Origin of the sequence: Hymenobacter canadensis (assembly GCF_027359925.1) — a bacterium.
GTDB lineage: Bacteria > Bacteroidota > Bacteroidia > Cytophagales > Hymenobacteraceae > Hymenobacter > Hymenobacter canadensis.
The window spans coordinates 1,262,508-1,319,794 of sequence record NZ_CP114767.1 but is presented as its reverse complement, the minus strand read 5'-3'; the positions used below and the strand labels follow the sequence as shown (position 1 = coordinate 1,319,794).

Here is a 57,287-nt window from a genome sequence, read left to right as displayed (position 1 = left end):
CGATGGCGGCCAGCCGGGCTTTGGCGGCTGCGTACTGCATCTGAATCTTGGTGATGTCGGCGTAGAGGCCTTCCCGCTCGCCGGCAATGTATTTGGTCTGCTCGTAGTAGTTGATGATGTTGTTGTCGCGGTTGAAGGCCAGAAACTTGTCCTCGGCCGTGTTGAGCAGCACCAGCGCCCGGGCCGTTTCTACCTCGTAGTACTTGATGACGGTGGCCGTCTGGTCCATGCGCAGGCCGCGGTACTTCTCGCTGAACACCTGGGTGGTGAGCTCCAGTGTGTGGCGGCAGATGGCCGGGTCCTCGGCTTCGTAGTCCAGCTTCACCAGGTCGCTGGACTGAATGCGGGAGGCATTCACGTGGCCCAGCGCGTCCACCGAGTAGGTAGGGTCGAAGGAGTTGAGCAGGAGGTACAGCTCGTTGGTGTCGTTGGCGCCGGCGTAGGCGCGCACCCGCGCCAGGGTTTCGGCCTGGGTGGGGCCGGTGAGCTGCTGGCGCAGTGCGGCGGGCAGCAGCGCGTGCAGCCGCATGAGCGAGTTCCAGTTGAGCCGGGCCGGGTCGAGGTGGTCTTTCATCTGCAGGTGATGGGTGAGCAGCTGGTAGGCTACTTCTTCCTTGGTTTCGCGCGACTTGATGAGGTTGAGCAGGTTATCGAAGGCGTTGTTGGTGGAGAAGAAGTCGGTTTCGGCGTTGCCCTTGAGCGTGTAGCCCGAGGCAATGCCGGTGTAGAGGGTGGTTTCGGAGGTATAGGTTTTCTTCTCGTGGCGCGTGAGCAGGAAGGCCGTGGTGCCCAGCACCAGCGGCACGGCCAGCAGCAGCTTCCAGTGGCGCAGCAGCAGGCGCAGTACTTCGGCCAGGCTCATGGCTGGCGCAGCAGGTCGGCCACCTTTTCGCCAATCAACTCCTCCAGCTGCAGCAGCCCCGTGGCCAGGCGGCTGTCGGCGGTTTCGTAGTCCACCAGCGCCGCCGCGTGCCGGTCGGTCAGCTGCGACATATCCACCAGCGCCAGCTCGCCGCTGCGGAACTGCTTTTCGCCCATCTGGTAGTTGAGCTGGGCCGAGAGCAGCGCCTGCTGCCGCAGCGTCACCACCTTGTGGGCCAGCCGCACCTCCTGGTACTGGTCAATCACGCGCTGGCGTATACTGGTCTGGCGGGCGCGGCTTAGGTGCTCCAGTTGCTGGAGCTGGAGCTGCTGGCGCTGCACCAGCTGGCGGCGGTTCACCAGCTTGTCCAGCGGCAGGTTCAGGTTCAGGGAGGTGGTGTAGCGGCTAGAGGCCGTAGTAGAGTAGGATCGGGGCAGCGTCGGGTCGGCCATCGTCAGGTTGGCCACGTTGCCGTAGCCGTAGCCGCCGGCGAGCTGAACGCCGCTCAGCAGCACCCGGCGCGCCAGCAGCAGGTCGGTCTGGGCCATGGCTTTCTCCGTCTGCATGGCTTCCAGCTCGGGCGAGTGGCGCAGGGCCGCCGCCAGCAGCACGGGCAGCACCTGCTCCGGGGCATCGAAGAGCACCGTCGTCCAGGCGGCGGCCGGGGTGGCCGTCGGCTGGGCGCGGGCGCCGCTGCCGCAAAGCAGCAGCGCCAACAGCAACAGTACTGGTACACGCATAGTCAGGCAGGTAAGGAGGCAAGGGAGGAGCCGGGCGGGCTCACACGTTTTCTTTCTGAAACAGGGCCGGAATGGTGCGCAGAATGATGCGCATATCTTCCCAGAGCGAATAGCGGCGGGCGTATTCCACGTCGAGGGCAATGCGCTCCTGCTCCGACATATCCCCGCCCTTGCCGCGCTTGCTCACCTGCCACAGGCCCGTGAGGCCGGCCGGGGCAATGAAGCGGGCTGCCGAGTGGTCGGTCATCATCTTCTCGGCCTCGTAGAGCGGCAGCGGGCGGTTGCCCACGATGCTCATGTCGCCGCAGAGCACGTTCCAGAGCTGGGGCAGCTCGTCGATGCTGGTGTTGCGGATGAAGTGCCCGATGCGGGTGATGCGCGGGTCGTTGGCAATCTTGACGAAAGCCGCCCCGTCCTCCGCCTTTTTCCGGTCGCGGTAGAGCTTCTCGCAGATCAGCTCGCCCTGCCCGTCAATCAGCAGCTGCTGGCACTGCGAGCCGCTGGCGGCGCAGCTTTCGCACAGCCCCAGCTGCACCACGGTGGCCGCCGTGAGCACCGCGCCGTCACCCGGTTCGGGGGCTTTGGCCGCGTACTGGTTCAGGTTTTTCATGGAGGCCAGCAGCTTGTCGGCATCCGGGCGCATGGAGCGGAACTTCCAGAACCTGAATACCTTGTAGCCGGTGCCCACGCGGTGGGAGTAGTACAGCACCGGCCCGCGCGACTCCAGCTTGATCAGGCCCGCCACCAGCAGCAGCAGTGGCGAGAGGCACAGCAGGGCCGCGCCGGCCAGTACCACATCCAGCAGCCGCTTGGTCGGCGACATCCGGAACGCAAACGGGGTGGCCACTACCTCGCCCGCAGGACGGGCCAGCAGGTACAGGTGGGTCAGCAGCTCGGTGCGGGGCAGGCGCAGCGGCAGAATATCGGCCACGCCGGCCTCCAGCAGCAGGCTCCGGGCCTGCGTGCTCACGGGCTGGTCGGCCAGCACAAAGACGGGGCACTGGAGCTGCCGGTCTTTTTTCAGGGTCCGGATCAGGCCCAGGCCGAGGGGCGAGTTGAGGGGTGCCGCGTTAAGAATGGCCTCGAAGGAGCCCAGGCGCTGCTCGCACAACTCCAGCAGCTCGGTGGCGTTGCCTATCGGCAGCACGGCCAGATCGTCGGCGAACTGCTGCTGGAAACGGGCCGCCTCGCGCGGGTCCGCCGAGACGTAAACGACGGTTTTGCGAACTTGCATCGGCATCAGATCAGTACTTTGCGCAGCATAATCTGCAGCCGCAACTCCAGCTCTTCAGGGTTGAAGGGCTTCACCATGTAGTCGTCGGCGCCCTGGCGCAGGCACTGGATTTTGTTGCTGGTTTCTTCCTTGCCCGAGAGCATGATGAGCGGCACCTGCTGGTGCAGCAGGCTGCTGCGTAGCTGCCGGATGAAGGTGAGGCCGTCCATCACGGGCATGTTGTAGTCGGCCACAATGGCGTCCACGAAGTTGCCGGCCTGCAGCCAGCGCATGGCTTCCAGCCCATTGGACTGGGTAATGACCGTGTAGTGGGGGGCGAAGTAGCGCCGGAGGATAAGCTGAATGACTTGCTCATCATCTACTACGAGAAGCGTTTTTTTCATACGAACTGCACAATGGCCGCAAGGCCGGAAAAGGGTAAAATCAGTAGGGTAGGGCCAGGGTGGCGGCAGGTACGGCCAGATGCTGGTAGAGGGCTTCCACCTGCCGCACCATGGCTTCGGCCCCAAATTCGGCCTGCACCGTGCGCCGGGCCTGCCGGCCCATCTCGGCCCGGAGCGGCGCGTTGGTGAGCAGCAGCAGCAGCGCATCGGCCAGGGCCTGCGGCTGCCGGGGCGGCACCAGCAGCCCGTCGTGGCCGGGCGTAATCACCTCGCAGGTGCCGTCGATGGCAGTGGCCACCACGGGTTTGCCCATGGCCATGGCTTCGAGCACGCCCAGCGGCAGGCCTTCCCAGAGCGAGGGCAGGCAGTACACATCCAGGGCCTGCAGCACGTCGGGCACGTCGGAGCGGAAGTTTTCCAGCACCACGCGGTCCTGCAGGCCCAGCCGCTGCACTTCCGCGCGCACGGCCGGCTGCAGGTCGCCGCTGCCCACCAGCAGGAATTTCACCGGCAGCTCGCGGGGCAGCAGGGCGGCGGCGCGCAGCAGCGTCAGCGGGTCTTTCTGGGCCGTCATGCGGGCCAGAAAGCCCACCAGCAGGGTGTCTTCGCTGATGCCCAGCGCCGCCCGGATGTGGCGCGGCGGCTGCTCGCGCGGGCTGAACCGGCTCAGGTTGATGCCGTTGCGGATAACCTGGGCGCGGTCCATGCTACAGAAGGTGCGCCCGTCCTGGTAGTTGCTTTCCGATACGCACACCGTCACATCGGCCTGGCTGATGAGCAGCCGCTCGGTCAGCTGCCGGTACCGGCGCACCAGCGCGGGCTGGTCCGGGTGAAACGACCAGCCGTGCACGGTATACATAGTGGGCAGGCGCAGCCGGCGGGCGGCCCAGCAGGTATTGCTGAAGGCGCGCGTGCCGTGGGCGTGCACCAGATCAATGCGTTCCTGGCGCAGCAGCTGCTCCACGCGGCCCCAGTTGGGTGCGTCAAACGGCCGCTCGGTGTGAATGACGTGGGTGGTTATGCCCCGGGCGCGCAGTTGCTCCACCATGGGGCCGGGCGTGAAGGAAAGCACCACGGGCTCGAACCGCCGCGTATCGAGGTGGGCCACCAGGTCCAGCACGTGGGTTTCGCCGCCGCCAATCTGGCCCTGGCGGATGGTTTGCAGAATTCGGGTTTTAGCAGCCATATGGGTCAGGCGAGGCGGGCGGGAGTGAGGGCGAAGGCGGTAGCCGGGGCCAGCTCCGGCGCTGGCTCCGGCAGGGCGGCCAGGGCGGCGTACAGGCGGCCGGCGCTGGCCGCCCAGGTGTGGCTGCGGGCAAAGGCAATACCCGCGGCGGCCCGCTGTGGCACCTCGCCAGCCAGGGCGGCTTCCAGCAGCGCCGGCCACTGGTCGGCGTGGTCGGCCAGCAGAACGTGGTCGGCAAACAGGTCCATGGTGCGGGTGTGGGTGGCTACCACGGGCTTGCCCATGGCCAGGTACTCGTCGATTTTGAGCGGGTAATTCCCGGCCGTGGTGGCGTTGTTGAGCTGCGGGTTGATGCAGGCATCCAGGTGCTGCACGTAGGCCGGCAGCTGGCCGGGCTGCTTGTTGCCCAGAAAGTGCACGTTGGGCAGCTGGTGCAGCGGGCTGCGCCGGAAGTCGTCGTCCTCGGGACCCACCAGCACCAGCTGCCAGTCGGGGCGTTGGCGGGCCAGCTGCTCCAGCAAAGGCAGGTCTAGGCGCACGGTGGTCAGGAAGCCGGTGTAGCCGATGCGCGGGTGCAGAATGGGGGCCAGGTCGGCGGGCTCGGGGTGGTCGGCATCGGCTTGGTACAGGTCCAGCACGCAGCCCTGCCCGATGTCGCAGCTGTTCGGGTTCTGGCGGCGGGCGTAGTCGGCCAGATAGCCGGAGTTGGCCGCCACCAGGTCGGCTTCGCGCAGCAGCCGTTGCTCCACGGCCGGCCCGTGCCGCCGGAAATAGGGCACGTCCAGCATGTAGTCGCGCAGGTAGTACACAAAGTGGCGGGGGCGCAGCAGGCGTTTGAGCTCCGTGCCCTGAAAGATGATGCCATCCTGCAGCAGCACGGGCTGCGTGAAGCCCAGCCGCCGCGCCGCCCGCCCGATGCTGCGGGCCAGCCACCAGGCATTGAGCTGGTTGGCCCACCCGAACACGCGCCCAACCGGCAGCCGGTTCACCGACAGCGCCAGGCAGTCGGGGGTGAGCACCCACACGTTGGGCTCCGCCTCCGTCAGTCCCTCGGCCTGGCCGCGCAGCACGCGCAGGTGCTGCTGCACCTCGGGCCGGTGGCGGCCCGTGAGCAGGGCGTGCAGGTCCAGGGGCATCTGCACGTACAGCACCCGGTTGGCCCGGGCAAACTCCCGGGCCAGACTGCGGGCATTGGTGCCCAGCGGCAGCGCCCAGCTTTGCTGGCAGAGCATAATAACGTCCTGGTGCTGCATACCTCAGGTCGGTTGCTGCAGATCCTGGGTAAACAGCTGCGCTACCACCGTCGCGGTGGTTTCCACGGCCCGCACAATAAGCTGCTGCTGGCGCTGGTCGGCGGCCTGCTGGGCCAGGCTCTCCACCTGGCGCAGTTGGGAAACCGCGTCTTCCATGCCCAGGTTGCCGAACATGGCCTTCAGGTTGTGGGCCAGGTGCGCTACCTGTGGCCAGTCGGCGGCCGCAATGGCGGCGCGCAGCTCCAGCAGTTGCTCCGGCACCTGGCCCACAAACAGCTGCTTGATTTCGCGCACAAAGCCCGGGTTCTGACCCAGCCGGCCCAAGCGGTTGAAATGGTACAATGGCACTTCTGCGGCAGTCGCAGCGGGAGTGGTGGCAGGAGCAATGGATGCCATAAAACAGGGGCGTAAACCGGGTAGGGAAATAAGGGTGCTGTCCGGAGGCTACCCAGGTCCAGAGAATTCTCTCACCCGCTTGGTAGATCCGACACTCCCGGAGTGCCAGAGTTATGCCATGTTGTTTTTGTGAGGTAAGTAATTGACTATCAGTATTTATTAAACGGTTGTGCGGCCTCGCTATCGTCTATTTTCCGGACACTCGTCCAGGTGGTGGAGGCGGCCGGCTACACCGGGGCCGGCGGGGTGGGGCGCAGCGCCTGCAGCTTGCGGCAAAGCTCGGTTTCGTCGAAGGGCTTGGCCAGGCAGTCGTTCATGCCGGCGGCCAGGTATTGTTGCATATCCGAGACGTAGGCATTGGCCGTGAGGGCCAGGATGGGGGTGCGGGCCCGCCGCGCATCGAGGTATTGGCGAAACCGCGCCGTCACTTCCAGCCCACTCATGCCCGGCAGCTGAATATCCATCAGCACCACGTCGTACTCGTGCTGCTCAAACAGGGCCACGGCCGCCGGTCCGTCGGGGTCTTCATCTACCACGCCGCCCCAGCTCACCACCATCTCGCGGGCCACCAGGCGGTTGATGGTATTATCTTCCACCAGCAGCACGCGCAGGCCCAGCAGGGGCTCCTCGTCCAGGTACAGGTCGGCGGCGTGGGCGGGAGCGGCGGCCACCGGCAGCGAGATTTGGAAAGCAAAGGTGCTGCCCTGGCCCGGCAGCGAGTCCACGGTCAGCTGGCCCCCAAACTCGCGCACTAGGGCCTGGCTGATGCTCAGGCCCAGGCCCGTGCCCCCAAACTGCCGGGTGGTGTCGGCGTTGGCCTGCGTGAAGCTGTCGAAGATGTGCGCCAGCTTATCGGGCGGAATGCCGATGCCCGTGTCGCAGACGCTGAAGGCCAGCGTCAGGCTCTGCGGGGTGTGGGCCAGCAGCTGGCAGGCGACGCGCACGCTGCCGGCGGGCGTGAATTTGAGGGCATTGCCGGCCAGATTCAGCAGAATCTGGTTCAGGCGGAACGGGTCGCCGAGCACCCAGGGGCTGGCCGTGGGCAGGTCCAGGCTGAAAGCCAGGCCCTTGTCGGCCGCCTGCCGGGCCAGGGGCTCCAGCGTCTGCTGCACCGACTCGCTCAGGTTGAAGGGCGTGAATTCCAGCTCCAGCTTGCCGGCCGTAATCTTGGCCACGTCCAGCACGTCGTTGATGACGCCCAGCAGGTGCTGGCCCGAAGCCTGAATGACGGCCAGCTGCTCGCGCTGCTCTCCCGAGAGGCCCGTGCGGGCCAGCAGCGCGGCCATGCCCAGCACCCCGTTCAGGGGCGTGCGGATTTCGTGGCTCATGTTGGCCAGGAACGTGGTGCGGGCCTGGGCGGCGGTTTCGGCCGCGTTTTTGGCCCGCCGCATCTCCTGCTCGGCCAGTATCAGGTCGGTGATGTCCTGGCCGTAGCCGATGACGTACGGGGCCTCGTCGGGGGCGTGCACTACGTGGCTGTGGCAGAGTACAAACCGCCGCCGGCCCGGCCCGGCATTCACCTGCAGCACGCCCCGGAATTCTCCTTCCCGGGCCAGCTCTCCTAGGTAGTGAGGCACTTCCCGCGCGAGCCGAAGCGGCAGCACCTGCGTGAGCGGCGCGGCCGTCAACTCGGCCACCGTGCAGCCCATCAGGCGGGCGCAGGCCGGGTTGGCCGTGAGCAGACACCCGTCGAGGTTGTGGGTGTAGATGAGGGCCTGGGCATAGTACTGCAAGTCGCGGTAGCGCTTCTCGCTGCGCTCCAGTTGCAGGCGGGCCCGCTTGCTGGCCGTCACGTCGGTGCTGGCTCCGAGTACCAGCACTTGGCCATCCGGCCGGGGAAACGGGTATTTCACGGTCTGGAACCAGCGCACCTCGCCGGTATCCAGGGTCAGGGAATCCTCCGCCTGCACCTCCCGGCCAGTTGCCAGCACTTCGGCGTCGCTGCGGCTGTACTCCGCCACGGCCCGGGCTTCGGGGCCATCGGGGTGCTGGCGCACCAGTTCCGCCAGGCCGTGGGTCTGGGCTATTAGCTCCTGCATGGCCCGGTTGGCAAAGGTGGTCTGGCCCTGCTCCCGAACGTACACGGCGGTCGGTATCACGTCGAGGACCAGCTGCTGAAAAGCCTGTTGTTCGCGCAGCAGCTGGTCGCTTTCGCGGAGCTTCTCCTGGGCCAGCCGCCGGTCCGTGATGTTCATGCCGTAGCCGATGATAAAGTCCAGCGCGCCATCGGGGCGGAATACGGGCTGCAAGCGCCGCAGGAAGTAGGAGGTGCCCCCAGCGTGCGGAATAGCCTCTTCAAATTCCACGGCCGTGCGCGTGGCCAGCGCCTGGTCGAACAGGCTGCGCCGGAACTCTGCCCGTTCCATGGGTGCGTTGCGGTAAACGCAATATTCGGCGTCCGTTTTGCCCACAATCCAGGCCCTGATTGCCGGGTCGCGGATGGCGGCCGGGTTGGCGTATTGGTAGCGGCGGTCGGGCCCGATAACGGCAATGTCGCCGGGTAGCTCGTTGAGAATGGAGTTGTAAAAGGCCTGTTGCTGCGTCAGGTATCGTTCGGCTTGGTGCTGTTCGGTGATGTCGTTGAGGTAAAGCGTGGTGTAGCCCAACGCGGGCCGGGGCCGGGCCACCAGCCGGAAGTGCCGCCCGCCGCCGCTTAGCCCGGCTTCGCATGGGCCGGCCGGCCGCAGGCTGGCGGTGGCCAGTTGCCGGAGCTGGTCCTGCAGCGCGTGCCATTCGGCCGGCTCCAGGCCGTGGCGAAATTGCCGGGCTATTTCGTTGGCATACGTCAGGTGGCCCTGCGAGCTGAAGCGCAGCACCAGGTTAGGCGACTGTTCCGCAATGCTGGCCAGGTCTTGCAATGGTGCCTGAAGTTGGCACTCAGCGGTTACCTCCCGGGCCCGTACCAGCCAGCCGGCCGCCGGTTCCGGCAGCCTGGCTGAGCTCAGCTCCAGCACGCGGCCACTCTGCAGCGGCAGCTGCCAGGGTGCAGCGGCCGGGGCGGTCAGGTTTCCCCACCCGCCAGCTGGGTTGGCCAGCAGCGTCCCTGTGGCCGCCACCAACTCGGCTATGGGCCGCCCGTGCCAGGCCATCGGGTCGTGGGGTACCGGCCACAAGGCACTATACGCCGCGTTGATAATCCGGATGGTGCCATCGGGGGCCAGTAGCAGCAGGCCATCGGGTAGCAAAGCGGCGAACTGGTGTAGGTTCGGTAAGTCGAAAGCAAGCATGGGTATAAAGCAAGGGGCCATCACCGCCAGCATACTGCCTTACCATCGGGGGGGCTCATATGGCGGCCCAGGTATCCCGCACATGGGGGCGGCACTGCTGAGTTGCTCCTGGCAGCATACCGTCGCCGGCCTGCCAGCCTTATGCCAAAGTTGATTTTGTTCCTTAAACTTCCTGTGAGTGCCGGATGCGTGGCTCAGGGTAGCTTTTTCCGTCCATGTTTCGGAAAGACCGTCCGGAATATGGAGCGTGTATGCGGCACGCGCCCAAGCCCAAATCCCGGTAGGCCAAGAGGGGGCAGGCCGCCGCGCACCGTGAGTGGTTAGCTGCCTCCGTTACACGGGGTTATTGTAGTTGCACCGGATACAAGAGACGGAAGTACCAATTCCCCCAGACGCAAAAAACCCGGAAACCAGCTTTCGCAGCGCGAGGAGCAAGTTTCCGGGCATTCCGGTAGTGAATAGAAGAGCCTCCTGTCGGGATCGAACCAACGACCTACTGATTACAAGTCAGTTGCTCTACCAGCTGAGCTAAGGAGGCGAATTGTGGTGCAAAACTAGAGGCTAAAATTAGATTTTCAAGTCGGAACCGAAAAAAGAATTGCATTTTTATAGAACCCGCACAGAATCAGGGGAGTGCTAAAACGGTTGCCAGGTCTTCATCGAGGCAGTAGATATCGGGGTGGAACAGGAGCCGGTTATTACGGGCCTCACAAGTGGTATACCGCACATAGATGGGCAGGCCCTGAGCGAGGTCATAGCGGCAGGTGGTGTGGGTGGCGATGTTGCGCCGGATATCCGGGAGGGCGGCTTGCTGGTTTTCACGCCGGAGCAGATAGGTAGCCAGTTCCAAGGGTTTTTCCACCCGTATGCATCCGTGGCTGCGCGCACGTTTCGGCTCCCGGAACAGTGCCCGGGCCGGGGTATCGTGGAGGTAGATGGCATGCTGGTTGGCAAAGTAGAACACCAGGTTGCCAAGCGCATTGTGGCGGCCGGCTGTCTGCCGGATGGTATAGCCAAAGTTCTGCGGGGTGACGCGGCTCCAGCGGACCCGCCACGGGTTCACCGGACGGTTGCGGGGATCAAACAGCCGATAATTGTTGTCTGCCAGAAAGCCCGGGTCGTCCTGCAATTCGGGCAGAATCTCGCGCACGGCAATGCTATGCGGCACGCGCCACTCCGGAGCCGTCATAAACACCGTAATCCGGCTGCTGAGAATAGGAGTGGGGGTGTCGGGTTTTCCCACTACCACCCTGTGCGTCTGCACGAGTTGCCCCCGCTCGATAATCTGCAGGGAGTACGCCGCAATGTTTACCAGGGCATAGGCTTCCGAATCGGGCAGGGCGACGTCCCAGCGCAGCCGCTCCAGATTGAGCGCCACCCGGCGGAAATCGGAGGTGTTGCCGGTGGCCGGGCCGGGCAATCCGGCCAAAACCGAATCGGGCGGGAGCGTGCGTCGCCAGGCCTGCTGCAGGGCTCGGTAGGCGGTGCTTGCGGGCTGGCACTCCAGAAACGCTTCCTCAAACCCGGTTGCAGCCAGCGCTTGGGCGAGCCGCGTAATACTTTCCTGCGCGGGCTGGCCACTGAGGAAAGCCGGGGTGGTCGTATATGGCTGAAGCCGGCCGTAGCGTAGGTGGGCGGCGTAGCGTAGCAGCGCGTCGGTCAGGCGCAGCTCAAACCCGCTCAGGCTCCCGGCTACGCTGGAAGCGCGGTGGAGCGAGTCGGGGAGGGTCTGTAGGATCGGCCAGGCGTAGGAATCGGGATTGAGTCCGAACTCGGGGGCGCGCTTCAGCAGAGAAAGCGCCTGCCTTGCGGGGGCGTTCCAACCGGAATCTGGGCGCGTCCAGGCCGGCGCGAAGTTGCGCTGTAAATAGAAGTCCTGGACCGCCAATCCGGCTTTCAGGGCCAGTTTTTCATACGTGGCAGCGGGACCCAGCGCTACTGTATCGAGCAGCGCCCGCAGCGATACCACGGCTTCCGGGCCGGCCGGCTGTGGGTGGCCGGGTCTGGCGTGGGCGTCGGCATGTGCGGGGGGCAGCAGCAGCAGCCATACCGTCAGCAGCAGCCACCAGCCAGTCATGCGTACAACACTTCTTAACCGGTTCATCGCTGTAGGCTGTAGAGAAGCAAGCCGGACTGCCACACAGCAGACACCCGGTGCGGCAGGGTAGTTGGCGTATTCCGGTGTCAGGCCGTATTAAATCCCCGACGCCGGCACTACGCTTCCATAAGATACGGATTGTGGCCGCAGAATCCAACGCCGCGCACGGCCTGAGCGCGGGCGTAACGCCCGCTTTCCCAGTTCGTTTTGTCTCAGTTTATTGCCGATGCGGGTTGGAAGGCGGATGCGGACCGTAGTTTTGTGCGGTGGGTGTTGTTGCTTTGCAGCTTCATCATTGCCCTCAGATTTTGGAAACTGCCCTCATTAGCCGCACTGCCGACTTCGTTCGGGAAAAATTCTTACACGAAGGTTCCGGCCACGACTGGGAGCATATCCGGCGGGTGTGGCAGGTGGCCCGCGGCCTGGCGCAGGACACCCCCGAGGCCAACCTGCTGCACACCGAGCTGGGCGCCCTGCTGCACGACGTAGCCGACTGGAAGTTTCACGACGGCGACGAGGAGGCTGGCCCGCGGGCAGCCCGCGCCTGGCTGGAAAGCCAGCAGGTCGCCGAAAGCGTCATTCAGGCCGTGGAAATCATCATTCGCGAAGTAAGCTTCAAAGGCCTGGGGGTGCTCACGCCCATGAGCACGCTGGAAGGCGAGCTGGTGCAGGATGCCGACCGCCTTGACGCCATCGGGGCCATCGGGGTGGCGCGGGCCTTCGCCTACGGTGGCCACAAGGGCCGGCCCCTGCACGATCCGGCGGTGCCGCCCATAGAGCACGCCTCGTTTGCCAGCTATAAGCAGAATGTAGCGCCCACACTCAACCATTTCTACGAGAAGCTGCTACATCTGCGGGAGCGGCTGCATACGCCGGCTGCCCGGCGGGTAGCTGAGCAGCGCCACGCGTTTATGGAAGCGTTTGTGGCGCAGTTTCTGCGCGAGTGGGAAGGGCAGGATCTGGGGTAGAAGAGGGCAGGGGCTTTACTTTCTGTGTCAGCGGGATGCAGAGCCGGTTGTGGGCGACGAACTGTGTGGCCCGAATAACAGACCACGAACAACGAGAAACCCGCATCTTTGTCGTATGACATTCCGCTCGTTTTACTCCCGGCTGCTGGCGCCCGCGCTGGTGCTGCTGCTGGCCGCTTCCTGCCGCACCTGTCCCATCAATTCGTGCCACACCCGCAAGGTGCATTTTCATGATGGCGTGAAGTACCGGGGGCAGCCCCTGCTCAAGAAGCAGAACCCGGCCGTCGGCGAAAAAATCAAGACCTATACCCCCCGGTCCGGCCAGCACAAAGCCGATAAGAGCAAGACGCTGAAGTAGGCTGCAAGAGCGGCCAGCGGTTGGAAAAACGGCCTTTTTTGCCTATCTTGCAGGCTTAACGCACCCTTCATTCACAGTGCCGGCGCGGCCCCTGGGGTTGCAGCCGGCCGACTAAGTTCTCCCTATGGCGGAAGGCGAAAAAATCATTCCGATTAACATCGAAGACGAGATGCGCGGCGCCTACATCGATTACTCGATGTCGGTTATCATCTCCCGGGCGCTGCCCGACGTGCGCGACGGCCTCAAGCCCGTGCACCGGCGCGTGCTCTACGGCATGAGCGAGCTGGGTGTCTCCTATAATAAGTCCTACAAGAAATCAGCCCGTATCGTGGGCGAGGTGCTGGGTAAGTACCACCCGCACGGCGACTCCTCCGTGTACGACACCATGGTGCGGATGGCCCAGGACTGGAGCCTGCGCTACCCGCTTGTAGATGGCCAGGGTAACTTTGGCTCCGTCGATGGCGACTCGCCGGCGGCTATGCGCTACACGGAGGCTCGCCTCAAGCGCCTGGCCGACGAGCTGCTCGGCGACCTGGACAAAGACACGGTAGACTTTCAGCCCAACTTCGACGACTCGCTGGAAGAGCCGAGCGTGATGCCCGCTAAGTTCCCGAACCTGCTCGTGAACGGTACCACGGGTATTGCCGTGGGCATGGCCACCAACATGGCGCCCCACAACCTCACCGAAGTGGTGAGCGGCATCATTGCCTACCTCGATAATTCGGACATCACCATTGCCGAGCTCATGGAGCACGTGCTGGCGCCGGACTTCCCGACCGGCGGCACGATTTACGGCTTTGAAGGTGTCAAGCAGGCCTTCGAAACCGGCCGGGGCCGGGTGGTAGTACGCGCCAAGGCGCACTACGAAACCCTGCCCAGCGGCAAGGAGCAGATCATCATCACTGAGATTCCCTACATGGTGAACAAGGCGGCGATGATTGAGAAAACGGCGGCTCTGATCAACGATAAGAAGATCGAAGGCATTGCCGACCTGCGCGACGAGTCGGACCGCGACGGTATGCGCATCGTGTATGACCTGAAGCGCGACGCCATGCCCAACGTGGTGCTCAACCAGCTTTACCGCTACACGCAGCTGCAGTCGTCGTTCGGCGTCAATAACGTGTGCCTGGTGAAAGGGCGCCCGATGACGCTCAACCTGAAGGAGCTGATCCACTATTTCGTGGAGCACCGCGCCGACGTAGTGGTGCGCCGCACGCGCTACGAGCTGGCCGAAGCCCAGAAGCGCGCCCACATCCTCGAAGGTCTGCTCATTGCCCTCGACCATCTCGACGAGGTGATTGCCCTGATCCGGGGCTCGCGCGACGGCGAAGTGGCCCGCGGCCAGCTCATCGAGCGGTTCTCGCTGAGCGAGGTGCAGGCCCGCGCCATCCTCGATATGCGTCTGCAGCGCCTCACCGGTCTGGAGCGCGACAAGATTGTGCAGGAATACGACGAGCTGATGAAGCTGGTTGATTACCTCAAGTCGGTGCTGGCCTCCGAAGTGTTGCAGCGCCAGATCATCAAGGACGAGCTGCTCGATATTCGGGAGCGGTACGGCGACAAGCGTCGGACCATGATTGAATACGCCGGCGGTGACTTCTCGATGGAGGACATGATTGCCGACGAGAGCATGGTCATTACCATCTCCAACGACGGCTACATCAAGCGCACGCCGCTGGCCGAATACCGGGCCCAGGGGCGCGGCGGCGTGGGTGCCCGGGGCGCCGGCTCCAAGCAGGACGACTTTACGGAGCACTTGTTCGTGGCTACCACGCACGAGTACCTGCTGTTCTTCACGGAGCTGGGCCGGGTATTCTGGCTGAAGGTGTACGAAGTGCCGGAAGGCGGCAAGAACGCCAAAGGCCGGCCGATTCAGAACCTGATCGAAATTCCGCGCGAAGATTCGGTGCGCTCCGTGCTGAACGTGCGCGGCCTGCGTGACCCGGACTACCTGGAAAATACCTACCTGATGTTCTGCACCGAGCAGGGCACCGTGAAAAAGACTCCGCTCGAAGCGTACTCGCGCCCACGGACGGCGGGTATCAACGCCATTACCATCAACGAAGGCGACCGTCTGCTCGACGTGCGCCTGACCAACGGCAACTCCGAAATTGTGGTAGCGCTGCGTTCCGGCCGGGCCGTACGTTTTCCCGAAGGCAAAGTGCGCTCCATGGGCCGCACGGCGGCCGGGGTGCGCGGCATCACGCTGGCCTCGGACACTGACCGGGTGGTAGGCATGGTCTGCGTTTCGGACCCCACGCAGGAACTGCTGGTGGTTTCGGAAAACGGCTATGGCAAACGCTCGGAGCTGGAAGAGTACCGCATTACCAACCGTGGTGGCAAAGGGGTGCAGGCGATGAAAATCACCGATAAAACCGGGGCGTTGGTGGCCATCAAGGACGTCAACGATACCGACGACTTGATGATCATCAACAAATCGGGCCTCACCATTCGTTTGCGGGTGGCCGATCTGCGCATTATCGGGCGGGCCACGCAGGGCGTCCGGCTTCTCAAAATCAACGAAGGCGATGAAATCTCCTCGGTGGCCAAAGTTGCGGCCGACGAAGAGAAAGAAGCTGATCTAGAGGGCCTCATCGGTGAAACTGCTACGCTGGATACTGCCGTAGCAGCCCCTACGGACGAGGATCTGGCAGCAACTGACGAAGCTGATTCGGTTCCAACCGAATAGATTTGCAGAAAAGGAGGGAAGAGGCTGGTTTCGCGACCAGCCTCTTGCTTTCCCGGCTGGCCCGGCGGTCGGCTGAACTTCGGGTCCCATTTCCCCGTTTCCCCTGAAATTTCTTTCCTTTTTCCTTTTTTGACCATTCTTCAGAAAAACCTCCCTATGAAGAAGATCCTTCTGACGCTTGTCGCTGCGGCGGCACTGACTTCCGCTTCGGCTCAGACTTCGGCCGTTACCAACGCTATTCTGAACCAGCGCCAGGGCCTGCTCGACAAAGCCCGCACTGATATCGACAAAGCGGTTCTCAACGAAAAGACCTCCACCAAAGCCAAAACCTGGTATACACGGGGTGAAATCTATGAGACCATGGCCGCTAGCCCTATTTATGGCAAATCCCTGGGCGCCGGCGAAGGCACACGCGTGGCCTTCGAGTCGTACAAGAAAACCATCGAGCTGGAAGGCAAAGACGGTGAGTACGGCAAGCAGGCTACGGCCAAGCTCGACAACCTGTACGGTATGGCGCTGAATGCCGGTGTGGAAAGCTACAACGGCAAAGACTACGACGGGGCCATCAAGTCGTACCAGATGGCTCAGCAGATTCGCCCGCAGGATACCACGGCGTATCTGTACTCAGCTTATGCTGCGGAAGCCAAGAACGATTTTGCCACCGCAAAGTCTACGTATGGCCAGTTGATAGCCATGAATTACAAGTCGCCGCAGATGTACGGCCGCATGCTGCAGATTGCGCGGCAGGAAAAGAACGAAGCCGAAGCTACCAAAGTGCTGCAGCAGGCACTGCAGGCGTACCCAAACAACAAGGGGTTCATGCTGGAAGACTTGAATGCTGATCTGAGCGCTGGCCGCGGCAAGGAAGCACTGGCTAAAATCGATAAAGCCATTGCCGCTGACCCGAAGAACGCCAACCTGTACGCAGTGAAAGGCTCATTGCTCGACGGGGCTAAGCAGCCTGAAGAAGCCGTGAAGGCGTATCGCATGGCTGTGGAAGCGGAGCCAACCAACTTTGACGCCAACTTCAACCTGGGCGTGTACAACTACAACAAGGCGGCTGATTTGTATACCAAAGCCAGCAAGATGGACTTGGCTACCTACAATAAGTCAGGAAAGAAGTTTGAGGCGGATGGCAAAAAGTATTTCGCCGAGTCCTTGCCGTATTTCGAAAAAGCGTTGGCCGCCCAGCCCGATGACCGTTCTACTATTTCTTCGTTGGGCAAGGTATATACCAAGCTCGGACGCAATGCTGATGCTGAGCGAATGAACGCCAAGCTTGATGCTTTGAAGAAGTAATTCTACTGCACCTTCGGGCAGTAGGGAAGTACCCTAAAATCATCCCGGCAATGCGCCGGGATGATTTTTCAAAACTCTACTTAACATAATATAAATTATAAGACAATAAGCAGCGGCCGTTTTCGGTAGCACGTTTATGGTTACTCAACCACATCTGAGCTATTACTGAGTTTACGAAAATAGTAGATATACATTGTTGTTATACTTACGCCTGCTGATTACGGACAAGATCAAGGAGAGCGTAAAACCATATAGTATGACTGCTACTGCAGTAAACTCAGTAGCTGGAGTTACCAGTGCTTCAGCCACTGCAGCAAATGAATCCAGCGTCGATTAGGAACAAGCGAAGCAGCAGCTACGGCTGTGTCCGTAGCGGGTAATCCTGCGTTGAGTACGCTATTTGTCCGCACCGTCCTGCACGCCGGACGGTGCTGCAACTACGTAGCTGGCTGGAAATGTCGGCCCTGGCTCGGCTGTGAAAATCCGCCACGACTATGGTTGCACTGGGTGTCAGAACGCATGCGCAGATTCCGGATGGCCGGTCACGGCTGACGTGTAGGGCCCAAACCCCGGCAAAATCAAGTACCACCCAGCTTAGGCTGGATACCTGTATGGTTTCATACCAGCACTGAATTCTTATTGGTCCCAAGTTTCGGCCGAAACTAAGTAGCGTATGGGACTTCATTTTGCAGGCTTAATTTCTACTGTGTTAAGAAGGTCTCGTCGGGAAAGAAGATAGTCTTCTACCCTACCCAGGTTAAATTTCCCTGTTTCCACTCTCCTACTTAGTGCATCAGAAATGTAATGTTCGTCTCAGGCGTTTGTGCGGACATGCCTTGCTGGATCATATTGACGCTTGTAGCAGCCGCAGTTCATTACCAGCCAAAAATTGCCTGTGGTCTAGTCAATACTCTATGGACACCAAGTTAAGGCCGTTACACTACCTTATTCAGACCTCTCGCCAGGCCCTGCTCCCGCCCGACATTAGTGTGGTATATAATTTACCAGTTTTATCGAGTGATGTATAGGCAGGCGATTATTATCAAATTTATAGCATAATAAGTCAAAGGCATATAAAAGTACATAAAGTATAAAAAGGTATTACTTTTATTGACTTTTATGTACTTTTTGCTACTTGTATAATGATTATATGCTTTTATATTTACTTACTCTTTACACTTCAAGCCACCTGTTATATGCCTAAGACTATCGATTATCCTAGGACTTCCTACGCAGGAGCCTGGGAAGTAGCAGAAGTGGTTGATGACACTGGTGGAAAGTGTTCTATTGAGGCTTGTGCCCGTAAGCTGAACCGAAAAGTGAGCGGCTCCTTCAAAGCCATCCTAGGATCGGCTGTGAAATTTGGTTTGCTCACCAGCAAACGTGAGTTACTCACAACCACAAATCTGTTTCGCCGCATCAAGCATGCCTACGATAAGCAGGAGGAATTGCTGTACCACCGCGAAGCCTTCCTGCATCCGCCACTATTCTCCCAGATAAGCCGCAAATTCAGAAACAAGGAACTACCCGTGCAGATGTTTGACATCATGCTGATCCGGGAGTTTGGGGTGGAAGAGATTAATGCGCAGAATGTGGCCAAGGCATTCGTCGATGGCGCACGCATGGCAGGGATTCTGGATGAACGCAACGTAGTGGCCGACATCGACCAACTGGCCGCACAACAAGGCCCGCGGCGCGAGCTTGCCAGTGGCGAGATGCCGCTGAATCTGTTCAAGGCTTCAGATGTACCCGCCGCGTCTTCCTCCTCTCCTGCTGTAGCATATTCTGAGGACTCCCGTTTAGACCCTCCAGAGCGCTACGCCATGGATAGCACATTCCCTGAGACGGGTCTTGTACCGTCTGCGCCCCCTGAGTCGCTTACAGAGGCTGCAATGGACTCAGACCCGGTGTCGGCGCTGTTTGGGCTAAACCGGACAATTCCCAACGCAGCCACACAGTATTCCCAGGAAGCAGCCGTTGTACCTCCTGTTATACTTCAGGTTGCCGCCGCTACCCCTGAGCCTATCCCGGCGCCCCGGCCAGCCCCGCCGGCTCCTCCCCGAGTATCCGAACCACCGATGGCTCCGCCCGCTGAGGGCTACCTGATTCACATCGCCGGGCCGGGCCTGGATACCCAACTGAGCATTCAGGACGTGGACGACTTAGAGATTGTCCGGATTCTACTAGAAAAAATTAGGAAGAATTTGACTAACAGGTAGATAATGCCCTAAATCAAAGAAGCCCCTTACCAACTCGCAGTCGGTAGGGGGCTTCTTTGATTTAGGAGCGTTTAGCTAATCCCGACGCACGCCGCCGGAAATGGTGGTATGGCGCTGCTTGAGAACGGCCACCACATCTTCCAGCGAGAGACCCGAGGCCGTCAGCAGTACCAACAAATGGTAAAGCAAGTCGGCAGCTTCGCCCTTCAAGCCCTCCACATTGCCCCCCACAGCATCGATAACGGTTTCCACGGCCTCCTCTCCCACTTTCTGGGCAATTTTGGGCATACCCTTACGGAACAAGGAGACGGTGTACGACTTGGGGTCTTCGTCGGGGTGCTGGTGGCGGCGCTGCACCAGGCGCTCCAGCTCCGCGATGAAGCTCACGGCCGGCGCCGGGTAGGCCGTCTGGGCGGGCTGCTCGAAGCAGCTGGTGGTACCCCGGTGGCAGGTCGGGCCGTCGGGAATGGCGCGGATGAGCAGCGCGTCCTGGTCGCAGTCCTCGTGCTCACTCACCACGGTGAGGTAGTTTCCTGATGTTTCGCCCTTGGTCCAGAGGCGCTGCTTGGAGCGGGAAAAGAACGTCACGTGGCCCGTTTCGCGGGTCGCCAGTTGAGCTTCCTCGTTCTGGTAGCCCAGCATGAGCACCTGCCCGGTGTGGGCGTCCTGCACAATCACCGGAATCAGCCCATCGGGCATTTTGGCAAAATCCATTTGGTTTAGTTGTCAGTTAGTAGTTGTCGGTTGTCAGTACTAGTGGGCGCCGTTATCATTACTGACAACCAACAACTCTCAACTGACAACTCTTATTTACAGCCGCACGGCAATGCCGTCCTGGCGCAGGTGTTCCTTAAGCTCTCGGATGCCGATTTCGCCGAAGTGGAAGATGCTGGCGGCGAGGCCGGCGTCGGCGTGGGCCTGCTGGAACACGTTGGTGAAGTCCTGCTTGGAGCCGGCCCCGCCGCTGGCAATGACCGGGATAGTCACGGCCCGGCTCACGGCTCCGGTGATGTCCAGCGCGAAGCCGTCTTTGGTGCCGTCGTTGCTCATGGAGGTCAGCAGGATTTCGCCGGCGCCCCGCTCAGCGGCTTCCCGGCACCACTGCACGGCGTCGCGGCCGGTGTTGTGGGTGCCGGCCCGGGTGTAGATCTGCCAGCCGTCGGCGTCGTTATAGCGGGCATCGGCGGCCACCACAATGCACTGGGAGCCGAAGCGGGCAGCCAGCTCGTCGATCAGCTCGGGGCGCGCCAAAGCGGCCGAGTTGATGCTCACTTTGTCAGCTCCGTTCATGAGCAGGGCCTCCACGTCGGATACGGTGCCGATGCCGCCGCCCACGGTGAACGGAATGTCCAGCTCCCGGGCCACGTCGCGCACCAGGGCTACCAGCGTGGCGCGCTTCTGGTTGGTGGCGGTGATGTCGAGGAACACCAGCTCGTCGGCGCCCTCGCGGGCGTAGCGGGCGGCCAAAGCCACCGGGTCGCCGGCGTCGCGCAGGCCCTCAAAGCGCACCCCTTTCACGGTGCGCCCGTCCTTCACGTCGAGGCAGGGTATGATTCGTTTGGTAAGCATCTAGGTAGGTTTTCAAAGTTTATAGAACGTCATTCCGAGCGAAGGCGGAGCCGGAGTCGAGGAATCTCGCGTGCTGACGTTGTTGAAAAAAGAACGTTATGCTGAGCTCGTCGAAGCACCTTTAAGGTTCCGTTAGGTTACTTTAGCAACGTCAGCACGCGAGATTCCTCGACTCCGGCTCCGCCTTCGCTCGGAATGACGTTCTGTATTACATCTTACAGCCAGGGCTGCAGCTGCTCCAGCGTGATGGTGCCTTCGTAGATGGCTTTGCCGATGATGGCCCCGTGCATGCCCACAGCGGCCAGGGCCTCCACGTCGGCAATGGTGGTGACGCCGCCGCTGGCAATGAGGCGGGCGGCGGGCAGCTGCTCGCGCAGTTCGGTGTACGTAGCCAGCGACGGGCCCTGGAGCTTGCCGTCCTTGCTCACGTCGGTGCAGATGAAGGTGGTGGCCCCGCTGGCCAGGTAGCCCTCCACGAACTCGCGCAGGGTCCGTTCGCTCTGCTCGGCCCAGGCATTGATGGATATGTGGTTGTCGCGGTAGTCGGCCCCGATGATAATCTGGTCGGCCCCGAAGGTGCGGAGCCAGCCGTTCACGGTTTCGGGTTCACGCACGGCAATGCTGCCGGCCGTAATCTGCCGGGCCCCGGCGTCGAAGGCCTGGCGCACGGCTTCTTCGCTCTGCAGCCCGCCCCCGAAGTCGATGTGCAGGCTGGTGTGGCGGGCGATGCGCTCCAGTACGGGCAGGTTCACGGGCCGCTTGGCGCGGGCCCCGTCGAGGTCCACCAGGTGCAGGCGCTTCACGCCGGCGGCCTCGAAGCGTTGGGCCACGGCCAGCGGGTCGGCATCGTAGGTGGTCTGCTGGGCAAAGTCGCCCTCCGTCAGGCGCACGCACTGGCCGTTGATGAGGTCGATAGCGGGAATGATTTCCATGTTGGATCTAAGAACAGTCACCTGTCATCCTGAGCGGAGCGAAGGACCTTATCACGTTGTAACGATTCGTTCTGGTGCGATAAGGTCCTTCGCTCTGCTCAGGATGACAGACAGGGCTTACAGCTTGAGAAAGTTTTCCAGGATGCGGGTGCCGACGGGGCCGCTCTTTTCGGTGTGGAACTGCACGGCGTAGAAGTTCTCGTGCTGCACGGCGGCACTGAACGGCGCGGGGTACGCGGCCTCGGCAATGGTATACTCGCCCACCGGGGCGTAGTAGCTGTGCACGAAGTACACATAGTCCTCGGCGCTGAGGCCCTCGAACAATGGACCGCGCAACGTCTGCAGATTGTTCCAGCCCATGTGCGGCACCTTATAGTCCGCGGTGGCCGGGAACCGAACCACATCGAACGGGAGGATACCGAGCAGTTCGGTACCGCCGCCCTCCTGGGTGTGGCGGCCCAGCAGCTGCATGCCCAGGCAGATGCCCAAAAACGGTTGCGTGAGCGTAGGCAGCAGCTCGTGCAGGCCCTGGGCGCGCAGCTCCTTCATAGCGGAGGCGGCCTCACCCTCGCCCGGGAAAAGCACCTTATCGGCGCGGCGAATCACGTCGTGGTCGGCCGTGAGCGTGGCCTGTACGCCCAGGCGTTCCAGCGCAAACAGCACCGACTGCACGTTGCCGCCTTTGTAATCTACTATGGCTATTTCCATTTGAACATATCAAGCGAAGGACGTCGTTTACTCTTTTGTTTAAACAAATGTTTAAAGAGGTTTTTGCTTATAAATCGTCATCCTGCCTGGAACCGCAGAGCCTTGTTACGGTAGCACGAATCGGTGCAATGTGTAAGGCACTTCGCTCCACTCAGGATAACAGTTATGCACGCAAATCACAACCAAACAACCAGTTATCCATTTGTTTATACAAATGGATAAGCTACAAAATGCCTTTCGTGCTGGGGATTTCCATACGGCCGGCGTCACGCACCAGGGCCATTTTGATGGACTTGGCTACAGCCTTGAAAATGGCTTCAATCTTGTGGTGCTCGTTCTGACCCTCGGCTTTGATGTTGAGGTTGCAGCGGGCGGCATCGGAGAAGCTCTTGAAGAAATGGTAAAACATTTCGCAGGGCATGTCCCCTACTTTCTCGCGCTTGAACTCAGCGTCCCACACAATCCAGGGGCGGCCTGAGAAGTCGATGGCAGCTTGGGCCAGCACGTCGTCCATGGGCAGCAGGAAGCCGTAGCGGGCCAGGCCGCGCTTATCGCCGAGGGCCTGGGTGAAGGCCTCGCCCAAAGCAATAGCCGTGTCCTCGATGGTGTGGTGCTCGTCGATGTGGAGGTCGCCCTGTACGGTGATTTTCATGTCCACGCCCGAGTGCTTGCTGAGCTGGTCGAGCATGTGGTCGAAGAAGCCCAGACCGGTGTGCATCTCGGGGCGGCCGTTACCGTCGAGGTTCAGCTCGATGCTGATCTTGGTTTCGTTGGTGTCGCGTTGTACCACGGCGGTACGGGCGGGCAACCGCAGGAACTGGTATATTTTTTCCCAGCTCATGGTGGTCAGCGCGGCGCGCTCGTCGCCCTCCCCTTCCGGCTTCAGCAGAATAGACTGGCTGCCCAGGTTCTGGGCCAGCTCCACGTCGGTCAGCCGGTCGCCGATGACGAAGGAGTTTTTGAGGTCATAGCCGCTGCCCTCGCCCAGGTACTGAGTGAGCATGCCGGTGCCGGGCTTACGGGTGGGCAGGTTCTCGTGGGGGAAGCTCCGGTCGATGTGCTCGCGCACGAACTCCACTCCTTCCGAGCGCAGCACGTCGAGCATCATATTGTGCGCCGGCCAGAAGGTATCCTCCGGGTAGCTGGCGGTGCCGAGGCCGTCCTGGTTGCTCACCAGCACCAGCTCGTAATCCAGCTCGTGGGCAATGCGGGCCAGACCGGTGATGGCGCCGGGCACAAACTGAAATTTTTCCCGCGTCAGCGCGTCCACCTGGAAATCCGTCGGCGGCTCAATGAGGATGGTGCCGTCGCGGTCAATGAAGAGTACTTTTTTCATGTTTGATTCATAAATCATTGTCATGCTGAGCTTGCCGAAGCATCTCTACCTCTGGCAAACTTTACTCATGCAAACGAAGCAGTAGAGATACTTCAGCAAGCTCAGCATGACGTTCCTTACTCCTTATATTATACTACCCCGCAAACTCCCGCAGGGCCTGGAGCAGCAGCTCGTTCTCAGCGGGGGTGCCTACGGTGAGGCGGAGCGTGCCAGCGCAGCCGGGCTGGGTGGTGCGGTTGCGCACAATGATGCCCCGGGCAACCAGGAAATCGTACACGGCCGTGGCATCGGGATGGAAACGAACCAATAGGAAGTTGGCATCCGAGGGGAACACCTCCGCCACGATGGGCAGCGCGGGCAGACGCTCGGCCAGCCAGTCGCGGCCCACTAGCAGCTGTCGCCGCAGTTCCGCGAAGCGGGGCGCGTCGCGCAGGGCCTGCAGGGCGAAGCGCTGGGTGGCTTCCGACACATTGTAGGGCGGCTTGATTTTGTTGAGGTAGCCGATGACTGCCGGCGAGGCGAAGGCCATACCCAAACGCAGGCCGGCCAGGCCCCAGGCCTTCGAGAAGGTTTGCAGCACCACTAGGTTCGGGAATTCGGCCAGGCGGGTGGTCCAGCTGGGGGCGGCGGCGAAATCGGCGTAGGCCTCATCTACAACCACCAGCCCACAGAAACCGCGCAGGATTTCCTCGATGGCCTCCGCGTGGAGCAGGTTGCCGGTGGGGTTGTTGGGCGAGCAGAGCCACACGATTTTGGCGTCCGAAGCCAGTACCCCGGCCACAATTTCGGGCGAGAGCTGGAAGTCGGGCGTCAGCTGCAGGCGCTCCACGCGCACATCGTTCAGGTTGGCGGCCACCTCGTACATGCCGTAGGTGGGCGGCAGGATGAGCAGGCTGTCGTGGCCGGGCACGCAGGTGAGGCGCACCAGCAGGTCGATGGCTTCATCGGAGCCGTTGCCGAGGAAAATCTGCTCGGGGCGTACGGCTTTGAGCTGGGCCAACTCGTGCTTCACGGCCCGCTGCTGCGGATCGGGGTAGCGGTTGAACTGGTCGGGGCCGGCGCTGCCGAGGCTGTTCTCGTTGGCGTCGAGCATGACCTGGGCCTCGCCCTGGAATTCGTCGCGGGCCGACGAGTAGGGCTTCATATCCCGCAGGTTGGGGCGTACGAGGCTATCGAGGTTGAACATCGGTTAGTTCTTATTGTCATCCTGAGCGGAGCGAAGGACCTTATCACGTCTGGGTTACTACCGAACATCTGGTTCTGGCGTGATAAGGTCCTTCGCTCCGCTCAGGATGACAGGTTTTATATATCTATTTCTATTCCTCCCCACCGGCCAGGGCTTCCAGGCGCAGGGTCACGGCGCGGGCGTGGGCGCGGAGGCCTTCGGCTTCGGCCATGGTTTCTACCACAGGGCCCACGTTCAGCAGGCCTTCGGGAGTGAGGCGCTGGAAGGTAATTTTCTTCAAGAACGAATCCAGCGATACGCCGCTGTAGTTGCGGGCGTAGCCGTTGGTGGGCAGCGTGTGGTTGGTGCCCGAGGCGTAGTCACCCACGGCTTCCGGGGTGAGGTGGCCCAGGAACACGGAGCCGGCGTTGGTGACGCCTTCGGCCAGCTGTTCCGGATTTTTTACGGCCAGAATCAGGTGCTCGGGGGCGTATTGGTTCGAAAAGTACAGCATTTCCTCCGGCGTACGCAGCAGGATGGCCCGGCTCTCGGTGAGGGCCTGAGCGGCTACCTCGGCCCGGGGAAGTTCTTGTAACTGACGCGCTACCTCGGCTTTGGTCTGCTCCAGCATCGACAGGGAGTCGGACAGCAGAATCACCTGCGAGTCGGGACCGTGCTCGGCCTGGCTGAGCAGGTCGGCGGCCACGAAGGCCGGCGTGGCCGATTCGTCGGCAATAACCAGCACTTCCGAGGGGCCGGCCGGCATGTCGATGGCCACGCCGTAGCGGGTGGCTAGCTGCTTGGCGGCCGTCACGTAGCGGTTGCCGGGCCCGAAAATCTTATCCACAGCCGGTACCGAATCGGTTCCGCCGCTCAGCGCGGCCACGGCCTGGGCCCCGCCGGCTTTCACGATGGTACTGATGCCCAGCAGTTGGGCCGTGAACAGGATGATGGGGTTCACCGAGCCGTCCTTTTGCGGCGGGGTGCAGAGCACGATTTCGGGGCAGCCGGCCAGCTTGGCCGGTACACCCAACATCAGCAAAGTGCTGAACAGCGGAGCCGAGCCGCCCGGAATGTAGAGGCCCACGCGCTGCACAGGCACCGCCCGCCGCCAGCACGTCACGCCCGGCATGGTTTCCACGCGCTCCTCCTGCGGGATTTGCGCTTTGTGGAACCGCAGAATATTGGCGTGCGCCTGCCGAATGGCCGTTTGCAGCTCCGAAGGAACCTGCGCCGCAGCGGCGGCCAGCTCCTCGGGACCCACGCGCAGGCCAGCCGTGAGGTCGGCCCCGTCGAACTGGCGGGCATAGTCGAGCAGAGCCGCGTCGCCACGCTGGCGCACGTCCTCAAAGATCTGCTGCACGCGCAGCTCCACGTCCTGAGCCTGCTGCTGGGCCGCCCGCTGCTGCAGCGCTGCCCACTCGGCTTGTACGGGATATTGAAAAATGTTCATCTGGAATAGTGCTTGGTGCTTAGTTGTTAGTGCTTGGTATGTTCTAAATTCTGCTTACTAAGCACTAACAACTAAGCACTAATCAGGAAATCATTTTCTCAATCGGGAGCACCAGGATGCCTTCGGCGCCGACGGCTTTGAGCTGGCTGGTGATGTGCCAGAAGTCGTCCTCATTCACCACCGACTGCACCGACACCCAGCCTTCCTCGGCCAGCGGCGTAACGGTGGGCGACTTGATGCCGGGCAGCAACTGCTTCACCGCATCCAGGGCCGCCACGGGGGCGTTGAGGATGATGTACTTGTTGCGGCGGGCGCGGCGCACGGCCTGCATCCGGAACTGCAGCTGCTCGAGCAGCTCCTTTTTCTCGGGGTTCAGGTTCTGGTTGGCAATCAGCACAGCTTCGGAGCGGAATACGGTTTCCACCTCGCGCAGGCCGTTGCCCAGCAGCGTGGAGCCGCTGCTCACTATGTCACAGATTGCCTCGGCAAGCCCGATGCTGGGCGCAATTTCCACCGAGCCACTAATGGTGTGCAGGTTAGCTTTCACGCCGCGCTCCGTGAGGTAGTCGCCCAGGATGCGCGGGTACGAGGTGGCAATGTTCACGCCCTGCAGGTCCTGCACCGAGTCGTAGGCGGCGGCGCGGGGCACGGCCAAACTCAGGCGGCATTTGCTGAAGCCCAGGCCTTCCACTTCCAGGCTGGGGAAACCGGCTTCCACCAGCACGTTCTGGCCCACGATGCCCAGGTCGGCCACGCCGTCCTGCACGTAGCCGGGAATATCGTCGTCGCGCAGGTAGAGGATTTCGAGGGGGAAGTTGGTGGCTTCGGTTTTGAGCTTATTGGAAGCCGCAAGGAAGCTGATGCCGCACTCCCGAATCAGGTTCTGGGAGTCTTCGCTTAAGCGGCCCGATTTCTGGATGGCCAGACGGAGCATATCGTTGAATTAAGAATTATGAATTAGTAATTAAGAATTGACCGGACGGCCAAGGCTTAACTGTAATTCGGGAAGAGTGACTGGGGGAAGCTGCGGAAGGGCTGGCAGGCGACAATAGGGTGCCGGGGCCACCACTTCCGGGGGCCGGGGAACCTGAGGCGGTTCGCCCAACGGGACAATATGCGTGTATCATTCCTCTAAAAAGAGGAATGGTAGCCGTGCAGATGATGATGCGCCGCGCGCAGCCCAACCAGGGCGCCGCACGTAGCAGACGCGGCCCCGGGGCTGATGGTGCAGAAGAAAAGCGCGGCAGATGCAGGCATAGAAGCAGAGTTGCGGGGCAAAAGTACACGGGAATCGGTCAGAACGAAATTAAATCCGGCAAAAATTCTCCAGAACCCGGACCTTTGCCCTCCCGTTTGCCTTTAACCGATTGTTGGCATCATTGTTTCTGCTGCTCATACATCAGCCTGATTACCGGCCCGCTTCCCTCCTGCCATCTGTTGCTATCCTATGCTTCGTCCATTCGTTCAGCTTGTATTTCCCGGTATTTGCAGCCTGCTGCTTAGCCTGGCAACCATTTCCGGGGCTCTGGCCCAAACCGGCCCCGCCCCGGCTATGCCGCCGGCTTCGCTGCTGCCGCTGCCGCAGGCCAGCCCCCATGTGCTGCTCTCGCACACCGTCGGCCTGTCGGAAGTGAACCTCGACTACCACGCCCCCAGCGTCCGTAACCGCGTTATCTGGGAAGGCCTGGTCCCTTACGGCCAGATCTGGCGGGCGGGGGCCAACGAAAACACGGTCATCACCTTTGCCGATACCGTGCGCGTCAACGGCAAAACCCTGCCAGCCGGCAAGTACTCGTTCTACATCTTCCCCCGCTCCGACCAGGACTGGGACATGGTGTTCAACCGCGTGACCACGCACTGGGGAGCCGAGGGCTACGACCAGAAGGACGATGTACTGCGTGTGCCGGTGGTACCCGAAGTATCGGCCTACCATGAAACGCTGCTCTACTGGTTTTCCGACGTGAAGCCCGGCTCGGCTCACCTCAACCTGAGTTGGGAGAAGAAAACCGTCAGCCTCTACATTGACACCAACGTGCAGGCCAAGGTGGTGGCCGGCATCGAAAAAGCCGTGGCCCAGCGCCCCGGCGACTGGCAGCTGCTGGCCCAGGCCGCCGACTATCTGGTGCAGAACAACCTGCACGCCGAGCGGGCATTGTATTTCATCAACGAGTCCATCCGGCTGCGCGACGTGTACACCAACAACTGGATAAAAGCGCGCCTGCTGGCTTCCAAGCTCGATTACGACACGGCCATCGTCTACGGCCGCAAGGCCATCAAAATGGGCAACAAAGACGATATGGCTTTCAAAACCCAGCTTCCCACCATGCGCACCGCCCTCATTGAGTGGCAGGGCAAGGCGTATTAGGGATGTGGTTAATAGGGATGAGGTGAAAAGAAAGCAGGCTCTCGGCCTGCTTTCTTCGTTTATTGGCGGCCTAGACAGCCTGTAGTTACAGGCTATCTTTCAACTTCATTACCACCTCACCATTCACCTCCTCACCTAGCTGCTCATGGGCCCTTTTCTGCAGGTATGCCAGACTATCTGCCCGCTCTCTGACGGCCTGCAGCAGGCGTTGGAGCAGTTGGTACGGCGCGACGAGCTGCCGCGGCGACACCAGCTGCTCCAACCCGGCCAGGTGGCGGGGCGGCTGTATTTTGTGGAGCGCGGCGTAGTGCGCGGCTATTCGCTGCACGAAGGCAAGGACGTGTCGGCGTGGTTTATGCGCGACGGCGACTTTGTGGTGTCCATCCTGAGCTTCTTTTCGCGGCAGCCGTCGCACGAGTACGTGGAGCTGCTCACCGACTGCGTGCTGTGGTCGTTATCGTGGGAGCAGCTGCAGCAGCTGTACCGGCAGTTTCCGGAGTTCAACTTTGTGGGCCGTGTGCTCACGGAGCGCTACTATGTGCTCAGCGAACAGCGGGCCCTGCACCTGCGCATGCTACCCGCCGCTGAACGCTACCAGCTGCTGCTGCGCGACTTCCCGGCCATCTTCCAGCACGTGCCGCTCAAGCACATTGCCTCCCACCTCGGCCTCACCCCCGAAACCCTCAGCCGCCTGCGCGCCCGGCCATGACGGTTAGTTGTCCGTTGTCAGTCTGATTCAACCTAAAAGCCGGACTATCTACCGAAAACTATCAACGGAGAACTAACAACGGACAACTGCCAACTAACAACTTGATATAGATCAAGAGAAAGCGCCGTTAAGTCGGACACCTTTGAGCATGGTTTCACCAAGCTCTTTGTCCTATGCTTCCCGCCTGTAATTCCTTGCTGCTTGACTGTGGCCCGCAGCTGCCCACCCTGCCGCCCATGCTCGGGTACATTCTGCTGGCGTTTGCTGGCTGCTTCGTACTCGAACGGCTGATTCCGGGCTGGCCGCTGCCCCGGATTTCCTCGTGGCCGCTACGCGTGCTGGCCATCAATGGGGCTCAGTTGGGCGTGGTGCTGCTGGCCGGTATCAGCTGGGAGAAGTGGCTGTCCGAGTACTCCGTGTTTCACCTCTCGCACCATGTGGGGCCGGTGGCCGGCGGCGTGCTGGCGTATGTGGTGGCCACGTTCGTGTTCTACTGGTGGCACCGCTGGCGGCATACCGTCGATTTTATGTGGCTGCACTTTCACCAGATTCATCACAGCCCCCGGCGCATTGAGGTGATTACCTCCTTTTACAAGCACCCGCTGGAGATGACGGTTAACTCCATTCTGGGTGGGTTACTTGTGTTCACGCTGCTGGGTTTGAGCCCGGCTGCCGGGGCCGTATACACGCTCTGCACGGCGCTAGGCGAGTTTTTCTACCACACCAACGTGCGCACGCCGCAGTGGATTGGCTACGTGTTTCAGCGCCCCGAAATGCACCGCATCCACCACGAATACCAGAAGCACAGCCACAACTACGGCGACCTGCCGCTCTGGGACTGGCTGTTCGGCACCTACCACAACCCGCGCGAGTTCCAAGCCACCTGCGGCTTCGATGCGGCCAAAGAGGAGCGCCTGCTGCCCATGCTGCTCTTCCGCGACGTGCACGAGGAACCCACCGAAACACCCGCCACAGATCCGGCATAAGCCCCAAATAAGCCACCACGGGCCGCCCTGCACATGCAGAGCGGCCCATGGTGGCTTATCCTATTCCAGGAAATACGCCTGCCGATACCTCAGAAACGGGCAATGACGCGCAGGTTCACGAGGCGCTGCGAGAGGTAGTTGGGCACGGCGTAGGTGCGGCCGTTTAGGTCCTGGATGTAGCTGTAGCCGGCCACGTTGTTGCGGGCCAGCACGTTGAGCACTTCCAAACCCAGCCAGAGGCTTTCCAGACGACCCAGGCGCCGGTCGGGCTCGGTATTAAGGGTCAGCACCTTCGAAAAGCCCAGGTCCACGCGCCAGTAGGCGCGGCTGAGCTTGGTGGTGCCGCGCTCCTGCTCGTTGTTGGGCGGGCTGAACGGCAGCCCCGTGCCAAACACCGAATTCACGTAGCCCCGCACCGACGGATTGTTGGGCAAATGGTCCTGGAAGAAGATGCCGAAGTTGAGGCGCTGGTCCTGCGGGCGGCGGATGTAGCCTTTGGCTTCCCGCCCCATAAGGCTGTCGGCCCCGACACTGTTGGGCTCAAACAGGTTCAGCGAGTCGCCCTGCAGGTTTTCGCGGGTGGTGAGCACGCCCAGCGTAAACCACGATTCGGCCCCGTTCACGAACTCGCCACCCACCCGGAAGTCGGCGCCGGCGGCGTAGGCCGTGGCCAGGTTTTTGGCGAAGTAGCGCAGCCGCACGTTATCGACGTCGTAGGGCACTACGTCGGTCATGTACTTGAAGTAGGCCTCGCCCGTGAACCGGAACGGCCGGCCGTACTGCTGAAACCGGATTTCGTTGCCCACGATGAAGTGCATGGAGCGCTGGGCCCGCAGCTCGGGGTTCAGGCGCGCTTCCACCACCAAGGGGCCGCCCGACGTAGGGCGGCTGCCCTGCTGGTCGCGCAGCTCGCGGTAGAACGGCGGCTGGTAGTACATCCCGGCCGCCACCTTATAGGAGTGGTTGGGCCGGCTGCGCGGAATAAACGAGTACTGCACCCGCGGGCTCACCACCAACTGCTGGTTGATGGACCACCAGTGCGCCCGCACGCCATACGTGAGCGTACGCAGCGAATCCAGTTCGATGGTGTGCTGGGCGTAGCCCTGGGTGCGGGTGCTTTGCAGGTCGAGGTCGGCTACCAGGCGCGTGCGGCGCGCATCGGGCACGAAGTCGGCTGAGTCGGCGAAGCTGTACTCGTTGAGCACGTCCTCGATTCGCTCCCGGCCGGTTTTCACCCCGAAGCGCACAGTATTGCGGCTGCCGGGCGTCCAGCGGGCGCGGGCTTCGGCCGTAGCCACGGAGGCCTGCAGCGTATTGCGCGAGTGGTCGAAGCGCTTGCCGACGGCCCGCTGGCGCACGGCCTGCCCGAAGTCGCGCGAGGTCGGGTCGCGGTTGATGTCGGCCAGGCTGTAGCTGGCTTCCACGTCGCGGTATTCCAGCTCGCGCGAGTACACCAGCCCGCCCAGCACCTCGCCCTGCAGGCGCGGCGAGAAGTTGTGCTTCAGACTCAGGCCGCCCTGGGCCATGTCGTACTGCATCCGCTCCCGGCCCTGGTACACGATAAACAGGCGCGTGGCCTGGTTGGTGGCGGTACTGAACGTGCTCTGGCCGGTTTCGGGCGTGAAGCGGTAATCGTTGTGGGCGAAGGTGGCCAGCACGCCCAGCGAGGTGCGGTCTTCGTTGCCCTTCGGCCCCAGGTTGGCGTTGAGGTAGGCCTGGCCGTCGTAGAACGTGGGGTTGTAGCCGCCCTGCGCCTGGTTGAGCGAGCTGAGCACATAGGTGGCGTTCTTGTAGCGGATGCCGGCCAGGTAGCTCAGGCGCTTGCCCGGCGAGGTAGCCTCCACGTGCATGGCCCCGCCCACCAGGCTGCCAGTAGCGGAAGCCGCGAATTTGGTGGGCTGCTTGTAGTCGATGTTCAGCACCGAAGACAGCTTATCGCCGTAGCGGGGCTGCCAGCCGCCGGTCGAGAATTCCACCTTGTTCACCAAGTCCGGATTCACGAAGCTCAACCCTTCCTGCTGGGCCGTAGTCACCAGAAACGGCCGGTAAATCTCAATCCCGTTGACGTAGACCAGGTTTTCGTCGTAGTTGCCACCCCGCACCGAGTAGGTACTCGTCAGCTCGTTGGTGGACTGCACGCCGGGCAGGGTTTTGAGGATGGCGTTGAAGTCACCGAACGGCGACGGCAGCACCTTGGCCGTACGCGGGTCGAGCTTGATCATGCTCACCTGCTCGCGGGTGTCGGCCTCGTCGGTGCGGGCGCGCACGGTCACGTTGCCCAGCGTACGGGAATCAGTCTGCAGCGTCAGGCTCAGCTCGGGACGGTCCTCACTCAGCACCACGGGCAGGCGCTGGGCGCGGTAGCGCAGGCTGCGCGCCACCAGCACCGCCGGCCGGCCAGTACGCGGCACACTCAGCGTAAAGCGCCCCTTCGAGTCGGTGACGGTGCCGCCGGGCTGGCCTTCCACGCCCACGCCCACCTGCTCCAGCGGCTGACCGGCAGCGTCGCGCACGGTACCGCTGAGCGTGATGCGCTCCGTGGTCTGGGCCCATACGGCCGAGGCCGGCAGCAGCATCAGCGGCGCCGGGCTCAGCAGCAACAACGCCACGCGCAAAACCCGCGGCAGACCGGGCAAGCCAGAGGAACGGTGCGGCATACTAGCGGTTGGCTTCTTCGGCATTAACCGTAGCCGCCAGCTGGGCCCGCAGCTCGGCCAGCGTGGCCACCGGATCGGGTGCGTTGAACACAAACGAGCCGGCCACCAGCACGTCGGCGCCGGCTTCCACCAGGGCCGAAGCGTTTTCGCTGGTTACGCCGCCGTCAATCTCAATCAGCGCCGACGAGCCGCAGTCCACCAGCAGCTCTTTCAGGGCCGCTACTTTGCGCAGCGTGTTCGGGATGAAGGCCTGCCCGCCAAAGCCGGGATTCACCGACATGATGCACACCAGGTCGAGGTCCGCGGCCACGTCTTCGAGCACGCGCACGGGCGTGTGCGGGTTCAGGGCCACGCCGGCCTTGCAGCCCAACTGCTTGATCTGCTGGATAACGCGGTGCAGGTGGGTGCACGCCTCGTAGTGGACCGTGAGGTTGTGGGCCCCGGCGTCGCGGAAGGCGCTCAGGTAGTGCTGCGGATCCTCAATCATGAGGTGCACGTCGAGGGGCTGTTTGGCGTGGCGGTGGATGGCCTGCAGCACCGGTATCCCGAAGGAGATATTGGGCACGAAGCGGCCGTCCATCACGTCGCAGTGCAGCCAGTCGGCGGCGCTGCCGGCGAGGCGCTCGGTTTCGGCCTGGAGGTTGCCGAAGTCGGCAGCAAGCAAAGAAGGAGCCAGCAACGGCATCGGACGGCGGTTTTGAGTCATACCGCGAAGGTAGAAAAAGAGTAACTGAGTAGCGAGTAACTGAGCAGATGAGTAACTGAGTAGTGCAAGAAACAACTGCAACGGTGCTCAAGGTCGGAAACGGTCATCTGAGCCTAACTGGTATGCCGCAGCCGGCCGGTTGGGCACAAAAAAAGGCGCCGGACGTTGCCACCGGCGCCTCTCCTGTTCTCGGAGCACTAAACTACTCAGTTACTCCGCTACTTAGTTACTCTTGTCGTAGGCGCGCCAATCGAGCTTACCTTCTTCGTTTTTGCGCAGAAAATACGTCTGGTCGTCTTCCTGGCGCTTGCCAAACGTCACGTCAGCGCGGCAGTCCAGGCAGCGGAGCGAGGTGTATTTGAACTTGTCCTGGGCCACGCGGGCCGTCAGGTCGAGGTTGTCGGAGCCGCAGATGCCGCACTTGGCTACATCCGGAAAGCTGAGCCGCTCATACTCGGTTACAACTTCGTGCAGATTGGCTCCCTGCACGGTGAAGTGGAACTGGCGACGCCCCAGACGCTTCGAAATCATCATTTGCAACATAGTATTGCGGTTTTTGAAAGGTTATTACCTGAAAAAAAGAAAGGAATCCGGTTCGTCCGAATTCCCTTCCAAGGTACTAAAAATATTCGCTTCTGCTACTAACCAGATTTGCTATTTACTGCTTCACGAAGCGCGCCGTGCGCCGGGTAGTGTCGCCGGCCGTCACGTCGCAGGTGTACATGCCTTTCGCCAGCGGGCCGGGCTGCAGCCGCAACACAGCCGCCGTAGTGGCCGGCAGTTTCTGCTCGGCCACCAGCGCGCCCCGCGCATCATAGAAGCGCACGTGCAGCGCCTTACCCCGCAACGCCTCACTGACTTCCAGGCTCAGTTCCTCGTTTTTCATCGGGTTCGGATACACGAACAGCTGGCCTACCACGGCCTGAGGCCGGCCGGCCGAGAGCGGCGCGCCAGGATTGGCCAGCGCATAGGCCGCCACGGCATTCGGGATGCCGTAGCCCAGCAGGTTGTCGGGGCTGGTGGCCTGGGAAGCCGAGCGCTGTAGCACACTGATTACTTCCTGAGCGGTGAGCCGGGGATTAGCCTGCCAGAAACAGGCCGCCATGCCCGCCAGCACCGGACACGAAAACGACGTGCCGTCGCTGCGCACGGCCTGGCCGGCGATATTTACCACGGCCGCCCGCACGCCCTGGGCCGCCAGATTGGGCTTGATCCGGCCGTCGGCGCTGGGGCCTTTGGAGCTGAAAGCAGCGTAGTTCCGCAGCGAGTCGACAGCACCCACGGCAATGACGGAGTCGGCATCGGACGGGGCGAGCAGGCTGGGGCCCGGGTTGCGGCCACTGTTGCCGGCCGAGTTTACCACCAGCATACCCACGCGGGCGGCCACCGTAGCGGCCCGCGAGGAAATAGCCGTCCGGCCATTCAGATCGGCGTACGAGTAGTTGGCGTAGGCTATTTCAAAATCATAATACCCCAGCGACGAGCTGATAATGTCCACCCCGGCCGAGTCGGCCCGCTCGGCGGCCAGCAGCCAGTTCACTTCCTCAATTGGATTTTCGGCGGAGGTCTGCTCGGTCAGATAAAGCCGGTACGTGGCCTTGGGGGCCGTCCCGATGAACACCCCAGTCTGGTTGGCTGCCATGGTGGACAGGGTGTTCGTGCCGTGGCTGGCAATCCGGTAGACGTCGCTGGTACGCTCGACAAAATTGTAGGTGTCGGCTACCCGGCCTTCGTTGCGGAGGGAAGCAAACGGCGCGCTTTGGTTGACGCCCGGAAAACCGTCGTCGAACACGGCAATCTGCATGCCCTCGCCCCGGAAGCCGGCATTGTGCATAGCCACGGCCCCAATCGTCAGGGCCTGCTTGTAGGCGGTGCCGTACACGGGGTTTGCCTGGGTGCGCTCCAGGGCCGGGTCAAGGGCTTCCTCGAAGCTGCGGGGCCGCACCGGGGCCGAGCCGGCGGCTGCCGTACGGTTGAGGGTAGTGGCGCTGCGCACAAACGGCAGGGCCTGCAGGTTGCGCAGCGTGGCCGAGTCGCAGGAAACCACGGCGGCATTGAACCAGCGCGAGGTATACCATACAGTGGCACCCGGCACGGCCTTCAGCTGCGTGACATAGGCCGGCGTCACGGGCAGGTCGCGGGGCTGCACGGCAATGTTCTGACGGGTACGCCGCTGCACGGCCCGCGCCGACAGGAAGGCCTGCGGCTGGCTCACGGTGAAGGGCGTACCGGTTTTGTCGCGGAAATACACCAGGTGCTTGCGCACGGTGTTGGCCTGCCCGGAGGCAGGCAGGGCCTGGGCCTGGGTGGCGGCAGGCATCGCGGCACCGGCGGCCGCCAAAAATAAACCCGCTAACAAAGCGGAATACGAATGTTGCATGGGAAACTCAGCTGGTAGACGTGCCGGAAGATACGAATTCAGTGTCGTACTTCATTCAGCATACGCCACCCACCTCCAACGCAAACGCCACAGCCGCCGCCCGCCTCGGAAGACGGTGCGGCGGCTGTGGCGTCAGGGAGTAACAGAACTGGTGAAGCGCCTTGCTACCGACCCGACTCAATCAGCACTTCCGTACGAACGGAGCCGGCGAAAGGCCGCGTGGGGTCGGGCACGCAGTTGCCGGGCGGGCAGTAAATGAAGCGGCGGCGGCTCCGGTACACGGGCCCTACCCCGGATGCATAGACCTGGCGGTTGCGGAAGTAGTAGAAGGCGTTGATGTACTCGCCGCCTTCTTCCGCGTCCGTTTCCCGCAGCCCGGTAGTCACGGTGTTCGGGTAGGTGGTAGCCTGGCCGGCGGCACTGGTAGTGGTAAAGGATGCGCCAACCTGCTTGTAGTGGAAGTCGGCTTTGTCTACTGGATTCTGCTCGTTGAAGGCATTGGTGTTCCAGTAGTAGCCGGTGCGGACTGGGTACACCAGCTCCACGGTGCGGCGGTTGTTGCGCGTCACCAGCACGTTGGTGGCCGAAGGGCTTACTACCAGCACGCTGTCGTCGCGCCAGGCGTCAGTGGGCGTGTTGCGGCGGGCGCGCGCCACGCGGTAGGCCGTGCGGCCGCTGGCGTCGGTGAACTTCTCCTCCACCCGCTCCCGAAACTGAAACCGGGGCTGCGGCTGGCGCACGTAGTTGGTCCAGAGCGTGTCCGAAACCTCATAGATCCGAAACTGCCCGACTTCCAGCTGGTAGTAGCTGGTGTCGGTAGGCTCCACGGTTTCGGTTTCGTTCTGGCAGCCGGCCACGGCCAGCGTCAGCAGAGCCGGCAGCAGCCAGCGGCGGGCCCGCAGCCCGGAAATAACAGTTGAACCCACGGTCATAGATGTAAATACGTGCGGCCTAGTACGCGGCCGCGGCTTCCGAAGATACAGGAGTTTCGCCGATGGTGTGGCGCTCGATCCAGCCGCCGCCAATCACGTCGTCGCCGTCGTAAAACACGGCGGCCTGGCCGGGCGTCACGGCGTGCACGGGCTCCTCGAAGTAGACGTGGATTTTGTCGCCGATCTGCTCCAGGAACGCGGCCGCGCCGCCGTTGTGGTTGTAGCGCACTTTGGTGCGGCTCGGCACCAGCCCGCGACCTTCCAGCGAGGCAAATTTGCCCATGTTCAGTTTGCCCACCGTGGTGCGCGAGCTGGCCAGATCATCAAAGTTGCCCAGCACCACCTCGTTGGTATCGGGCCGGATTTCGGTTACGTAGGCCGGGTAGCCGAGCGCTATGCCCAGGCCCTTGCGCTGCCCGATGGTGTAGAACGGGTAGCCTTCGTGGGTGCCAAGCACGGTACCGTCGCGCAGCACGAACTTGCCGCCCGCCACGCGCTCCTCCAGGCCCGGCACGCGGCGACGCAGGAAGCCCCGGTAGTCGTTGTCGGGGATGAAGCAGATTTCGTAGCTCTCGGGCTTGTTTACCAGCTCGGTGAAGCCGCGACGACGTGCCTCGTCGTAGATTTCGGTTTTGCGCATCTTGCCCAGCGGAAACAGCGTGCGGGCCAGGCTCTCCTGACTGACGCCCCACAGCGCGTAGCTCTGGTCTTTGTTTTCGTCGAGGCCTTTGCTGATGACGTAGCGGCCGTCTTCGTGGCGCACCTGGGCGTAGTGGCCGGTGGCAATGAACTCGCAGCCGAGCTGGTCGGCGCGGCGCAGCAGCGCGTCCCACTTGATGTGGGTGTTGCAGAGCACGCAGGGGTTGGGCGTACGGCCGGCCAAGTATTCCTCAGTGAAATTGGAAATCACGAAGTTACCGAACTCATCCCGAATATCGATGATGTAGTGCGGAAAGCCGAGGTCCACAGCAATCTGGCGGGCATCGTTGATGCTGTCGAGCGAGCAGCAGCCGGTTTCCTTTTTGGAGCCGCCGGCCGAGGCGTAGTCCCAGGTTTTCATGGTCATCCCGACCACTTCGTAGCCTTGCTCGTGCAGGAGCACGGCCGCTACCGAGGAATCAATGCCGCCGCTCATGGCGACGAGGACGCGGCCGCGCGGGGCGGACGGCGTCGAGGGGGCAAATTGCGTCATAGAAAGTGGCGCCCGCGGGGTCAAGGCCCGCGGCCGCAGTGGCAAAGATAACAGCCGCGGCGGGCTCGTGGTTTCTTCCCTACCGAAACCGCGCCGAAGAAACGCGCCGGGCCGGCCGGAATCTGTACTTTCGCGCTCTGTTTGTTGTGCTCCTGCCCCTGCCGGGGGTGTGCGGCGCGCCTAAATTCTGTTTTGCTATGGCTTTGCTCACGTCCGTGCTGGTGCGCGGTATCAACAACCTCTCCGATGCCCGCTACTGCGCCGGCATGGGCGCCGACCGCCTCTCCTTCCTGCTTGACCCCGCCTTACCCGGCTACCTCACGCCCGAGGCCGTGCAGGAAATCAGCGGCTGGGTGGCCGGCATCGAGCTGGTCGGCGAGTTTGATACGATGCCAGCTACCGGCATCAATGCCATAGCCGCCCAGTGCGGGCTGAGAGACGTGCTGCTGCACCGGCGCCGCACGCCCGCCGACCTGGCGCAGCTGGCGCTGCCGGCTCAGAAGCTCGTCACCTGGATTCCGGACATGCTGCCCGAGGACGTGGACACCCGCTTCCGCGACCAGCATCCCTACCTCACTGGCTTTGTGCTGGCCATACCGCCGGCAGAGCCCCTTTCCGCCATTCAACTCACCCGGCTCACCCAGCAGGCCCGCATGTTTCCGCTGTGGCTGGGGGCCGGCTTTGCGGCCAGCACCGGCGGCTCCGTCCGGAAACTAGTGGAAACGGTGCGCCCGGCCGGCATCGTGCTGGAAGGCGGCGACGAAATCAAGCCCGGCCTGCGCGACTTCACCGAGTTGGAAGCCGTGTTCGAGGAGCTGGAAGCGTAGGCCTACCTGTTCCGGGCCGCGAGTCAGCCATCAGGCCATCACGGTTATCAGACCAAGCAGCGGGTCGGCCAACGCCCAGTCGCCCTCCACTTGCATGTGCTGTACCGCCAGCTCGCGCGGCAGGCTTTTCGTGAATAGTCGCCACGCCACGTTCCCGTCCAGTATGATTTGGGTAGCTACCGGCCCGGTATACCCGGTGCCCAGCTCCCAACTGGTTTCGGCCCGCCGCAGATACCAGCTGCCGCCACCCGCGCCCGTAATGGCCAGCGCCACCACCGCGCCCGCCGGGGCCGGCACTTTGCGGTAGTGGTGCGGCAACGCCCGCAGGCAGGTACTCAGAAACGGCTGATACAGCTCGGGCGCGAAAATTACCGCCTCCTGCCCTACCGCCTGCCGGATCTGCTGCTGATGGTGCCACTTTTCGGTGTACTCGCGGGCTACGTGAAACCAGTTGAGGGACGTTTCTTCGCCGGCCCAGGCCACTGGAAAGGCGGCCACCTCAAAAGGCGGCAACGAGCTGATGTAGGCACTGTAGGCCGGCCCGCTCAGCTCCAGCAGCCACGTGAGGATGGCTGGGCTGAGACGCTGGCCGGCAGCTACCCACTCGTTGTTGAGGCCGTTGAGGTACTCCACCACATCGGCGTAGGCCGGGCTGGCGGGCCCTGCGCCCCCAAAATGCCCGTCGCGCAACATGGACAAGGTCCGCAGGTTGCCGTCGAGCAGGTGCAGGGCCACGTCGCGCACCCGCCACAGCGGGGCCAGCGTGGGTTGCTCCCAGTCGGCCGGGGCCAGAGCCCGCAGCAGCGCAATCAGGTGCGCGTCCACTACCGGGAACAGGTGCGCAGTATCCAGAACGGGCAGTGGTTGCATACTTTCTACTGGGACGGGGAGCGTTCTACGCGGCCGGCTTAGCTGTTTATGGTAGCCTAACTCAGCTGAAACTGCACGTATTTGATGGGCACGCCCTGGGCGCGGTACTTGCTCTCGAAGTTGGTGACGATGTCCTCGGCGTGCGGGAGCAGCTCGGGCGTGGCGTAGAGGTCTTTGGTCTGGGCCAGGATCTGCACGCCGGGCCGCTCGGCCAGCATTTCCAGGGTATAGTCGAACAAGGCTTCGTTGTCGGTTTTGAGGTGCACGAGACCGCCGGGCCGCAGAATCTGCTGGTACAGGTTGAGGAAGCGCGGCGAAGTAAGGCGGCGCTTGATGTCCCGGTCGCGGGGGCGCGGATCGGGAAAGGTTATCCAGATTTCGGCCAGTTCGGCGGGCGCGAAATGCTGCAGCAAATCGAGGGCCCGGGTGCGCACGAAGCCCACGTTGCGCAGGCCCTGCTCCTCGGCCCGCTTGCTACCGCGCCAGATTCTTTCGCCTTTGATGTCGAGGCCCAGAAAGCTGCGCTCCGGATAGCGGGCGGCCAAACCCACCGTGTATTCGCCCTTGCCGCAGCCTACTTCCAGGGTGATGGGGTGCGGAGTGCCGAAGAAGTCTTCGTGCCAGCGGCCGCGCAGCTGCTCGTAATTGGCTTTGCCGGGTTCTACAATGTCGGGCCGTTCGGCGTTTTCGGCGAAGCGTTGAAGTTTGATACGGGGCACTGTCTGTTGGTTGTTTAGTTGTCGGTTGTCAGCGGCTAGTTGTCGGTTGTCAGAAATACTCACTGACAACCGACAACTAGCCGCTGACAACTTAAAAGTCTACCTCGGCAACCACAAAGGTACTGCCCCCGATGAACACCACATCATCAGGGGCGGCGGCGGCCCGGGCGGCGTCCACGGCCGCCGGAACCGGGCCCCAGACGGTGCCCTGCAGTCCTACGGCAGCAGCGCGCTCAGCCAGCTCAGCAGCCGGCAGGGCCCGCGGAATAGTGGCCTGGCAAAAATAGTAGGTGGCGTGCAGCGGCAGCAAACTCAGCATCTTGCTCACGTCCTTGTCATTGACCACGCCCAGCACAAAGTGCAGCCGCTGCATCGGCAGGCGCGCCAGCTGCCCCACGATGAAGCGGATGCCGGCCTCGTTGTGGCCCGTGTCGCAGATAACAAGTGGCTGGCGGCCCAGGATAGTCCAGCGGCCCAGAAAACCGGTGAGGCGGCGCACCTCGCGCAGCCCTTCGCGCACGGCCGCCTCCGGAATCGTGAAACCCTGGCGGCGCAGCTCGTCTACCACGGCCAGCACGCCAGGCAGGTTCAGTCGCTGGTAGTCGCCCACCAACCCCAGCTCCAGCTCGGAGAGCAGCAGCTGGCCGTCGGGCCGGGTGATGGTGAGGAGCTGGGTGTCGTCGTCGGGGGCCGTGGGCGCGGCCAGCTCGGCGAGGTAGTGCTGGTCGGCGAAGAGCAGCGGCGCCTGTTCGGCCGCCGCCTTCTGCTCGAACACAGCCTGCACCTCGGGCTGGGTCTGGCTGATGATGGCCGGCACGCCGGGCTTGATGATGCCGGCCTTCTCGCCCGCAATCAGCGGCAGCGTGTTGCCGAGCAGGTTCTGGTGGTCGTAGCTGATGTTGGTGATAAGCGAGACGAGCGGCGTAATGATGTTGGTGGAATCCAGGCGGCCGCCCAGCCCCACTTCCACCACGGCCACGTCTACCTGCTCCTCGGCGAAGTAAGCGAAGGCCAGTGCCACGCACATCTCGAAAAACGAGGGCTGCAGCTCGGCAAACAGCGGCTGCCAGCGCGCCACCCACGCCACCAGATACTCCGGCGTCAGGTCCTGCCCGTTGATTTTGATGCGCTCCGTGAATTCCTTGAGGTGAGGCGAGGTGTAGAGGCCCACCTTGTAGCCGGCCGCCTGCAGCACCGCCGCCAGCAGGTTGGAGCTGCTGCCCTTGCCGTTGGTGCCCGCCACGTGCACGCACCGCAGCTGCCGCTCGGGGTTGCCCATGGCCGCGGCCAGCGCCTCGGTCCGTCCCAGCCCCGGCTTGTAGCCGGCCTCGCCCACCCGCTGAAACATGGGCAGCTGGCTATACAGGTAATCGAGGGTTTGCTGGTAGGTCATGGAGGCAGGAAAGCAGTAGCGCGAACTTTGTAGTTCGCGTCCCCGCGCCGTTCGGATGACTGCAACGGCGCGGGGCGCGAACTACAAAGTTCGCGCTACTGCCCGCAAAACAAAGCCGCCGGCCGGATTTCTCCAGCCGGCGGCCCGGTGTGGTTTTAATCGTTTGAAAGTCTAGCGGACTGTAAAGCGGAACGTGTAGAACCCGGTGCCGCCGCCGTTGGCAGAGTTGGTGCGGCGGAACTCAGCGTTTTCCAGCGCGTCGCGACAGGCCCGCTCCTGCGCCGCCGACACGTTGCCGGAGACTTTGGTTACGGCTTCCACTTCGCCGTCGGCACTCACTTTAATCTTGAAGCGCACGAAGCCCGAGTTGTTGTCGAGGGCTGCGGCCGTGGGGCGGTTCACGAAAGCCCAGCCGCTCATTTCGAGGCCGCCCGAGCCGGGGCTGCTGCCGCTGCCGCCGCTACCGGGCTGGCCGTAGAGGGCCTTGGCATCCAGCGAGCCATTTGGGTCACCCTGGTCACCAACGGAGCCGGGCCGGTCGCCGTTGTTGTTACCGGTGGGTGCGTTGCTGCTGCCGTTCACGCCGTTGCCGCCGCCATTGGCGCTGCCTTTGGGGGTGTAGAGGGTGCGCGGACGCTCCACAGGCCGGGGCGCTTCCTTCACCTCCTCACGCGGAGACGGCGACGGTTTCTCCACCGGCGGGGCCGTTACAGGGCTTTCCTCGGCCTCACTCGTGACGGTGCGGGCCTCGGCGGCCTGCTGCAGTACGGGCGGCGCCGTTTGGGGCTGCGGCGGCGTGGGCTGCGGGTCGGGGTTGGAGGCGGGCGGGCGGCTGTCCTCGCGGTTGCGCGAGTCGTTGGCGGTGGCCAGGCTCTGGATGTCGCCGGAGCCGGCTTCGTCCACGCCGTAGTTCAGCTCCACGCCGTCGCCACCCAGCGCGTCGAGGGGCGGATCAGGACCTTTGAACACGGTGAAGAAGAACACGGCAGCCAGGGCCGCGTGCAGCAGCACGGTGCCAACCAAGGCTTCCTTCCGATGTTCTTCGCGGTATTCCATTTTAGTTGTTAGTTGTCAGTTGTTGGTTGTCAGTTAGCAGTTGTTGTCTCAGGGCTGACAACTAACAACTGACAACCAACAACTCATTTCCCGGCGGCTTGCTGGGCCTGGGTGGCCATCACCATTTTAATCTTGAGGCGGTTGCCGATTTCCAGGATGTCTACGAGCTTCTGCACGTTCAGGGAGGCATCTACGCGCAGCACGGCGGTGGGACTGTCGAGACCCTGCACGCGGCGCTGCAGCTCGCTTTCGAGCTGCGCGGCGCTGGTGGGCTGTCGGTCGATGAAGTAACCGCCGGCCGCATCCACGGAAATCGTAATGGGCTGCTTCATCATCTGCTTGCTGCTTTTGGCATTGGGCAGCATCAGCTTGATGATGTTGGGGTTCACCATCGTCGACACAATCAGGAAGAACAGCATCAAAAAGAACATGATGTCGTTCATCGAGCTGGTTTCGACGTGCGAGGAAAGCTTACGGCGGCGGCTGAGGTTCATAGAGTAACTGAGTAGCGGAGTAACTGAGTAGATGTGCAGACAACTGGGCAGAAGGAAAACCTACTCAGTTACTCCGCTACTCAGTTGCTCACCTAGTTGTCCTGCAGGATGTCCATGAACTCGATGGCCGAATTTTCCATGCGGAACACCAGGCGCTCGACCATGATGCTGAGCCAGTGGTAGCCGATGTGGGCGATGATGCCCACGATCAGGCCGGTGGCCGACGTCACCATCTTGGTGTACAGACCGCCCGAAATCTGGGCAATGCCGAAGTCGCCTGTGGCGCTGATGGCGTAGAAAATCTTGATAACCCCGATGATGGTACCCACAAAGCCCAGCATCGGCGCAATGCCGGCAATGATGCCCAGGATGCTGATGTTCTTTTCGAGGCGCGCGATTTCCACCTTGCCCACGTTTTCCACGCTGGTTTCGATGTCTTTCAGCGGCAGGCCGATGCGGCGGATGCCTTTCTCGATCATGCGGGCCAGCGGCGTGGCCGTCTGGGCGCACAGCATTTTGGCTCCCTGCAGGTCGCCTTTCACCATCAGGTTGCGGATGCCGGGCATGAACGACTCCGGCACGGCCGCGGCTTTGCGGATGGTGATGTAGCGCTCAATGATGATGTAGAGCGACACAAACGAGAGCAGAAACAGCGGAATCATGATGCCCCCGCCCTTCACAATCAAATCCACCAGCGAGAGGTCGGCGGCGGCGGCGTTGGCAGCCGCGTTAGCGGCCGTGGCGGTGGAGTCGGCGGTGGCCGCGCCGGCGGCGGGCGCGCTGCCGACTTGCATCTGAAGCAGCAGGGAAAGCAATACGGTCATGCTAGTAATTGAGTACCCAGAGAGAGGAACCCATCCGCTTGCGCAGGATGGTGGCCTGCCGGTCGGCCGAGGTGCGGTCGGCGTAATCGGCAACGGAGAGCTTGAACTGCCGGCTGCCGGCCTGCGGCAGAATCACGCGGGCCGGGTGGCCCAACCGAATCAGGGCCTGACGGCCTTTTTCGGCATTAACGAGGCTGGTGTAGGAACCGGCCACCACGTAGTAACGATTGGTGCGGCTGTTAATTGTCGCGGTGCTGGCTACCGGGGTTGCATTACCGGCCCGGGCTTTTTCCCAGCCCGGCGCTTTCACGGCAGCTTTGGCCGATTTGGCGGCCGGCCCCTGCACGTCCTTGCTCACGGGCTTCACGGCTACGGCCTTGGCGGCAGCGACTGGTGCTACTTTCACAGCCGCCGCGGATACCGGCGCTTTCCGCACCACGGCCGCCACTGGAGCCGCAGCAGGCTTGGTGGCTACGGCGGGCGTAGCCACGGCTACTTCAGTGGCCGGGGTAGCGGCGGCCGGGGCTACGTAGTTATCGGAGGGCGTGAGGGCCGCCTGCTGGCGACTGATAGCCGGCGCTGCCACAGCAGGCTGCGGCGTGGCCGGCGTAGTGGCACTTACCTCCTGGAAAGCCGGCAGGCGCAAACTCTGGGGCAGGTAGCCCTGCTGATCGGCGAACATGTAGCTGGCTGAGAACATCAGCCCTACCACCACGGCGGTGAGGGCGTTGTAGACCAGCCGCGAGGCGCGGCGGCGCACAGTGGCCAGCTGCGGCACGGCCGGCTGCCGCTCGCGCGAGTTCAGCGCATCCGTAGCGCGCACCGGGCGCGACACCAGCTCCGGCAGACCAAAGCTGGCCGACAGCAGGTTATCGGTGCCGGTGTACTCAAACTCCAGGCCGCGGCCGGCGGAACGGCGGAACGTGCCGATACCGCTCAGCTCGGCGCGCTGGGTGGCGTCCAGCTCTTCCTGCATGCGGGCTACGGCCTCGCGCACCAGCTGGCGGGCCTGCGCCGTGCTCAGGTTCAGGCGCGCGCTCAGCGCATCCACCAGCAGCCCGTCGTTGCGGGTCAGGGACTGGTTGAAGGCTACGCGCTTGGCCGGCGGCGCCAGCGTGTGCCGCACCGGATGAATGCGGGCGGGGGCGTAGTCGGCAATCAGGCCGCCAAAATCGGGGATGATGACGCAGTCATGGTCCCGGAGCAGGGTGCGGATATGGTCGGAGAGCGGCATATATCAGGGAGTAGGTCTTAGGGCTTAGGGCTTGGGGTATAGGGCCTTGACCGTACTGATACGTACGACCTAAGCCCTATACCCCAAGCCCTAAGCCCTCGTCTTAGAAGTCGTAGGTGACACCGGCCAATACGTTGATTCCTTTCACTGGGTAGTTGAGGAACCGCTCATATTGCCGGTTAAGCAGGTTATTGCCTTGAGCAAAGATGCTTAGATTTTCCATAATGCGGTAATCGGCGCGCAGATTCAGGTCGATTACGGAGTCGGTGGGGCGCACGAATTCGCGGGGCTGCAGGGCATTGGCGCCGTAGCGGTAGCCCGAGCCGAAGCTGGAGCTGTAGGTATACAGCTCAGCGCCCAGCAGCAGCTTTTCATACACGTTGTGCGAGGCAAACAGCACCGACTGGAAGGCCGGCCGGTGGAAGGCCTCAGCCAGCGTCTTCACGTTGTAGCCGTTGTAGTCGGCTTTGAGGCCGATGCGGGTTTTCTCGGCCGCGTTGTAGATGATTTCGCCGTGGATGTTGAGCAGTTGGGTGGCTTTCTTGTCGTAGACCAGGTCGAACTTGGTGGAGTCGCGGCGGGAGTTGTTGTAGAAGTACAGGTTCCGGTCGTTGCTGAGCGTCACCTTGGCATTCACTTCCAATGCGCGGGCCGGGGCAGCCTGGAAGCCAAAGTACAGCGTGGGCCCGCGGTGGGTGTCGGCAACGCGCTGATTGGGCGCCAGCCAGGGGTTTTCGGTGGTCAGGTCGTACATGCTCACGCGCTGCAAACCACCGCCCAGGCCCGCAAACACCACCAGTTTGTCTTCCGTGACGGTATAGCCGACCCGCACAGCCGGATACACTTTGAACTGCGACACGTCGCGGATGGTGTCGCCGGTGTAGCCCAGGGTGGCGCCTACAGTCAGGGCCAGGCGGTTCAGGGTGAGGTTGTAGGCGGGCGTCACCTGCACGAAGGGACGGCGGTAGCTCAGCGAATCCTTGAAGGAGATGAACGACAGGTCGCCGTTGACGGTCACGCGGCTGGTTTCCGTGAGGGCGTAGCTGGAACGCAACTCGGCGTAGATGTTGTTTTCCTTGGCCTCAAACCGGTCGTTCCAGTGCCGGAAGCCCAGGGCCACGTCGTACTGGAAGGCGGCGTCGGTGGCGCGGTTGCGGGCGTACACCTTAGCATCGGCCCGGAAGAAGGTCTGCTTGAGGCTGTCGGCTTCGGGCAGCACCGGCCGGTCGCGGTTGTAGCCGTAGAAGTTGTACCGCTCCCGCCCCACGTCCACCTTGGCGCCCAGCGCGGTGCTGCCGCTGTAGGTTTCGCCGTGCACCCCCAGGCTGGTGCGGCTCTGGCCGGAGTTCTGCTTGTCAATCGGGCCGCGGCTCGACGACAGATGGTTCAGATCGAGCCCGTAGGAGGCCGCGTTGCTGCGGGTGTTGTGCAGATGGGCGCGCCCCAGGAAGGTGCCGTAGTTGCCGATGCCGGCCTTGAGGTAGTTGCCAGTTTGCGGGGTCAGCTCCTCCTGCCGGATGGTGAGCACCCGCACCGAGGGGTTGAGCAAGTCGGCGGGCAGCTTGTAGTCGGGGTAGGTGTACGGCACCTGAGCCGCGGTTTTGGCCGGCGGCGCGATGGTGATTTTCTCGAAGTTGCGGGTGGCTTCGGGCAGCTGATTGACCCGCTCTTTTACGATTTCAATTTCGGCCTCCTCGATCTTGCCGCGGGGGTTGGGGCGCGTAGTCTGGGCCTGGGCCACGGCGGGCGCGGCGGCCAGCAGGCCGGCCAGCGCCAGCATTTTCGACGGATGAAGCGTCATAGGTTCGGGAGTGGATTCAGTGCAGGCATCAGTTGAGATACGCTGCAGCAACCAATTAATAATCAGACAAATATTCCAGACAACGCAAACAACCTTGCGCCTATTCCTCCTCGCCTACCGGGCCATCGGTGCGGTTGCTGATGGTGTCGGTGGGCTGGGCAGTGCTGGGCAGAAGGGAGCTGCGGCCGGCGGTTTTGCTCTTGGGCGTAGCCGGGGCTTTGCTGGTGCCGGGCTTGGTGGTGGTGGGCTTGGTCGGGGCGGGTTTGGTGCCACCGGCCGGGCTGTCGGAAGGCAGCGCGGCGAGGCGTTTCTTCGCCCCGTCAATCACCTCAGCCACCGGAAATTTGTTGTCGATGATGGAGTTGAGCGTGGCGCGGGCCTGGAAGTTTTCACCCTGCGCGGCGTAGATGTCGGAGATGAGCAGGAAGCCCCGGCCCTGCCACAGCTCGTAGTTGGAGGTGTTGGTCTTGTAGGCGGCGTCGAGGGCTTCGGGGTACTTCTTCTGCTGAAACAGGGCATCAGCCACCAGGTACTGAGCCTCGGCGCCGTTCTCGTCGGCGGCGGCAGCCGTGGCAGCCGTGTTCAACTCCGTAATGGCCTGGTCGAAGTTGCCGGCTTTGAGGCTAGCCTTGCCCAGGTAGAGCAGCGCAGCGTTGGTGGCGGTGGGCGAGGCGGCCTGCGTCTGCAGTTCCTGGGCCACGCGACGCGTGTTTTCCAGGTCGCCGCTTTCGTAGTAGCTACGCATCAGGCCCAGCCCGGCGTTGGCAATTTCGCGCTTGTTCTGCGACGACGTGCGCAGCCGCGTGTAGTAGCTGATGGCCTCGGGGTAGTTCTTGTTCTCGAACTCCAGCTCGGCCACCCGGCCCACGGCGCGGTTCACAAACTCCGACTTGCCTTCCTGCACCACGGCTTTCAGCTTAGGCAGCGCCTCGGCCTTCTTACCTGTGCGCAGAAGCGCATCGGCCAGGAAATAGCGGCCGTCGGCGGCCAGCGCGTTGTCGGGGTACTGCTTCAGGTACGACTCCAGGCGCGGAATGGCCTGGGCGTACTTCTCGGCCAGGTACAGCGACTTGGCGGCCTCAAACTCCACGCTTTCGGTGGCTTTGCTGTCGGGATTCTGCTGCTTGAACTGGGCCAGGTACTGGTCGAACTCCTCGGTCTTGCCCTGCGCCGACAAACTTTCCTGCAGCGAGTAGATGGCGCTGCTGGCGGCCTTGGTGCGCGGATACTGGCTCAGCACCTGCTTGAAGTCGGCGGCGGCCTTGTCGTGCTGCTCCAGGTTGGCGTAGGCCACGCCGCGCTTGTGCAGCGCCTGCGGAATGAGGGCCGAGTTGGGGCGGTTAGTAATCAGGCGCGAAAAGCCATCCACGGCCTGCTGAAACGAGCCGGCCTCGAAATCCAGCTGGGCCTGCTGGTACACGGCGTCGTCGGCGTAGCGCGAGGTGGGCGAGGTGCGCAGCAGCGTGCCCAGCGTGCTGGCGGCTTCGTCGCGGCGGCCCAACAAACCCAGCACCACACTCTTCTGGTAGTAGGCGTAGTCCTTGTCGGCGGCGTTGGCCGCAATGACTTTGTTGTAGAGCTCCAGCGCCTGGGTGTAGTTTTTGGCTACATAATAGGTGTCAGCCAGGCGCAGGGTCACGTCGTAGTAGTTGGGGTCGGCGGGCTTGGCCACCGGGTCCTGCAGCCAGGCCTGGAACTGCGGCCGGGCGCGGTCATACTGCTGGGTGTTGTAGTAGGCGTAGCCGAGGCCGTAGCGGGCTTTCTGCTCGAATACCTTCTCGTCGGGCGTGACGCCGCCGGAGCGGGCGGTGCGGGCCGCGGCGGTGTAGGCCGTAATGGCGGGCTGGTATTGCTGGCCCACGCTGTAGATTTCGCCTTTCAGCACCTGGGCAGCGGCGCGCAGCGCGTCGTCCTGCGGGTATTTCAGGCTCTTATCGAGCAGCGGCAGAGCCTCGGTGTAGCGGGCGTTGTTGTAGAGCGTGGCGGCCTGCAGGTAGGATACGCGCTGGTAGGTGGCGTTGAGCTTGCTGCTCCGGTCGTCGAGGTTGTCGAGGTAGTTGAGGGCCTGGGCGTAGTCGGAGGAGTTCAGAAAACTCTCGCTCAGGATGTCGTCGGCGGCTTCGCGGTTTTTGGAGCGCGGGTACTTCTTGCCGAAGTCCTTGAGGGCCGCAATCACCTCCGGCGTGTTGCCCAGCTCATAGTTGATCTGCGCGTACTTGAGGGTGGCGTTTTCGGTGACGTTCTTGTCGAAGCTGGCTTTGCGGGCCGCGTCAAACGAGTTCAAAGCCAACTGCTTCTGGTTGGTTTGCAGATAACTCAGCCCCAGGTGATAGGCCGCATTCTGCCCCAGCGAGTCGCGGCGGGCAGCCACACCCTTGAACGAGCCGATGGCGCCTTTGAAGTCGCCCTGCTTGTAGTTGGCGTACCCGATTTTGTACTGCACCTCGGGCTCGATCTTCTTGCGGCCGGCGGCGTACTTGTCGAAGTACTCGGCGGCCTGCTTGAAGTCCTGCTTCTGATAATAGGCGTCGCCCACCAGCAGCTGAATCTCGTCACTGGACTGCGGCGGCGGCGTCTGGGCCAGGGCTTTGGTGCCGTAGTCGATGAGGCCGTCGAAGTTGCCTTCTTTGTAGTAGATCTGGCTCATCACGGCCGGCACCACGGGGCGGTAGGCGTCGTTCTGCTCAGCCACGGCCAGGTCCTGGCGGGCCCCGGCGTAGTCGCCAGCGCGGTAGGCCAGGTAGCCGGCGTAGTAGGAGCTGGCGTAGCGGTACTCGTGGGTACCCTGCTTGTTGCGGTCGAACTGCAGCTTGGCTTTGTCGAACTCCTTCTGCGCGAAGTAGCTGTAGCCCAGCTTGAACTCCGACTCGGCGCGCTGCTCGGTGCTCAGGTTGTCGGCGCCCACGCGCTGCAGGTAGTCGATGGCCTTGACGTAGTCCTTCTTGTCGAAGTAAAACTTGCCCAGCTCGAAAAACGCCACGGCGGCCTTAGGGTGAGCCGGGTTCTGGCGCGCGAAGGCCAGAATCCGGTCCTCGGCGTCGGGGTGGAACAGGTAGAGGCCGGCCACGGCGTAGTAGTACTCGGCGTCGATGGTGCGGCCCTCGGCCAGCTCACCGGTGCGGCGCTGGGTCAGCTCGGTATAGCGTTGGAACGCCTGCTGGGCGGCGCCATACTTGCCACGGTCGAACAGCTCCAGGCCTTCCTGGAAGTGGCGCTCGTCGGAGGCGAACACCTGCGTTTGCTGGGCTTGGGCGGCCAGCGGCGCCGCGGCGCTAAGGGAGGCGGCCAGCGCAATCCGGGGGAATAACTTCATTGCTCGGCGTTACGGGAAGCGGCCCCATCAGGGCCGGATATGGCCAAAAGTAGCGAAAAACGCGCTTGGGTTGCGGCAGAATCGCCTTTTAGCTAGTGGTAACGAGGGATTAGGCAGGTTTGGTGTAGCCGAAAGGCGGCTGTTACCTTCGGGGCACTGTTTTATCTGTTAGCATCTCCCCTATGCGCCGTATCCGTCTGCTGCTCCCGCTCCTGCTGCTGGCCGGCTGCTCCGCCCCCACCCATTCTGCGGGCAGCTACCCGCAAAACCCGGTCATTTCCGACGCCCAGGGCCATCCGCGGGACTCCACCACGTTCTATTTTCCGGCAGATTCCTTCCGTATCCCAATCGACTCAGCAGACCCTACCCCACCTCACTCCCTGCGATTTGCCTCGCGCAACCTGTACGCCTTTCAGGCCCCGGTTCTAGCGAATTATTACAGAGGCACCGACACCTATCGGTTTCTGTGGCTGCGGGCTTTCCACCGCCCCGTTCTGCTGACCCTGGCCCGGCAGGCAAATGGCCTAACGCTTCGCACGCAGTTTCTGAATAAACCGGCCGGCCTACCCAGGATGGTAGACATCCTGTACATACCACCGGACGCCTCGGCGGCGCAAGTCAGGAAATTGAAAGCGCAGTTTCGCCATTGGCAGGCAGCCCCCGCCCTGCAGCGGGAATTGGCCGAAGCCAACCGGCCACCCACGCCGGTTGGTGCCGAAGAAACCACCCGCTCACTCAGCCAAGAGCAGTGGCAGCACTTCGAGCAGCTACTGCTGAAAAGTGAGTTTCGCCAGTTGACCTCCCGCGAAGACCTCAGCGTTATGGACGGTGCCGACTGGCTGCTGGAAGCCCACCTGGCCGACGGCTACCACCTGGTTTACCGCCACAGCCCCAATAAGCAGGACGGCTTCCGCAAGGCCTGCGAGTACCTGCTTGACCTTAGCTCGGCCCGCAGCGAGGAGCGGTATTAGCTACTGCCGCTCCAGCGTCACCTCGTCGCGGGTGAAGTCGATGGCGCGACGGTCTACCGGGCCGCGGCATTCCAGTACGCGGGGCGGCAGCAGCTTGCCCTTGGGCCCGGTCTGGACCTGGGCCTCGCCCACAATATCGAGCACGGCCACGGTTTCGCCGTTCAGGCGCAGCGCCCACTTGCCCGGCTGCACCGGCCCCGTCAGGTGGCCAATGAGGAAGGTTTCTTTGGGGGATACGGGGATGATGTCGAGAACTTGCATTGTGTTTGAATACGGAGTGAGCGGCTGGAAATGAACGTCATGCAGAGGCGCAGCCGAAGCATCTCGCGTGCTGACGTTGGAGTACTGTGGCAAGGATTTCCGGTTGGCGTACCGATACGCAGTAGCGCGAACTTTGTAGTTCGCGTCCCCGCGCCGCTGAAACGAAATCATCCGAATGGCGCGGGGGCGCGAACTACAAAGTTCGCGCTACTACTTCCACTCAGCCCACATCCTGCGCCTTGATGCGCGAGTCGAATCGAAATTCCTCCCGGGCCACGATGCGGATGCGCTTGAAATCGGGGTGGCGGCTGTGCAGGATGTAGTTGAACTCCTGGGGTACGATGGACGAGGGCACGCGCAGCACGGCCGAGCTGCGGCGGCGGTACCAAGCGTCGCCGAGGGGCTGGCACACGGCGTAGCGGCTGGCCCGCTCCCAATCAGCGGGCAGTTGGGCGGGCGTAATTTCTTCGATGAGCACGTCGTCGGGCACCTCAATCACCAACACCCGAAACTGGTCGGTGAGGCCTTCGCCGCTGCGGTGCACCACGTTTTCGAGGCAGGCTAAAGCGCGGGTGGCGGCCGTGTAAATCACGAACTGATCCTTGAAATTCCAGCGCGCCCGGTAGCCCGAGGCAAACAGGTCGTCGGCGTACTTGGCCAGGCAGATGCGGTATACCAGCATGCGGGCTCCCCAGTTACGACAAGTCGCCGTAGGCGATGCGCGTGAGCTCCTCGGCTACCAAGTCAATGCCGCCGCTGGTTTCCAGCAGCCGCAGCGGAATCTCGCCGTCGAGGCCGTGGGCGGGCTTATCCAGCCAGCGCAGGTACGCTGCCGCGTTGCCGAACACCTCCAGCCCCAGGTTGTAGAGGCTGATGATTTTAAGCGTTTTCTCGCTGCTGGCCGCGCTCAGGTTTTTCTTTTCCTGGGAGTAGGTGCGCAGGGTTTTAGTCGACAACTCGTAGATGGCCTCCAGCTCCTGGGCCTGCAGCTGGTAGGCCTCGGCCACCTCAAAGACCGTGGCCGCGGGCACGCCCTTGCGGGCCTCCATCACCAAGGCGTAGGCGTCCTGCCCGGCCCGGCCCCAGGCGGCCCATTTTTTGCGCAAAGCCGCCGGCATGGGGGCCGTAATCTTGGGTTGATGAGCAGGAGTTGCCATGACAAAGTTCCGGTTGACGAATCGAACTTAGGGAAATTTTTCTGATTAACGAGGAAAAATTTCCTTTGGTTCGAATAGCTGCTGTCGCCCATGCCCCAGGGCTGAAGCCCTGGGGCATCGGTGCCGTACCACTGGCCCTCGGGCGCCAGCGCAATCTTCTACGCTCCCACCACCGCGTGCAGCGGCACCGGGTGGATGATCAGCCAGATCAGCTCGCGCAGGATTTCGCCGTCGGTCATGGAGCCTGAGTCGATGCCTTTACTTTGGGCGTCGGCGCGGCGGATGAGGTGCACGATGTCGCGGGTGCGGTGGAAGTCGAACACTTTCAGGCCGGTCTGGTAGTCTTTGCGCTGGATGGGGAAGCGCAGGCCCATTTTCAGCCAGTCGGTTTCCGAGGGGTTGGGGTTCTGGTGCAGGGCCAGCAGCCGGGAGAAGTAGTTGAACAGCAGCGTCAGGTTCGGGATGAGCGGGTTGTTCTTGGGGTTGGCCTCGAAGTAGAGCAGGATGCGGTTGGCCTTGAGCACGTCGCGGCGGACCAGGGCACTCTGCAGCTCGAAGATGTTGTACTCCTTGCTGATGCCCACCATGCGCTGCACCAGATCCTCGTCGATGCTGTGGCCGGGCAGCAGGTTGATGAGCATCTTGTCCACCTCGTTGGTGAGGCGGCCCAGCTCCCCGCCGATGTACTCGGCCAGCATCACGGTGGCCTGGGGCGTAATCTGCTGGTTTTTCGAGCGCACGTAGTTGCTCAGCCAGGGCGCCACCTGGTTGTCGTAGAGCTTCTTGCTGGTCATGAGCACGGTGCCAGCGGGCGCGGGCTCCTTTTTATCACCGGCCAGCAGCTTGCCCAGCTTCTTGCGGGCGTCCAGGGTTTTGTGCTTGTAGCAGAACACCAGCACGGTGCTCTGCAGCGGGTTTTTCAGGTACGCCTCCAGAAACGGCCACGACTTTTCGGCCTCCAGGTCGGCCACGGCCTGGGCCTCCTTCACAATCACCACCGAGCGTTCGGCCATCATGGGAAAGCGCTTGGCCTGGCCCAGAATGCCGGCCACGTCGGTATCCTTGCCGTAGAGCACCACTTGGTTGAAGCCTTTGTCGGGTTCGGGCAGCACGTGCTTTTCCAGCAGATCAGCCAGCAGATCGATGTAATACGGCTCCTCCCCCTGCAGGAAATACACGGGCGCAAACTGCCGCTGCTGGAGCTGCTTCAGGATTTCGTCGGGCGAGAGATTCAACGTATAATTAGTAATGAGCAATTAGCAATTAAGAATTGGGGTGGGCGCACTGGTGGACACCTTCCCAATTCTTCCTACCCAAAGGTACGGGCTGCCTCTTACCTTTGCCGAACAGCTTTGGAAGAATTGGGCGGCTGGTACCGTCTGAGGAAAGCAAGTTTGCCTCTCTGCATTTCGCCGGCTCAATTCTTAATTCCTAATTCTTAATTCCTACTTCCACTTTGAACCTCATAGACGAACTGCGCTGGCGGGGCATGTTTCACGACATGATGCCCGGCACTGAGGAGCACCTGCTGAAGAACGCGCCCATCACCGGCTACATCGGCTTCGACCCTACCGCGCCCTCCCTGCACATCGGCAACCTGGCCACCATTATGCTGCTGGTGCATTTGCAGCGAGCCGGCCACCGGCCCCTGGCCCTGGTGGGCGGCGCCACCGGCATGATTGGCGACCCCTCGGGCAAATCGGCCGAGCGGAATTTGCTGGATGAGGATGCCCTGCGCCGCAACCAGGCCGGCATTCAGGCCCAGCTAGAGAAGTTCCTGGTGTTCGACGACTCGCCCACCGGGGCCCGGGTGGTGAACAACTACGACTGGTTCAAAGACTTCAACTTCCTGCAGTTTCTGCGCGAAGTAGGCAAGCACCTCACCGTGAACTACATGATGGCCAAGGACTCGGTGAAGCGCCGCATCGGCGGCAACGAGGAATCCGGCGCCGACGGCATCAGCTACACCGAGTTCAGCTACCAGCTGCTGCAGGGCTACGACTTCTTCCACCTCTACAAAGAGCTGGGCACCACCCTGCAGATGGGCGCCAGTGACCAGTGGGGCAACATCACTACCGGTACTGAGTTGATCCGGCGCATGTCGGGCGGCGAAGGCAAAGCCTACGCCCTCACCGGCCAGCTCATCACCAAAGCCGACGGCACCAAGTACGGCAAGAGCGAAACCGGCACCGTGTGGCTGGATGGCGCCATGACGAGCCCGTACCAGTTCTACCAGTTCTTCCTCAACGCCGCCGACGCCGACGTACCCCGCCTCATCCGCGTGTTCACGCTGCTCCCACAGGCGGAAATCGAAGCTCTGGAAGCCGAACACGCCTTGGCCCCGCACCTGCGCACTTTGCAGAAGGCCCTGGCCCAGGACGTGACCATCCGCGTGCACGGCCCAGCGGCCTACGAAGCAGCCGTAGCGGCCTCGCAGGTGCTGTTCGGCGGCGGCGAGCTGAGCAGCCTCGATGAAGCCACGCTGCTCGACGTGTTTGCCGGCGTGCCCCACGTGGAGGTGCCCCGCGCCAGCCTCACCGAGCACAACGTCATCAGCCTGCTGAGCGACGCTACCAACGCCGTCATCTTCCCCTCCAAAGGCGAGGCCAAGAAGATGATTCAGGCCGGCGGCGTGAGTTTGAACCGCGCCAAGGCCACGCTGGAACAACAGGCCGCCGAGCTGCCGCTGCTGCACGATAAGTACGTGGTGGCCCAGAAAGGCAAGAAGAACTATTACCTGATCAAGGTGGTGTAAAGACCGTGGCTTCGGGCCATAAAAAAGGCCTCACCGGATAGGTGAGGCCTTTTCTTTTGCATAATCAGGATCAGCAGCGACCTAGGCCCTGCCGATGCCAGACTACTTCTTCTTCGCAGCCGGAGCAGCTTTCTTGGCAGCAGCCGGAGCGGCTTTCTTGGCAGCCGGAGCAGCTTTAGCAGCACCAGCAGCTGGAGCAGCCGTGTTTTTGGCGTTCTGAACTTCCGTGCGGATGCTCTGGGCCATGTTCTTCAGTTCCTGCATGCCTTTGCGCACGCGGGTGCCAGCGGCCGAGTTGTTCTTGTCGTAGAACTTCTCGAAGTCGCTTTCCAGGCCCATAACGAGGTCCTTGAGTTGGCTGAAATTGCTCATGTGTGAGGGGTTGTGTGGAGTGGAAAAAATAGTTTGACCGGGCCTAATATACAGGGATTTCAAATACAAGCAAGTAGCCCACTTTTTTTCTTAAACGCGTTTCACGGCTCCCAGGGCCACTTTTCAGTAAAAAAAGTTGATTTCAGGTTTTCCCACCGACCACCTATCCCACGGAATAGTACCAAATACAAAAGCCAGCCCCCTCGCAGGGACTGGCTTTTGTATTTAGCGAAGCCGAAACTAGTTCTGCAGGCCGGCAGGTACTTCAGCTTTGGAATAAAGTCCTTTCGCGAGCTTCTCCTGCACTACTTCGAACGCCTTGATGGTCGTATCCACGTCCTCCAGGGTATGTACCGCGGTTGGGATAATGCGGAGCATGATCACACCTTTCGGCACTACCGGATACACCACGATGGAGCAGAAAATGCCGTGATTCTCACGCAGATCGAAGGTTACCTGGGTAGCGTCCGGAATCTGACCCTCCAGCAGCACCGGCGTTACGGGCGAAGTGGTGGTGCCGATATTGAAGCCTTTCTCGCGCAAACCGCTCTGCAGGGCCCGCACAATGATCCAGAGGTTTTCCTTCAGCTCGGGCTGGGTGCGCAGCAGCTCCAAACGCTTCAAAGCGCCCACTACAAGCGGCATGGGCAGGCTTTTGGCGAAAATCTGGCTGCGCATGTTGTAGCGCAAATATTCAATTACGTTCTCGGGGCCCGCTACGAAGGCGCCAATGCTGGCCATGCTCTTCGCAAACGTCGAAAAATAAAGGTCAATGCCATCCTGAATGCCCTGTTCTTCGCCCGTTCCGGCGCCGGTAGCGCCCATTGTGCCGAAGCCGTGGGCATCATCTACGAACAAACGGAACTGGAATTTCTCCTTCAGCGCAATCACGCCCCGCAGGTCGCCCTGGTTGCCCGACATGCCGAACACGCCCTCGGTAATCACGAGGATGCCGCCGCCGGTTTCGTCGGTGAGGCGCTTGGCGCGCTCCAGCTGCTTCTCCAGGCTACCCATGTCGTTGTGGGTATACACAAAGCGCTTGCCGGCGTGCAGGCGCACGCCATCAATGATGCAGGCATGCGACTCGGCGTCGTACACAATTACATCGTGGCGGTTCACCATAGCGTCGATGATGGACACCACGCCCTGGTAGCCGAAGTTGAGCAGCATGCAATCGGGCTTCATCACGAATTCGGCCAGCTCATTTTCCAGCTGCTCGTGCAGGTTGGAGTTGCCGG

49 protein-coding genes, 1 tRNA gene and 1 pseudogene (2 of these 51 cut by a window edge) are annotated in these 57,287 nt (G+C 62.3%); 11 read left to right on the top strand and 40 right to left on the bottom strand.

Going from position 1 to position 57,287, the window contains the following annotated elements:
* The 10 genes from O3303_RS05775 to O3303_RS05730 all read right to left on the bottom strand — a co-directional run.
* Positions 1-862 carry the 5' portion of a Wzz/FepE/Etk N-terminal domain-containing protein gene (locus O3303_RS05775; RefSeq protein WP_269561118.1) on the bottom strand. Its footprint begins 1,292 nt before the window's first position, so only the first 862 of its 2,154 coding nucleotides appear in the window; the start codon lies at positions 860-862; its stop codon lies off the left edge, out of view.
* Positions 859-1,602 (bottom strand): TolC family protein, encoded by a 744-nt coding sequence (locus O3303_RS05770; protein WP_269561117.1) that lies wholly within the window; start codon positions 1,600-1,602, stop codon positions 859-861. Before O3303_RS05770 ends, O3303_RS05775 begins: the two co-directional genes overlap by 4 nt.
* A 40-nt stretch (positions 1,603-1,642) precedes the next feature.
* Positions 1,643-2,836, bottom strand: coding sequence for a sugar transferase (locus tag O3303_RS05765; RefSeq protein ID WP_269561116.1), 1,194 nt, complete (start codon positions 2,834-2,836; stop codon positions 1,643-1,645).
* Positions 2,837-2,841: 5 nt separating this feature from the next.
* Positions 2,842-3,219 (bottom strand): response regulator transcription factor, encoded by a 378-nt coding sequence (locus tag O3303_RS05760; RefSeq protein ID WP_269561115.1) that lies wholly within the window; start codon positions 3,217-3,219, stop codon positions 2,842-2,844.
* Positions 3,220-3,259: 40 nt separating this feature from the next.
* The gene (locus O3303_RS05755) at positions 3,260-4,405 is read right to left on the bottom strand and encodes a glycosyltransferase family 4 protein (protein ID WP_269561114.1); all 1,146 of its coding nucleotides are present in this window, start codon (positions 4,403-4,405) and stop codon (positions 3,260-3,262) included.
* Positions 4,406-4,410: 5 nt separating this feature from the next.
* Positions 4,411-5,658, bottom strand: a complete 1,248-nt coding sequence (locus O3303_RS05750) for a glycosyltransferase (RefSeq protein WP_269561113.1) — start codon at positions 5,656-5,658, stop codon at positions 4,411-4,413.
* A 3-nt stretch (positions 5,659-5,661) separates the two neighbouring features.
* A complete protein-coding gene (locus O3303_RS05745) occupies positions 5,662-6,054 on the bottom strand; it encodes an Hpt domain-containing protein (protein WP_269561112.1) in 393 nt (130 codons plus the stop codon).
* A gap of 227 nt (positions 6,055-6,281) precedes the next feature.
* Complete coding sequence (locus tag O3303_RS05740) at positions 6,282-9,281, bottom strand: PAS domain-containing hybrid sensor histidine kinase/response regulator (protein ID WP_269561111.1); 3,000 nt, start codon at positions 9,279-9,281, stop codon at positions 6,282-6,284.
* A 465-nt stretch (positions 9,282-9,746) separates the two neighbouring features.
* A tRNA-Thr gene (locus tag O3303_RS05735) sits at positions 9,747-9,819 on the bottom strand.
* Between the two features lie 87 nt (positions 9,820-9,906).
* Positions 9,907-11,358: a L,D-transpeptidase scaffold domain-containing protein gene (locus O3303_RS05730; RefSeq protein WP_269561110.1), complete on the bottom strand. Its 1,452-nt coding sequence runs from the start codon at positions 11,356-11,358 to the stop codon at positions 9,907-9,909.
* 329 nt (positions 11,359-11,687) lie between these two features.
* On the opposite strand from O3303_RS05730, the gene O3303_RS05725 reads away from it, so the two are divergent.
* From O3303_RS05725 to O3303_RS05705, 5 genes are all read left to right on the top strand, one after another.
* Positions 11,688-12,347 carry an HD domain-containing protein gene (locus O3303_RS05725; RefSeq protein ID WP_269561109.1) on the top strand — a complete coding sequence of 220 codons (660 nt, stop codon included), beginning with the start codon at positions 11,688-11,690 and terminating at the stop codon, positions 12,345-12,347.
* A 115-nt stretch (positions 12,348-12,462) separates the two neighbouring features.
* A complete protein-coding gene (locus tag O3303_RS05720) occupies positions 12,463-12,705 on the top strand; it encodes a hypothetical protein (protein ID WP_269561108.1) in 243 nt (80 codons plus the stop codon).
* Between the two features lie 124 nt (positions 12,706-12,829).
* Positions 12,830-15,394, top strand: a complete 2,565-nt coding sequence (gene gyrA / locus O3303_RS05715) for a DNA gyrase subunit A (RefSeq protein WP_269561107.1) — start codon at positions 12,830-12,832, stop codon at positions 15,392-15,394.
* A 156-nt stretch (positions 15,395-15,550) separates the two neighbouring features.
* Positions 15,551-16,693 (top strand): tetratricopeptide repeat protein, encoded by a 1,143-nt coding sequence (locus tag O3303_RS05710; protein WP_269561106.1) that lies wholly within the window; start codon positions 15,551-15,553, stop codon positions 16,691-16,693.
* Between the two features lie 1,196 nt (positions 16,694-17,889).
* On the top strand, positions 17,890-18,912 hold the full coding sequence (locus O3303_RS05705) for a hypothetical protein (protein WP_269561105.1): 1,023 nt from the start codon (positions 17,890-17,892) through the stop codon (positions 18,910-18,912).
* Positions 18,913-18,987: 75 nt separating this feature from the next.
* Here the strand turns inward: O3303_RS05705 and hisIE are convergent, their stop codons facing one another.
* The 9 genes from hisIE to O3303_RS05660 form a co-directional block, all read right to left on the bottom strand.
* Positions 18,988-19,626 (bottom strand): bifunctional phosphoribosyl-AMP cyclohydrolase/phosphoribosyl-ATP diphosphatase HisIE, encoded by a 639-nt coding sequence (gene hisIE, locus O3303_RS05700; RefSeq protein ID WP_269561104.1) that lies wholly within the window; start codon positions 19,624-19,626, stop codon positions 18,988-18,990.
* A 96-nt stretch (positions 19,627-19,722) separates the two neighbouring features.
* Positions 19,723-20,481 carry an imidazole glycerol phosphate synthase subunit HisF gene (gene hisF / locus O3303_RS05695; protein ID WP_187315835.1) on the bottom strand — a complete coding sequence of 253 codons (759 nt, stop codon included), beginning with the start codon at positions 20,479-20,481 and terminating at the stop codon, positions 19,723-19,725.
* Positions 20,482-20,696: 215 nt separating this feature from the next.
* Positions 20,697-21,413: a 1-(5-phosphoribosyl)-5-[(5-phosphoribosylamino)methylideneamino]imidazole-4-carboxamide isomerase gene (gene hisA, locus O3303_RS05690; RefSeq protein WP_269561103.1), complete on the bottom strand. Its 717-nt coding sequence runs from the start codon at positions 21,411-21,413 to the stop codon at positions 20,697-20,699.
* A 117-nt stretch (positions 21,414-21,530) separates the two neighbouring features.
* Positions 21,531-22,121, bottom strand: a complete 591-nt coding sequence (hisH, locus tag O3303_RS05685) for an imidazole glycerol phosphate synthase subunit HisH (protein ID WP_269561102.1) — start codon at positions 22,119-22,121, stop codon at positions 21,531-21,533.
* A 223-nt stretch (positions 22,122-22,344) separates the two neighbouring features.
* Positions 22,345-23,457 carry a bifunctional histidinol-phosphatase/imidazoleglycerol-phosphate dehydratase HisB gene (gene hisB, locus O3303_RS05680; RefSeq protein WP_269561101.1) on the bottom strand — a complete coding sequence of 371 codons (1,113 nt, stop codon included), beginning with the start codon at positions 23,455-23,457 and terminating at the stop codon, positions 22,345-22,347.
* Positions 23,458-23,590: 133 nt separating this feature from the next.
* Positions 23,591-24,643, bottom strand: coding sequence for a histidinol-phosphate transaminase (gene hisC / locus O3303_RS05675; RefSeq protein ID WP_269561100.1), 1,053 nt, complete (start codon positions 24,641-24,643; stop codon positions 23,591-23,593).
* A 130-nt stretch (positions 24,644-24,773) separates the two neighbouring features.
* Entirely contained in the window at positions 24,774-26,075 is a 1,302-nt protein-coding gene (gene hisD, locus O3303_RS05670) for a histidinol dehydrogenase (protein ID WP_269561099.1), read from the bottom strand.
* An 82-nt stretch (positions 26,076-26,157) separates the two neighbouring features.
* Complete coding sequence (gene hisG / locus O3303_RS05665; protein ID WP_269561098.1) at positions 26,158-27,009, bottom strand: ATP phosphoribosyltransferase; 852 nt, start codon at positions 27,007-27,009, stop codon at positions 26,158-26,160.
* A gap of 197 nt (positions 27,010-27,206) precedes the next feature.
* Positions 27,207-27,332: a hypothetical protein gene (locus tag O3303_RS05660; RefSeq protein ID WP_269561097.1), complete on the bottom strand. Its 126-nt coding sequence runs from the start codon at positions 27,330-27,332 to the stop codon at positions 27,207-27,209.
* Between the two features lie 190 nt (positions 27,333-27,522).
* Here O3303_RS05660 and O3303_RS05655 point away from each other — a divergent pair, with 190 nt between their 5' ends.
* From O3303_RS05655 to O3303_RS05645, 3 genes are all read left to right on the top strand, one after another.
* Entirely contained in the window at positions 27,523-28,440 is a 918-nt protein-coding gene (locus O3303_RS05655; protein WP_269561096.1) for a DUF2911 domain-containing protein, read from the top strand.
* 145 nt (positions 28,441-28,585) lie between these two features.
* The gene (locus tag O3303_RS05650; protein ID WP_269561095.1) at positions 28,586-29,149 is read left to right on the top strand and encodes a Crp/Fnr family transcriptional regulator; all 564 of its coding nucleotides are present in this window, start codon (positions 28,586-28,588) and stop codon (positions 29,147-29,149) included.
* A gap of 173 nt (positions 29,150-29,322) precedes the next feature.
* The gene (locus O3303_RS05645) at positions 29,323-30,135 is read left to right on the top strand and encodes a sterol desaturase family protein (protein WP_269561094.1); all 813 of its coding nucleotides are present in this window, start codon (positions 29,323-29,325) and stop codon (positions 30,133-30,135) included.
* A gap of 89 nt (positions 30,136-30,224) precedes the next feature.
* Here the strand turns inward: O3303_RS05645 and O3303_RS05640 are convergent, their stop codons facing one another.
* From O3303_RS05640 to mnmA, 6 genes are all read right to left on the bottom strand, one after another.
* Positions 30,225-32,792, bottom strand: a complete 2,568-nt coding sequence (locus O3303_RS05640; RefSeq protein WP_269561093.1) for a TonB-dependent receptor — start codon at positions 32,790-32,792, stop codon at positions 30,225-30,227.
* A 1-nt stretch (position 32,793) separates the two neighbouring features.
* A complete protein-coding gene (gene rpe, locus O3303_RS05635) occupies positions 32,794-33,498 on the bottom strand; it encodes a ribulose-phosphate 3-epimerase (protein WP_269561092.1) in 705 nt (234 codons plus the stop codon).
* 222 nt (positions 33,499-33,720) lie between these two features.
* Positions 33,721-34,032, bottom strand: coding sequence for a hypothetical protein (locus O3303_RS05630; protein WP_269561091.1), 312 nt, complete (start codon positions 34,030-34,032; stop codon positions 33,721-33,723).
* Positions 34,033-34,156: 124 nt separating this feature from the next.
* Entirely contained in the window at positions 34,157-35,818 is a 1,662-nt protein-coding gene (locus O3303_RS05625) for a S8 family serine peptidase (RefSeq protein WP_269561089.1), read from the bottom strand.
* A 224-nt stretch (positions 35,819-36,042) separates the two neighbouring features.
* Positions 36,043-36,804, bottom strand: a complete 762-nt coding sequence (locus O3303_RS05620) for a hypothetical protein (RefSeq protein WP_269561088.1) — start codon at positions 36,802-36,804, stop codon at positions 36,043-36,045.
* A 25-nt stretch (positions 36,805-36,829) separates the two neighbouring features.
* A complete protein-coding gene (gene mnmA / locus O3303_RS05615) occupies positions 36,830-38,002 on the bottom strand; it encodes a tRNA 2-thiouridine(34) synthase MnmA (RefSeq protein ID WP_269561087.1) in 1,173 nt (390 codons plus the stop codon).
* Positions 38,003-38,199: 197 nt separating this feature from the next.
* On the opposite strand from mnmA, the gene O3303_RS05610 reads away from it, so the two are divergent.
* Positions 38,200-38,829: a beta/alpha barrel domain-containing protein gene (locus O3303_RS05610; protein WP_269561086.1), complete on the top strand. Its 630-nt coding sequence runs from the start codon at positions 38,200-38,202 to the stop codon at positions 38,827-38,829.
* Between the two features lie 30 nt (positions 38,830-38,859).
* Here O3303_RS05610 and O3303_RS05605 read toward each other — a convergent pair whose 3' ends face one another.
* The 9 genes from O3303_RS05605 to O3303_RS05565 form a co-directional block, all read right to left on the bottom strand.
* Entirely contained in the window at positions 38,860-39,699 is an 840-nt protein-coding gene (locus O3303_RS05605) for a maleylpyruvate isomerase N-terminal domain-containing protein (RefSeq protein WP_269561085.1), read from the bottom strand.
* A gap of 56 nt (positions 39,700-39,755) precedes the next feature.
* Positions 39,756-40,418, bottom strand: a complete 663-nt coding sequence (gene trmB, locus O3303_RS05600) for a tRNA (guanosine(46)-N7)-methyltransferase TrmB (RefSeq protein WP_269561084.1) — start codon at positions 40,416-40,418, stop codon at positions 39,756-39,758.
* A gap of 91 nt (positions 40,419-40,509) precedes the next feature.
* Positions 40,510-41,811: a bifunctional folylpolyglutamate synthase/dihydrofolate synthase gene (locus O3303_RS05595; RefSeq protein WP_269561083.1), complete on the bottom strand. Its 1,302-nt coding sequence runs from the start codon at positions 41,809-41,811 to the stop codon at positions 40,510-40,512.
* 171 nt (positions 41,812-41,982) lie between these two features.
* Positions 41,983-42,867, bottom strand: a complete 885-nt coding sequence (locus O3303_RS05590) for a hypothetical protein (RefSeq protein ID WP_269561082.1) — start codon at positions 42,865-42,867, stop codon at positions 41,983-41,985.
* Positions 42,868-42,950: 83 nt separating this feature from the next.
* The gene (locus O3303_RS05585; protein WP_269561081.1) at positions 42,951-43,361 is read right to left on the bottom strand and encodes an ExbD/TolR family protein; all 411 of its coding nucleotides are present in this window, start codon (positions 43,359-43,361) and stop codon (positions 42,951-42,953) included.
* Positions 43,362-43,453: 92 nt separating this feature from the next.
* A complete protein-coding gene (locus tag O3303_RS05580) occupies positions 43,454-44,185 on the bottom strand; it encodes a MotA/TolQ/ExbB proton channel family protein (protein ID WP_269561080.1) in 732 nt (243 codons plus the stop codon).
* A 1-nt stretch (position 44,186) separates the two neighbouring features.
* On the bottom strand, positions 44,187-45,419 hold the full coding sequence (locus O3303_RS05575; protein ID WP_269561079.1) for an HU domain-containing protein: 1,233 nt from the start codon (positions 45,417-45,419) through the stop codon (positions 44,187-44,189).
* A 103-nt stretch (positions 45,420-45,522) separates the two neighbouring features.
* Positions 45,523-47,220, bottom strand: coding sequence for a TonB-dependent receptor (locus O3303_RS05570; RefSeq protein WP_269561078.1), 1,698 nt, complete (start codon positions 47,218-47,220; stop codon positions 45,523-45,525).
* Positions 47,221-47,320: 100 nt separating this feature from the next.
* Positions 47,321-50,533, bottom strand: a complete 3,213-nt coding sequence (locus O3303_RS05565) for a tetratricopeptide repeat protein (RefSeq protein ID WP_269561077.1) — start codon at positions 50,531-50,533, stop codon at positions 47,321-47,323.
* 182 nt (positions 50,534-50,715) lie between these two features.
* Here O3303_RS05565 and O3303_RS05560 point away from each other — a divergent pair, with 182 nt between their 5' ends.
* Complete coding sequence (locus tag O3303_RS05560) at positions 50,716-51,504, top strand: hypothetical protein (protein ID WP_269561076.1); 789 nt, start codon at positions 50,716-50,718, stop codon at positions 51,502-51,504.
* Here O3303_RS05560 and O3303_RS05555 read toward each other — a convergent pair whose 3' ends face one another.
* From O3303_RS05555 to holA, 4 genes are all read right to left on the bottom strand, one after another.
* Positions 51,505-51,765: a hypothetical protein gene (locus O3303_RS05555; protein ID WP_269561075.1), complete on the bottom strand. Its 261-nt coding sequence runs from the start codon at positions 51,763-51,765 to the stop codon at positions 51,505-51,507. It lies immediately after the preceding gene.
* Between the two features lie 220 nt (positions 51,766-51,985).
* Entirely contained in the window at positions 51,986-52,447 is a 462-nt protein-coding gene (locus O3303_RS05550) for an RES family NAD+ phosphorylase (RefSeq protein ID WP_269561074.1), read from the bottom strand.
* A gap of 13 nt (positions 52,448-52,460) precedes the next feature.
* The gene (locus tag O3303_RS05545; protein WP_269561073.1) at positions 52,461-52,922 is read right to left on the bottom strand and encodes an Xre family toxin-antitoxin system antitoxin; all 462 of its coding nucleotides are present in this window, start codon (positions 52,920-52,922) and stop codon (positions 52,461-52,463) included.
* A gap of 158 nt (positions 52,923-53,080) precedes the next feature.
* A complete protein-coding gene (holA, locus tag O3303_RS05540) occupies positions 53,081-54,157 on the bottom strand; it encodes a DNA polymerase III subunit delta (protein ID WP_269561072.1) in 1,077 nt (358 codons plus the stop codon).
* A gap of 221 nt (positions 54,158-54,378) precedes the next feature.
* Between holA and tyrS the strand changes: the two genes are divergently transcribed.
* A complete protein-coding gene (tyrS, locus tag O3303_RS05535) occupies positions 54,379-55,677 on the top strand; it encodes a tyrosine--tRNA ligase (RefSeq protein ID WP_269561071.1) in 1,299 nt (432 codons plus the stop codon).
* Between the two features lie 201 nt (positions 55,678-55,878).
* Here tyrS and O3303_RS21920 read toward each other — a convergent pair.
* Both O3303_RS21920 and O3303_RS05525 read right to left on the bottom strand, forming a co-directional pair.
* Positions 55,879-56,049, bottom strand: a pseudogene (locus tag O3303_RS21920) (histone H1); the annotation flags it as partial.
* 240 nt (positions 56,050-56,289) lie between these two features.
* Positions 56,290-57,287, bottom strand: the 3' portion of a protein-coding gene (locus O3303_RS05525; RefSeq protein WP_269561069.1) for an aminotransferase class I/II-fold pyridoxal phosphate-dependent enzyme. The gene runs 253 nt beyond the window's last position; only the last 998 of its 1,251 coding nucleotides appear in the window; its start codon lies off the right edge, out of view; it ends in the stop codon at positions 56,290-56,292.

Coding starts and splice junctions, on each gene's coding strand:
- O3303_RS05710 (WP_269561106.1), top strand. CDS start 15,551: ATGAAGAAGATCCTTCTGACGCTTGTCGCTGCGGCGGCACTGACTTCC.
- O3303_RS05550 (WP_269561074.1), bottom strand. CDS start 52,447: ATGCTGGTATACCGCATCTGCCTGGCCAAGTACGCCGACGACCTGTTT.
- O3303_RS05595 (WP_269561083.1), bottom strand. CDS start 41,811: ATGACCTACCAGCAAACCCTCGATTACCTGTATAGCCAGCTGCCCATG.
- O3303_RS05585 (WP_269561081.1), bottom strand. CDS start 43,361: ATGAACCTCAGCCGCCGCCGTAAGCTTTCCTCGCACGTCGAAACCAGC.
- O3303_RS05625 (WP_269561089.1), bottom strand. CDS start 35,818: ATGCCTGCCGCCACCCAGGCCCAGGCCCTGCCTGCCTCCGGGCAGGCC.
- O3303_RS05745 (WP_269561112.1), bottom strand. CDS start 6,054: ATGGCATCCATTGCTCCTGCCACCACTCCCGCTGCGACTGCCGCAGAA.
- O3303_RS05630 (WP_269561091.1), bottom strand. CDS start 34,032: ATGATGATTTCGAAGCGTCTGGGGCGTCGCCAGTTCCACTTCACCGTG.
- hisG (WP_269561098.1), bottom strand. CDS start 27,009: ATGCTCCGTCTGGCCATCCAGAAATCGGGCCGCTTAAGCGAAGACTCC.
- mnmA (WP_269561087.1), bottom strand. CDS start 38,002: ATGACGCAATTTGCCCCCTCGACGCCGTCCGCCCCGCGCGGCCGCGTC.
- hisC (WP_269561100.1), bottom strand. CDS start 24,643: ATGTTCAACCTCGATAGCCTCGTACGCCCCAACCTGCGGGATATGAAG.
- O3303_RS05705 (WP_269561105.1), top strand. CDS start 17,890: ATGCCTAAGACTATCGATTATCCTAGGACTTCCTACGCAGGAGCCTGG.
- O3303_RS05565 (WP_269561077.1), bottom strand. CDS start 50,533: ATGAAGTTATTCCCCCGGATTGCGCTGGCCGCCTCCCTTAGCGCCGCG.
- O3303_RS05580 (WP_269561080.1), bottom strand. CDS start 44,185: ATGACCGTATTGCTTTCCCTGCTGCTTCAGATGCAAGTCGGCAGCGCG.
- O3303_RS05575 (WP_269561079.1), bottom strand. CDS start 45,419: ATGCCGCTCTCCGACCATATCCGCACCCTGCTCCGGGACCATGACTGC.
- O3303_RS05570 (WP_269561078.1), bottom strand. CDS start 47,220: ATGACGCTTCATCCGTCGAAAATGCTGGCGCTGGCCGGCCTGCTGGCC.
- O3303_RS05765 (WP_269561116.1), bottom strand. CDS start 2,836: ATGCAAGTTCGCAAAACCGTCGTTTACGTCTCGGCGGACCCGCGCGAG.
- hisB (WP_269561101.1), bottom strand. CDS start 23,457: ATGAAAAAAGTACTCTTCATTGACCGCGACGGCACCATCCTCATTGAG.
- O3303_RS05655 (WP_269561096.1), top strand. CDS start 27,523: ATGCTTCGTCCATTCGTTCAGCTTGTATTTCCCGGTATTTGCAGCCTG.
- O3303_RS05560 (WP_269561076.1), top strand. CDS start 50,716: ATGCGCCGTATCCGTCTGCTGCTCCCGCTCCTGCTGCTGGCCGGCTGC.
- O3303_RS05755 (WP_269561114.1), bottom strand. CDS start 4,405: ATGGCTGCTAAAACCCGAATTCTGCAAACCATCCGCCAGGGCCAGATT.
- O3303_RS05760 (WP_269561115.1), bottom strand. CDS start 3,219: ATGAAAAAAACGCTTCTCGTAGTAGATGATGAGCAAGTCATTCAGCTT.
- hisF (WP_187315835.1), bottom strand. CDS start 20,481: ATGCTTACCAAACGAATCATACCCTGCCTCGACGTGAAGGACGGGCGC.
- O3303_RS05650 (WP_269561095.1), top strand. CDS start 28,586: ATGGGCCCTTTTCTGCAGGTATGCCAGACTATCTGCCCGCTCTCTGAC.
- O3303_RS05555 (WP_269561075.1), bottom strand. CDS start 51,765: ATGCAAGTTCTCGACATCATCCCCGTATCCCCCAAAGAAACCTTCCTC.
- O3303_RS05660 (WP_269561097.1), bottom strand. CDS start 27,332: ATGCCTGCATCTGCCGCGCTTTTCTTCTGCACCATCAGCCCCGGGGCC.
- O3303_RS05610 (WP_269561086.1), top strand. CDS start 38,200: ATGGCTTTGCTCACGTCCGTGCTGGTGCGCGGTATCAACAACCTCTCC.
- O3303_RS05750 (WP_269561113.1), bottom strand. CDS start 5,658: ATGCAGCACCAGGACGTTATTATGCTCTGCCAGCAAAGCTGGGCGCTG.
- hisA (WP_269561103.1), bottom strand. CDS start 21,413: ATGGAAATCATTCCCGCTATCGACCTCATCAACGGCCAGTGCGTGCGC.
- hisIE (WP_269561104.1), bottom strand. CDS start 19,626: ATGGATTTTGCCAAAATGCCCGATGGGCTGATTCCGGTGATTGTGCAG.
- O3303_RS05720 (WP_269561108.1), top strand. CDS start 12,463: ATGACATTCCGCTCGTTTTACTCCCGGCTGCTGGCGCCCGCGCTGGTG.
- O3303_RS05740 (WP_269561111.1), bottom strand. CDS start 9,281: ATGCTTGCTTTCGACTTACCGAACCTACACCAGTTCGCCGCTTTGCTA.
- O3303_RS05770 (WP_269561117.1), bottom strand. CDS start 1,602: ATGCGTGTACCAGTACTGTTGCTGTTGGCGCTGCTGCTTTGCGGCAGC.
- O3303_RS05590 (WP_269561082.1), bottom strand. CDS start 42,867: ATGGAATACCGCGAAGAACATCGGAAGGAAGCCTTGGTTGGCACCGTG.
- hisD (WP_269561099.1), bottom strand. CDS start 26,075: ATGAACATTTTTCAATATCCCGTACAAGCCGAGTGGGCAGCGCTGCAG.
- rpe (WP_269561092.1), bottom strand. CDS start 33,498: ATGACTCAAAACCGCCGTCCGATGCCGTTGCTGGCTCCTTCTTTGCTT.
- O3303_RS05645 (WP_269561094.1), top strand. CDS start 29,323: ATGCTTCCCGCCTGTAATTCCTTGCTGCTTGACTGTGGCCCGCAGCTG.
- gyrA (WP_269561107.1), top strand. CDS start 12,830: ATGGCGGAAGGCGAAAAAATCATTCCGATTAACATCGAAGACGAGATG.
- O3303_RS05640 (WP_269561093.1), bottom strand. CDS start 32,792: ATGCCGCACCGTTCCTCTGGCTTGCCCGGTCTGCCGCGGGTTTTGCGC.
- O3303_RS05730 (WP_269561110.1), bottom strand. CDS start 11,358: ATGACTGGCTGGTGGCTGCTGCTGACGGTATGGCTGCTGCTGCTGCCC.
- O3303_RS05545 (WP_269561073.1), bottom strand. CDS start 52,922: ATGGCAACTCCTGCTCATCAACCCAAGATTACGGCCCCCATGCCGGCG.
- O3303_RS05605 (WP_269561085.1), bottom strand. CDS start 39,699: ATGCAACCACTGCCCGTTCTGGATACTGCGCACCTGTTCCCGGTAGTG.
- hisH (WP_269561102.1), bottom strand. CDS start 22,121: ATGGAAATAGCCATAGTAGATTACAAAGGCGGCAACGTGCAGTCGGTG.